The 56,845-nt window shown below is 67.2% G+C and carries 57 protein-coding genes (2 of these 57 running past the window's edge); 34 read left to right on the top strand and 23 right to left on the bottom strand.

Going from position 1 to position 56,845, the window contains the following annotated elements; genetic code table 11:
- The 3 genes in view from WKF39_RS05285 to purH are tightly spaced (each overlapping or abutting the next) and all read left to right on the top strand, a layout consistent with a single transcriptional unit that may run on beyond the window.
- Window positions 1–157, top strand: partial view of a DUF6350 family protein gene (locus WKF39_RS05285; RefSeq protein WP_340386187.1) — the end only. It extends 1,058 nt beyond the left edge of the window; only the last 157 of its 1,215 coding nucleotides appear in the window; its start codon lies off the left edge, out of view; it ends in the stop codon at window positions 155–157.
- The gene (gene purN / locus WKF39_RS05280; protein WP_340386186.1) at window positions 60–701 is read left to right on the top strand and encodes a phosphoribosylglycinamide formyltransferase; all 642 of its coding nucleotides are present in this window, start codon (window positions 60–62) and stop codon (window positions 699–701) included. Before WKF39_RS05285 ends, purN begins: the two co-directional genes overlap by 98 nt.
- Window positions 691–2,259: a bifunctional phosphoribosylaminoimidazolecarboxamide formyltransferase/IMP cyclohydrolase gene (gene purH, locus WKF39_RS05275; protein WP_340386185.1), complete on the top strand. Its 1,569-nt coding sequence runs from the start codon at window positions 691–693 to the stop codon at window positions 2,257–2,259. The genes purN and purH overlap by 11 nt, the downstream gene beginning before the upstream one ends.
- 28 nt (window positions 2,260–2,287) lie before the next feature.
- Here purH and WKF39_RS05270 read toward each other — a convergent pair whose 3' ends face one another.
- From WKF39_RS05270 to WKF39_RS05260, 3 genes are all read right to left on the bottom strand, one after another.
- Complete coding sequence (locus WKF39_RS05270; protein WP_340386263.1) at window positions 2,288–2,716, bottom strand: DUF6328 family protein; 429 nt, start codon at window positions 2,714–2,716, stop codon at window positions 2,288–2,290.
- A gap of 110 nt (window positions 2,717–2,826) precedes the next feature.
- Entirely contained in the window at window positions 2,827–3,366 is a 540-nt protein-coding gene (locus WKF39_RS05265) for a YbaK/EbsC family protein (protein ID WP_340386184.1), read from the bottom strand.
- Complete coding sequence (locus WKF39_RS05260; RefSeq protein WP_340386183.1) at window positions 3,363–4,010, bottom strand: TetR family transcriptional regulator; 648 nt, start codon at window positions 4,008–4,010, stop codon at window positions 3,363–3,365. Before WKF39_RS05260 ends, WKF39_RS05265 begins: the two co-directional genes overlap by 4 nt.
- 84 nt (window positions 4,011–4,094) lie before the next feature.
- Between WKF39_RS05260 and WKF39_RS05255 the strand changes: the two genes are divergently transcribed.
- From WKF39_RS05255 to WKF39_RS05245, 3 genes are read left to right on the top strand one after another with little or no spacing between them, the layout of a single operon-like run.
- Entirely contained in the window at window positions 4,095–5,936 is a 1,842-nt protein-coding gene (locus WKF39_RS05255) for a CocE/NonD family hydrolase (protein WP_340386182.1), read from the top strand.
- Window positions 5,937–5,960: 24 nt separating this feature from the next.
- Window positions 5,961–6,812, top strand: coding sequence for a bifunctional methylenetetrahydrofolate dehydrogenase/methenyltetrahydrofolate cyclohydrolase (locus WKF39_RS05250; protein ID WP_340386181.1), 852 nt, complete (start codon window positions 5,961–5,963; stop codon window positions 6,810–6,812).
- Window positions 6,809–7,084, top strand: coding sequence for a DUF3017 domain-containing protein (locus WKF39_RS05245; protein WP_340386180.1), 276 nt, complete (start codon window positions 6,809–6,811; stop codon window positions 7,082–7,084). Before WKF39_RS05250 ends, WKF39_RS05245 begins: the two co-directional genes overlap by 4 nt.
- Window positions 7,085–7,175: 91 nt before the next feature.
- Here WKF39_RS05245 and WKF39_RS05240 read toward each other — a convergent pair whose 3' ends face one another.
- The 4 genes from WKF39_RS05240 to aqpZ all read right to left on the bottom strand — a co-directional run bounded on the left by WKF39_RS05240 (window position 7,176) and on the right by aqpZ (window position 11,111).
- On the bottom strand, window positions 7,176–8,165 hold the full coding sequence (locus WKF39_RS05240; protein WP_340386179.1) for a malate dehydrogenase: 990 nt from the start codon (window positions 8,163–8,165) through the stop codon (window positions 7,176–7,178).
- Between the two features lie 108 nt (window positions 8,166–8,273).
- A complete protein-coding gene (locus tag WKF39_RS05235; RefSeq protein WP_340386178.1) occupies window positions 8,274–9,872 on the bottom strand; it encodes a catalase in 1,599 nt (532 codons plus the stop codon).
- A 29-nt stretch (window positions 9,873–9,901) separates the two neighbouring features.
- Window positions 9,902–10,345, bottom strand: a complete 444-nt coding sequence (locus tag WKF39_RS05230) for a Fur family transcriptional regulator (RefSeq protein ID WP_340386177.1) — start codon at window positions 10,343–10,345, stop codon at window positions 9,902–9,904.
- A gap of 58 nt (window positions 10,346–10,403) precedes the next feature.
- Entirely contained in the window at window positions 10,404–11,111 is a 708-nt protein-coding gene (aqpZ, locus tag WKF39_RS05225) for an aquaporin Z (protein ID WP_340386176.1), read from the bottom strand.
- 149 nt (window positions 11,112–11,260) lie between these two features.
- On the opposite strand from aqpZ, the gene WKF39_RS05220 reads away from it, so the two are divergent.
- Window positions 11,261–13,486 carry an NADP-dependent isocitrate dehydrogenase gene (locus WKF39_RS05220; protein ID WP_340386175.1) on the top strand — a complete coding sequence of 742 codons (2,226 nt, stop codon included), beginning with the start codon at window positions 11,261–11,263 and terminating at the stop codon, window positions 13,484–13,486.
- A gap of 12 nt (window positions 13,487–13,498) precedes the next feature.
- Here WKF39_RS05220 and WKF39_RS05215 read toward each other — a convergent pair whose 3' ends face one another.
- Both WKF39_RS05215 and WKF39_RS05210 read right to left on the bottom strand, forming a co-directional pair.
- Complete coding sequence (locus WKF39_RS05215) at window positions 13,499–14,674, bottom strand: winged helix DNA-binding domain-containing protein (protein WP_340386174.1); 1,176 nt, start codon at window positions 14,672–14,674, stop codon at window positions 13,499–13,501.
- Window positions 14,652–15,614, bottom strand: a complete 963-nt coding sequence (locus WKF39_RS05210; RefSeq protein ID WP_340386173.1) for a LysR family transcriptional regulator — start codon at window positions 15,612–15,614, stop codon at window positions 14,652–14,654. The genes WKF39_RS05215 and WKF39_RS05210 overlap by 23 nt, the downstream gene beginning before the upstream one ends.
- Window positions 15,615–15,747: 133 nt before the next feature.
- Between WKF39_RS05210 and WKF39_RS05205 the strand changes: the two genes are divergently transcribed.
- From WKF39_RS05205 to WKF39_RS05195, 3 genes are all read left to right on the top strand, one after another.
- Window positions 15,748–17,115, top strand: coding sequence for an MFS transporter (locus tag WKF39_RS05205; RefSeq protein WP_340386172.1), 1,368 nt, complete (start codon window positions 15,748–15,750; stop codon window positions 17,113–17,115).
- Window positions 17,112–17,858: a 3-hydroxybutyrate dehydrogenase gene (locus tag WKF39_RS05200; protein WP_340386171.1), complete on the top strand. Its 747-nt coding sequence runs from the start codon at window positions 17,112–17,114 to the stop codon at window positions 17,856–17,858. Before WKF39_RS05205 ends, WKF39_RS05200 begins: the two co-directional genes overlap by 4 nt.
- A 67-nt stretch (window positions 17,859–17,925) precedes the next feature.
- Window positions 17,926–19,125: an MFS transporter gene (locus WKF39_RS05195; protein WP_340386170.1), complete on the top strand. Its 1,200-nt coding sequence runs from the start codon at window positions 17,926–17,928 to the stop codon at window positions 19,123–19,125.
- Here WKF39_RS05195 and WKF39_RS05190 read toward each other — a convergent pair.
- From WKF39_RS05190 to WKF39_RS05175, 4 genes are all read right to left on the bottom strand, one after another.
- Window positions 19,115–20,083 carry a sulfate ABC transporter ATP-binding protein gene (locus WKF39_RS05190; RefSeq protein WP_340386169.1) on the bottom strand — a complete coding sequence of 323 codons (969 nt, stop codon included), beginning with the start codon at window positions 20,081–20,083 and terminating at the stop codon, window positions 19,115–19,117. The genes WKF39_RS05195 and WKF39_RS05190 overlap by 11 nt on opposite strands.
- Window positions 20,073–20,891, bottom strand: coding sequence for a sulfate ABC transporter permease subunit (locus WKF39_RS05185; protein WP_340386168.1), 819 nt, complete (start codon window positions 20,889–20,891; stop codon window positions 20,073–20,075). The genes WKF39_RS05190 and WKF39_RS05185 overlap by 11 nt, the downstream gene beginning before the upstream one ends.
- A 94-nt stretch (window positions 20,892–20,985) precedes the next feature.
- Window positions 20,986–21,831 (bottom strand): sulfate ABC transporter permease subunit CysT, encoded by an 846-nt coding sequence (gene cysT / locus WKF39_RS05180; protein ID WP_340386167.1) that lies wholly within the window; start codon window positions 21,829–21,831, stop codon window positions 20,986–20,988.
- Window positions 21,828–22,859: a sulfate ABC transporter substrate-binding protein gene (locus WKF39_RS05175; protein ID WP_340386166.1), complete on the bottom strand. Its 1,032-nt coding sequence runs from the start codon at window positions 22,857–22,859 to the stop codon at window positions 21,828–21,830. Before WKF39_RS05175 ends, cysT begins: the two co-directional genes overlap by 4 nt.
- A gap of 292 nt (window positions 22,860–23,151) precedes the next feature.
- Here WKF39_RS05175 and WKF39_RS05170 point away from each other — a divergent pair, with 292 nt between their 5' ends.
- Complete coding sequence (locus WKF39_RS05170) at window positions 23,152–24,444, top strand: DUF222 domain-containing protein (RefSeq protein WP_340386165.1); 1,293 nt, start codon at window positions 23,152–23,154, stop codon at window positions 24,442–24,444.
- 23 nt (window positions 24,445–24,467) lie between these two features.
- On the opposite strand, the gene purU is transcribed toward WKF39_RS05170, so the two are convergent.
- From purU to WKF39_RS05155, 3 genes are read right to left on the bottom strand one after another with little or no spacing between them, the layout of a single operon-like run.
- The gene (gene purU / locus WKF39_RS05165; protein ID WP_340386164.1) at window positions 24,468–25,313 is read right to left on the bottom strand and encodes a formyltetrahydrofolate deformylase; all 846 of its coding nucleotides are present in this window, start codon (window positions 25,311–25,313) and stop codon (window positions 24,468–24,470) included.
- A 9-nt stretch (window positions 25,314–25,322) separates the two neighbouring features.
- A complete protein-coding gene (locus WKF39_RS05160; protein WP_340386163.1) occupies window positions 25,323–26,846 on the bottom strand; it encodes a DHA2 family efflux MFS transporter permease subunit in 1,524 nt (507 codons plus the stop codon).
- 43 nt (window positions 26,847–26,889) lie between these two features.
- Complete coding sequence (locus tag WKF39_RS05155) at window positions 26,890–27,375, bottom strand: GNAT family protein (protein WP_340386162.1); 486 nt, start codon at window positions 27,373–27,375, stop codon at window positions 26,890–26,892.
- Window positions 27,376–27,508: 133 nt separating this feature from the next.
- Here WKF39_RS05155 and WKF39_RS05150 point away from each other — a divergent pair, with 133 nt between their 5' ends.
- On the top strand, window positions 27,509–27,733 hold the full coding sequence (locus tag WKF39_RS05150; protein WP_340386161.1) for a hypothetical protein: 225 nt from the start codon (window positions 27,509–27,511) through the stop codon (window positions 27,731–27,733).
- A gap of 290 nt (window positions 27,734–28,023) precedes the next feature.
- Here the strand turns inward: WKF39_RS05150 and WKF39_RS05145 are convergent, their stop codons facing one another.
- The 4 genes from WKF39_RS05145 to galK all read right to left on the bottom strand — a co-directional run bounded on the left by WKF39_RS05145 (window position 28,024) and on the right by galK (window position 31,085).
- The gene (locus tag WKF39_RS05145; RefSeq protein ID WP_340386160.1) at window positions 28,024–28,872 is read right to left on the bottom strand and encodes a prephenate dehydratase; all 849 of its coding nucleotides are present in this window, start codon (window positions 28,870–28,872) and stop codon (window positions 28,024–28,026) included.
- Between the two features lie 65 nt (window positions 28,873–28,937).
- Window positions 28,938–29,411: a cupin domain-containing protein gene (locus tag WKF39_RS05140; RefSeq protein ID WP_340386159.1), complete on the bottom strand. Its 474-nt coding sequence runs from the start codon at window positions 29,409–29,411 to the stop codon at window positions 28,938–28,940.
- A gap of 37 nt (window positions 29,412–29,448) precedes the next feature.
- Window positions 29,449–29,922 carry an Rrf2 family transcriptional regulator gene (locus WKF39_RS05135; protein WP_340386158.1) on the bottom strand — a complete coding sequence of 158 codons (474 nt, stop codon included), beginning with the start codon at window positions 29,920–29,922 and terminating at the stop codon, window positions 29,449–29,451.
- 65 nt (window positions 29,923–29,987) lie between these two features.
- Window positions 29,988–31,085, bottom strand: coding sequence for a galactokinase (galK, locus tag WKF39_RS05130; protein ID WP_340386157.1), 1,098 nt, complete (start codon window positions 31,083–31,085; stop codon window positions 29,988–29,990).
- A 55-nt stretch (window positions 31,086–31,140) separates the two neighbouring features.
- Here galK and trpS point away from each other — a divergent pair, with 55 nt between their 5' ends.
- Both trpS and WKF39_RS05120 read left to right on the top strand, forming a co-directional pair.
- Window positions 31,141–32,169 (top strand): tryptophan--tRNA ligase, encoded by a 1,029-nt coding sequence (gene trpS / locus WKF39_RS05125; protein ID WP_340386156.1) that lies wholly within the window; start codon window positions 31,141–31,143, stop codon window positions 32,167–32,169.
- Between the two features lie 5 nt (window positions 32,170–32,174).
- A complete protein-coding gene (locus WKF39_RS05120; protein ID WP_340386155.1) occupies window positions 32,175–32,693 on the top strand; it encodes a 2'-5' RNA ligase family protein in 519 nt (172 codons plus the stop codon).
- Between the two features lie 9 nt (window positions 32,694–32,702).
- Here the strand turns inward: WKF39_RS05120 and WKF39_RS05115 are convergent, their stop codons facing one another.
- Window positions 32,703–33,608 carry a LysR substrate-binding domain-containing protein gene (locus WKF39_RS05115; protein ID WP_340386154.1) on the bottom strand — a complete coding sequence of 302 codons (906 nt, stop codon included), beginning with the start codon at window positions 33,606–33,608 and terminating at the stop codon, window positions 32,703–32,705.
- Window positions 33,609–33,689: 81 nt separating this feature from the next.
- On the opposite strand from WKF39_RS05115, the gene WKF39_RS05110 reads away from it, so the two are divergent.
- The 20 genes from WKF39_RS05110 to WKF39_RS05015 all read left to right on the top strand — a co-directional run bounded on the left by WKF39_RS05110 (window position 33,690) and on the right by WKF39_RS05015 (window position 55,091).
- A complete protein-coding gene (locus WKF39_RS05110; RefSeq protein WP_340386153.1) occupies window positions 33,690–34,493 on the top strand; it encodes a hypothetical protein in 804 nt (267 codons plus the stop codon).
- Window positions 34,494–34,510: 17 nt separating this feature from the next.
- The gene (locus WKF39_RS05105; protein WP_340386152.1) at window positions 34,511–36,403 is read left to right on the top strand and encodes a fumarate reductase/succinate dehydrogenase flavoprotein subunit; all 1,893 of its coding nucleotides are present in this window, start codon (window positions 34,511–34,513) and stop codon (window positions 36,401–36,403) included.
- Entirely contained in the window at window positions 36,404–37,165 is a 762-nt protein-coding gene (locus WKF39_RS05100) for a succinate dehydrogenase/fumarate reductase iron-sulfur subunit (protein ID WP_340386151.1), read from the top strand.
- 102 nt (window positions 37,166–37,267) lie between these two features.
- Entirely contained in the window at window positions 37,268–37,993 is a 726-nt protein-coding gene (locus WKF39_RS05095; RefSeq protein WP_340386150.1) for a succinate dehydrogenase cytochrome b subunit, read from the top strand.
- On the top strand, window positions 37,990–39,936 hold the full coding sequence (locus tag WKF39_RS05090; protein ID WP_340386149.1) for a fumarate reductase/succinate dehydrogenase flavoprotein subunit: 1,947 nt from the start codon (window positions 37,990–37,992) through the stop codon (window positions 39,934–39,936). The genes WKF39_RS05095 and WKF39_RS05090 overlap by 4 nt, the downstream gene beginning before the upstream one ends.
- Window positions 39,933–40,679: a succinate dehydrogenase/fumarate reductase iron-sulfur subunit gene (locus WKF39_RS05085; RefSeq protein ID WP_340386148.1), complete on the top strand. Its 747-nt coding sequence runs from the start codon at window positions 39,933–39,935 to the stop codon at window positions 40,677–40,679. The genes WKF39_RS05090 and WKF39_RS05085 overlap by 4 nt, the downstream gene beginning before the upstream one ends.
- 132 nt (window positions 40,680–40,811) lie before the next feature.
- On the top strand, window positions 40,812–41,222 hold the full coding sequence (locus WKF39_RS05080) for a MarR family transcriptional regulator (protein ID WP_340386147.1): 411 nt from the start codon (window positions 40,812–40,814) through the stop codon (window positions 41,220–41,222).
- On the top strand, window positions 41,219–42,520 hold the full coding sequence (locus tag WKF39_RS05075) for an MFS transporter (RefSeq protein ID WP_340386146.1): 1,302 nt from the start codon (window positions 41,219–41,221) through the stop codon (window positions 42,518–42,520). The genes WKF39_RS05080 and WKF39_RS05075 overlap by 4 nt, the downstream gene beginning before the upstream one ends.
- A complete protein-coding gene (locus tag WKF39_RS05070; protein ID WP_340386145.1) occupies window positions 42,477–42,914 on the top strand; it encodes an SRPBCC family protein in 438 nt (145 codons plus the stop codon). The genes WKF39_RS05075 and WKF39_RS05070 overlap by 44 nt, the downstream gene beginning before the upstream one ends.
- 47 nt (window positions 42,915–42,961) lie before the next feature.
- Entirely contained in the window at window positions 42,962–44,128 is a 1,167-nt protein-coding gene (locus WKF39_RS05065; protein WP_340386144.1) for an amidohydrolase, read from the top strand.
- A 147-nt stretch (window positions 44,129–44,275) separates the two neighbouring features.
- A complete protein-coding gene (locus WKF39_RS05060) occupies window positions 44,276–45,349 on the top strand; it encodes a BMP family ABC transporter substrate-binding protein (RefSeq protein ID WP_340386143.1) in 1,074 nt (357 codons plus the stop codon).
- 118 nt (window positions 45,350–45,467) lie between these two features.
- The gene (locus WKF39_RS05055; protein ID WP_340386142.1) at window positions 45,468–46,979 is read left to right on the top strand and encodes an ABC transporter ATP-binding protein; all 1,512 of its coding nucleotides are present in this window, start codon (window positions 45,468–45,470) and stop codon (window positions 46,977–46,979) included.
- Window positions 46,976–48,067, top strand: coding sequence for an ABC transporter permease (locus tag WKF39_RS05050; protein WP_340386141.1), 1,092 nt, complete (start codon window positions 46,976–46,978; stop codon window positions 48,065–48,067). The genes WKF39_RS05055 and WKF39_RS05050 overlap by 4 nt, the downstream gene beginning before the upstream one ends.
- On the top strand, window positions 48,064–49,311 hold the full coding sequence (locus tag WKF39_RS05045; RefSeq protein ID WP_340386140.1) for an ABC transporter permease: 1,248 nt from the start codon (window positions 48,064–48,066) through the stop codon (window positions 49,309–49,311). The genes WKF39_RS05050 and WKF39_RS05045 overlap by 4 nt, the downstream gene beginning before the upstream one ends.
- Entirely contained in the window at window positions 49,311–49,769 is a 459-nt protein-coding gene (locus tag WKF39_RS05040; protein WP_340386139.1) for a cytidine deaminase, read from the top strand. The genes WKF39_RS05045 and WKF39_RS05040 overlap by 1 nt, the downstream gene beginning before the upstream one ends.
- On the top strand, window positions 49,766–51,004 hold the full coding sequence (locus tag WKF39_RS05035; RefSeq protein ID WP_340386138.1) for a cytochrome P450: 1,239 nt from the start codon (window positions 49,766–49,768) through the stop codon (window positions 51,002–51,004). The genes WKF39_RS05040 and WKF39_RS05035 overlap by 4 nt, the downstream gene beginning before the upstream one ends.
- Before the next feature lie 14 nt (window positions 51,005–51,018).
- The gene (locus tag WKF39_RS05030; protein ID WP_340386137.1) at window positions 51,019–52,302 is read left to right on the top strand and encodes a thymidine phosphorylase; all 1,284 of its coding nucleotides are present in this window, start codon (window positions 51,019–51,021) and stop codon (window positions 52,300–52,302) included.
- Between the two features lie 9 nt (window positions 52,303–52,311).
- Window positions 52,312–52,767 (top strand): MaoC family dehydratase, encoded by a 456-nt coding sequence (locus WKF39_RS05025; protein ID WP_340386136.1) that lies wholly within the window; start codon window positions 52,312–52,314, stop codon window positions 52,765–52,767.
- A 4-nt stretch (window positions 52,768–52,771) separates the two neighbouring features.
- Window positions 52,772–53,863, top strand: coding sequence for an adenosine deaminase (locus WKF39_RS05020; protein WP_340386135.1), 1,092 nt, complete (start codon window positions 52,772–52,774; stop codon window positions 53,861–53,863).
- Window positions 53,864–53,867: 4 nt separating this feature from the next.
- Window positions 53,868–55,091 carry an acetyl-CoA acetyltransferase gene (locus tag WKF39_RS05015; protein WP_340386134.1) on the top strand — a complete coding sequence of 408 codons (1,224 nt, stop codon included), beginning with the start codon at window positions 53,868–53,870 and terminating at the stop codon, window positions 55,089–55,091.
- 3 nt (window positions 55,092–55,094) lie between these two features.
- Here the strand turns inward: WKF39_RS05015 and WKF39_RS05010 are convergent, their stop codons facing one another.
- On the bottom strand, window positions 55,095–56,150 hold the full coding sequence (locus WKF39_RS05010) for a 2-oxoacid:ferredoxin oxidoreductase subunit beta (RefSeq protein WP_340386133.1): 1,056 nt from the start codon (window positions 56,148–56,150) through the stop codon (window positions 55,095–55,097).
- On the bottom strand, window positions 56,147–56,845 hold the 3' end of the coding sequence (locus WKF39_RS05005; RefSeq protein ID WP_340386132.1) for a 2-oxoacid:acceptor oxidoreductase subunit alpha. The gene runs 1,188 nt beyond the window's last position; only the last 699 of its 1,887 coding nucleotides appear in the window; its start codon lies off the right edge, out of view; the stop codon is at window positions 56,147–56,149. Before WKF39_RS05005 ends, WKF39_RS05010 begins: the two co-directional genes overlap by 4 nt.

Genomic DNA, 56,845 nt, shown 5'->3' with positions numbered 1-56,845 from the left:
GCCCGTCATGGCGGTGGGCGGCGCGCTGGGCGCTGCCCTCGCCCACTATCGTGGAGACCGTGCCTCCCAGTCCCCGGACACCAGCTCGACTGGTCGTCCTCGTCTCTGGAAGCGGCACCAATCTCCAGGCGCTGATCGACGCGTCGACGAGTCCTGACTACGGCGCAGAGGTCGTCGCGGTCGGAGCCGACCGCGACGGGACCGGGGGTGTCGCCCGGGCGGAGCGTCACGGCATACCGACATTCGTGCTTCCGGTCCCGGACTTCGCGGATCGCGCCAGCTGGGACGCCGCCCTGGCCGAGGCCGTCGCGGCGTACGACCCCGACATCGTCGTGCTGGCCGGCTTCATGAAGCTCACCGGTCCGGCGTTCCTGGCCCGGTTCGGTGGGCGCACCCTCAACACCCATCCGGCGCTGTCGCCGGCGTTCCCGGGCATGCACGGCCCGCGGGATGCGCTGGCCTATGGCGTCAAGGTCACCGGCGCAACGCTGTTCGTCGTCGACGAGGGTGTCGACACCGGCCCGATCGTCGCCCAGGTCGCCGTCCCGGTGCTCGATGGCGACGATGAGGCCGCCCTGCACGAACGCATCAAGAGCAGTGAGCGGGCCATGCTGGTCGACTGGGTCGGCACCCTTGCGCGCGAAGACTTCCACCTCGATGACCGGGCCGTTCGGCTCGGAGGAGAATCACATGACCACTAGCCACGCCCCTTCCGTCCGCCCCCTCGGTCGCGTCCTCATCTCGGTCTATGACAAGACCGGTCTCGAGCAGCTGGCTCGCGACCTGCATGCCGCCGGCATCTCGATCGTGTCGACCGGCTCGACGGCCAGGACGATCGAGTCCGCAGGCGTGCCGGTCACCCCGGTCGAGGAGCTCACGGGGTTCCCTGAGTGTCTCGACGGGCGGGTCAAGACGCTGCACCCCCGCGTCCACGCGGGCATCCTGGCCGACCTGCGCCTCGACGACCATGTGGCGCAGCTCGCCGACCTGGAGATCGAGCCGTTCGACCTCGTGATCGTCAACCTCTACCCCTTCAGTGAGACAGTCGGGTCCGGCGCAACTCCCGATGAGTGCGTCGAGCAGATCGACATCGGGGGTCCCTCGATGGTCCGTGCTGCGGCCAAGAACCATCCGAGCGTCGCGGTCGTCGTCAGCCCCTCGTCGTACGACGACGTGCGGGCCGCGATCGCTGCAGGCGGCTTCACCCTCGATCAGCGCAAGCGCCTTGCAGCACAGGCGTTCGCGCACACGGCGGCATACGATGTCGCGGTCGCCTCGTGGTTCGCCAGCGTGCACGCGCCGGCCGAGGACGGCTGGCCGGAGTTCACCGGCGCGACGTGGGACAAGTCGGCGGTGCTGCGCTATGGCGAGAACCCGCATCAGCCGGCCGCGCTCTATCACAACGGGCGCGGTGGCCTCGCCGCCGCGGAGCAGCTGCACGGCAAGGAGATGTCCTACAACAACTACGTCGACACCGATGCGGCCCGCCGCGCGGCATACGACTTCGAGCTCCCGGCCGTCGCGATCATCAAGCACGCCAACCCGTGCGGCATCGCGGTCGGTGACGACGTGGCCCAGGCGCACGCCAGGGCCCACGCGTGCGACCCGGTCTCGGCCTTTGGTGGGGTCATCGCGACCAACCGCCCTGTCTCGGTGGCGATGGCCGAGCAGGTGGCTGAGGTCTTCACCGAGGTCATCGTCGCGCCCGACTACGAGGCAGGTGCCGTGGAGGTGTTGCAGGGCAAGAAGAACATCCGCATCCTCCGCGTGTCCGCCGACGAGCACCGCGAACCGGTCGAGTTCCGCGGCGTGAGTGGCGGCGTCCTCGTGCAGCGCGTTGACCGCGTCGATGCTGACGGCGACGATCCGTCGTCCTGGACGCTGATCGCGGGGGAGCCGGTCGACGACCGTTCGTTTGCCGACCTCGCATTCGCGTGGACAGCCGTGCGGGCGGTCAAGTCCAACGCGATCCTGCTCGCCAAGGACGGCGCGTCCGTCGGTGTCGGGATGGGCCAGGTCAACCGGGTCGACTCGTGCAAGCTCGCTGTCGAGCGGGCCGGCGTGGAGCGGGCAGCCGGATCGGTCGCGGCATCTGATGCGTTCTTCCCCTTCCCCGACGGCCCGGAGATCCTCTTCGCCGCAGGGGTGCGCGCGATCGTCCAGCCTGGTGGCTCGATCCGTGACGATGCGGTCATCGAGGCTGCTCAGGCAGCCGGCGTCGCGATGTATGCCACCGGAACCCGGCACTTCTTCCACTGAGCTGGTCGAGCAGCAGGGCCAACTGAGATCATGGTGACTTCGCCCTGCGTTCGCGAGCCGGGAGCAGCACCCACACCACCAGCAAGGACGCTGTGATCGCGGCGGCGACCGCCGCAGCAATCCACCATGGACCGATGAAGTCGAGGATCAACCACACGACCCCGACGATCGCCACGGTCTGAGCCCCGATTCCCCATTGAGCCAACCGATCAGCTGATTCGACCAGCCAAGGCCGCTCACCCTGATGGAAGAGCGCTCGGTGGAGGACCACGGGGGTCATCAGCAGAAGTGTTGCGATGACTGCCATGCACAGAACAGCCGCGTATACGGTTTGCCTCGACGACTCCAGCTCGCTGAATCGTGGGGTGAACGGGATGGTGAGCAGGAAGCCGGTCAGGATCTGCACGCCGGTTTGCGCGATGCGCAACTCTTGCAGGAGCTCCTGCCAGTTTGCGATCCAGACGTTCTTCGGTCGGGTTGTCGGGCGGCGGGTCGGCGACGGGATCCTTCGGGCCGGTGGTCATTGCCTTCTCCTGTCGTCGCACAGCGTGTCCTTGTTCGCAGACGTCAGCGCAGGCCCAAGCCTGCGAGCACCTGGGCGCCGGGCAGGTCGGCCAGCAGTGCTCCTGGGAGGGCGAGCTTCGAGCGGCGCAGGCCACTCCCGAGCAGGACCCACGGCTGCTCGGTGACGGCCTGATCGATCAGGATCGGCCAACCTTCAGGGACGCCGACCGGTGTGATGCCGCCGTACTCCATGCCGGTCTCCGCGACGGCCCAGTCCTGCGGCGCGAACGAGCACTTGCGGGTGTCGATCGTGCGTCGGACGAGTCCGTTGACGTCGGCGCGTGTGCTGGCAAGCACGACACATGCCGCAGGCCGCAGCTCGCCGCCGCGCTTGCCGAGCACGATGACGCAGTTGGCTGACGCCTCCGGGTCGAGGCCGAAGCGATCGGTGAGGGCTGCCGTGTCGGCGAGGTCGGGATCGATCGCCACGGCGTGCGCCTGGGCACTGAGGTCGGTGATCGCGGCGATCATGGCTGCCACCGGCGGCGCAAGCAGGTCGTCGCGGGCCGGCTCGAGGTCGAGCGTGCCGAGTCGGACGGTCACTTCGCCTTCTCGCTGAGCTTCGCGAGCGTACGGTCGACGCCGTCAGCGCCGAGCGCATGGGCGGCGACGAGATTTCGGATTGCCGCGGTGAGCAGGCGCGCCTCTTCGTGCTCGGTGTGGAGTCCGGACTGGCGCCGCACCGCCGTGCCGGCGATCAGGGTGACGATGGACGCGGCGAGCATGTCGGCGTCGTGGACCCCGACGCGGTTGAGCATCCTGAGAGTCAGGCCCTCAAAGGCGCGGATGGCATGGGCGGCGGCATGGCGGAGCTCCGGCGCTCGGGCCGCGGCGAGGAAGATGGCCAGCTCGAGCGCAGCGACCTCCGGGCCACGAGCGGAGAAGATGTGCGAGATGAACTGGGAGGCGTCGTCGAGGCTCACCTCGATGTCGAGATCGACCGCGGAGAGGGCCTCGAGGTCACGGGTCCACTGGTCGATGTGCGAGCCGAGGGCTTCGCGGATGAGCTCGTCGATCGACTCGAAGTAGTAGGTCGTCGTGGCCGAGGGGAGACCGGCACGAGCAGCGACGGCGCGGTGCGTGATGGCACGGGACCCACCTTCGGCGAACAGCTCGATCGCCGCGGCCAGCAGCTCGTCGCGCCGAAGCCGGCTGCGTTCCTGCGACAGCGATGCACGCGTGACCATTGACGCATCACCTCAGTTTCTGTACGTTCGTACGAATTCGGCCCCTGTGCACCCGGATCTTGTCGGAGGCAGTCTATGCGTCGCATGACCTCACTCGTTGTTGCTGTCGTCCTTGGGGCGAGCATTCTGCTCGTCCCCTCTGCGGCGAGCGCCGCGGAGTGGTCGCCCGGTGAAGAGAAGTACGACATCACCGTCACGACCGACATCCCGGTCACGATGCCCGACGGACGGGTGCTGCGCGCCGCGATCCACGCGCCAGCGATCAAGGGGACCAAGACCCCGGCACCCGGGGATTTCCCGGTGATCCTGATCCAGACGCCTTACAGCAAGACCGTCGGCAATGTCGGCGTCGGCGCGGTCCCTCCCTACCTCGTGAAACGGGGATACATCGGAGCCATCGTCGACGTGGCGGGCACGGGCGGTTCAGAGGGGCAGTCGCAGCTGTTCGGCAAGCAGGAGGGCAAGGACGGCGCCGAGCTGGTCCGCTGGGCGGCCGATCTCCCTGGCAGCAACGGGAGGGTCGGGCTCTTGGGCGGCTCCTATCTCGGGATCGACCAGCTGTTCACGGCCGCCGAGGTCGGCAAGGACTCCCCACTCAAGGCGATCTTCCCGATCGTCTCGTCGTCCGACCCCTATCGAGACCTGTTCAGCGTCGGCGGCATCGTCAACGTGATCTCCCCGGCGGGCCTGCTGGCGGCCTACTTCGGCCTGCGCACCCTCACGCCCCTGGCCGATCGCGGTCCGACCGATCCGGTCGACGCGCTCCGGCTGATGCTGGAGCACGGACTCGCCGGCATCCCGTTCGAGCTGCAGACCGGCCTGGACGTCCTGCTGCAGGGTGACCGCGTGTACGACAGCGCGTACTGGCAGGAGCGGGCGCCCCAGCGCGTCCTCGACAAGATCGTTGCGAACGATGTGCCGGCCTATCTCGTCGGAGAGCAGTACGACGTGTTCCAGCGGGGCGAGCCGCTCCTGTACAGCGGGTTGCAGAACGCCTCGGTCGGACGTTCGGTGTGGCAGCCGATGGAGAAGACCCAGAAGGCCGACCCACGCTGGCAGCTCAAGACCGGACCCTACGACCACAGCTCGGCGGGCGAGGGCCTCGACAAGATCCAGCTCCAGTGGTTCGACCAGTGGCTCAAGGGTCGCGACACCGGCATCCTCGACACCACGAGACCGTTCCACGTCGAGGAGACCGGCGGGCGGAAGTATGACCTTGCCGCCTACCCCTCCGAGCACTCCACCCCGGAGCGGTGGTTCTTCCAGCCCGGGCAGAAGCTCTCGCCGGCCACGCCTACCGCGAGGACCGGGTCGTCGACGGCAGTGTGGAAGGGATTCTCCCTCTCGTGCGCCCGCTCGCTCGGTCAGTGGTCCGCAGGCATCCTGTCGCCGGCCTACGAGGCGTGCAGCAAGGTCCCGGCCTTCTCCGTGCCCCAGCCGGGCGACGTCGCATACGACTCCGGCACCCTCCCGCAGGACCTTCGTCTGGCCGGTCCTGTCGGACTGACCCTCAACGCGACCTCGACGTCGTCGGAGACGATGTTCGCGGTGACCCTCCAGGATGTCGCACCTGACGGCAAGATCAGCGACCTGACCGCTGGTGGTCTCCTGGGCTCGGCGCGCGCGATCGACCCGGACAAGAGCTGGCCCGACGGCCACGGCGGTTATCAGTTGCCGTATCACCCGCAGACCAGGGTGACGGCGGAGAAAGTGCGGCCCGGCAAGGTCACGCAGTTCGACGTCGAGATCAGGCCGGCATTCAGCACGATTCCGAAGGGTCACTCCCTCCGGGTGCTGATCGGCAGCGGCGACACGCTCCACCTGCTGCCACCGCCGACCAAGCTCCTCGACCTCCTGCTGGGTGTCTATCGGATCCAGCACAACTCGACGACGCCGTCATGGATCACGTTGCCCGTCGCCGACTGACGACGGCGTGAAACACTCGTCCGTGTGACAGCGCAGATACTCGACGGCAAGGCGGTTGCATCCGCGATCAAGGACGAGCTCCGCGTACGCGTGGCCGCCCTCCGGGACAAGGGCGTCGTGCCCGGTCTCGGCACGATCCTGGTCGGCAGTGACCCTGGCAGCCAGTGGTATGTCGCGGGCAAGCACCGCGACTGTGCCCAGGTCGGCATCGAGTCCTTGCGCATCGACCTGCCGGAGACCGCAACCCAGGGCGAGGTCGAGGCGGCGGTCGACGAGCTCAATGCCGATCCGACCTGCACGGGCTACATCGTCCAGCTGCCCTTGCCTCAAGGCCTCGACGAGAACGCCGTCATCGGTCGCATCGACCCCGCCAAGGACGCCGACGGGCTGCACCCGACAAACCTCGGCTGGCTCGTGCTCGGCAAAGCGGCACCGTTGCCCTGCACGCCCCGCGGCATCATCGAGCTGTTGCGCCGTCACGATGTGCCGATCGCAGGTCGAAATGTCGTGGTGGTCGGCCGCGGCATCACGGTGGGCCGGCCGATGGGGCTGCTGCTGACCCGGCGCAGCGAGAATGCCACCGTGACGCTCTGCCACACCGGCACCCGTGATCTGGGTGCGGAGGTGCGTCGTGCCGACATCGTCATCGCCGCTGCCGGCGTCCCGGGGATCATCTCAGCAGACATGGTCAAGCCCGGCGCAGCCCTGCTCGACGTCGGCGTGAGCCGCGATGACAACGGGATCGTCGGAGACGTGGACCCTGCGGCCCACGAGGTCGCCGGCTGGATCTCACCCAACCCCGGAGGCGTCGGGCCGATGACCCGCGCGATGCTGCTCGCCAATGTTGTCGAGACGGCTGAGCGGCTCTCGTCGTGATCGGTCCCCGCAGTCGCGGATCGCAGCTCTATCTGCTGCACCTGCTTGCCGTGCTCGTCGGCCTGGTGCTCGTCGTGGTCGGGCCGTGGCGCGCGGGGATCATCGTGATCGGCGCAGCTTTCGTCGTCGGGGCGTTCGCCCGGTTCGTCATGCCGGTCGACCACACCGGGATGCTGCGCGTACGAGGCAAGGCCTTCGACGTGTTCTGGATGACGACGCTCGGCATCTCATTGGTCGTGCTTGCTGCGGTCGTGCCCGGCCAGCCGACCTGATCGAGCCCCCAAGATTTGGCGGCTACCCAACCGAAAAGGCCAAAGATTTGGCCGATTTCGGTGTGAAATCGGCCAAATCTTGGGGGTTGGGTCAGATCAGGCCGAGCTCCTTGACCGCGTCGCGCTCCTCGGTCAGCTCGGCGGCGGTCGCGTCCATCTTGCCGCGGGAGAAGTCGTCGATCTCGAGGCCCTGGACGATCTCCCAGTCACCATTGCTGGTCGTGACGGGGAACGAGTAGATCAGGCCTTCGGGCACACCGTATGAGCCGTCGGACACGACCGCCATCGAGGCCCAGTCACCCTCGGGCGATCCGTGCAGCCAGTCTCGAGCGGCATCGATCGTCGCGGAGGCAGCGGAGGCGGCCGATGAAGATCCGCGTGCCTCGATGATCGCAGCGCCGCGCTTGGCGACGGTCGGGATGAAGTCGTTCTCGATCCAGGCCTGGTCGTTGACGGTCTCAGCCGCGTTCTTGCCGGCGATCTCGGCGTGGAAGATGTCGGGATACTGCGTGGCCGAGTGGTTGCCCCAGATCGTCATCTTCTTGATGTCGGTGACAGAAGCGCCGGTCTTGGCCGCGAGCTGCGAGATGGCCCGGTTGTGGTCGAGCCGGGTCAGCGCACTGAAGCGATCCTGAGGGATGTCGGGGGCGTTGGTCATCGCGATCAGCGCGTTGGTGTTGGCCGGGTTGCCGGTCACACCGATGCGTACGTCGTCGGCGGCGACGGCGTTGAGGGCCTTGCCCTGGGCCGTGAAGATCGCGCCGTTGGCCTCGAGCAGGTCTCCGCGCTCCATGCCGGGCCCACGCGGGCGAGCGCCCACGAGCAGCGCAAGGTTGACGCCGTCGAAGATCGTCTCGGCGTCATCACCGATCTCGACACCCGCGAGGGTCGGGAAAGCGCAGTCGTCGAGCTCCATGACGACACCCTCGAGAGACTTGAGCGCGGGCGTGATCTCCAGCAGCTGCAGCTGGATCGGGGTGTCGGGGCCGAGCAGCGATCCGCTGGCCAGGCGGAAAAGCAGGCTGTAGCCGATCTGGCCGGCGGCGCCGGTGACGGCGACCTTGACGGGGGTTGTGCTCACGGCGGGGCTCCTTGGAGGTGCGGAAAATCGGGGGATACCTTCCGAAACTAGCGCAGCCGCCCGCGGGATTCTTCCCGGGGGCGGCTGCGTGTGACCGGTATGGCGAGGTCAGCTGCCTGCGTGGGTGTTTGACTCGACGAGCGGGTCCGAGGCGTTGGCCTTGGCGTCGTCATCCTCGCTGCCGGGGTTGTCCTCGCCGATGCCGGCGCGGGTCAGCTCCTCGATGCGCTTGCCGGTGTCGGCGTCGACGTTCTTCCAGTAGTCGAACGCGCGCTCCAGGACGTCGCCCTCGACGCCTCCGAGCAGGTGCCCGGCCACGGTCTGCACGAATTCCTCGCGTTGCGCGTCGTCCCAGACCTCGCGCACCAGGGTTCCGGCCTGCGAGAAGTCATCGTCATCGGCACGCAGCGTGTAGGCCTGACGGACCATGTCGCCGTCGGTCTCCCAGCCGTCGTGCACCTCGCCGGTCAGGTCGGCATAGCCGCGACCGAACGAGTTGGGGGCGTATTTCGGCAGATCCCCCTGGTGCTCGTATGCCATGGGGCCGTCGAACGCATAGGTGTTCTGACCCTCGTTGCGGGGACGGTTGACCGGCAGCTGGAGGTAGTTGGGCCCGATGCGGTAGCGCTGCGTGTCGGCATAGGCGAACGTGCGCCCGAGCAGCATCTTGTCCGGCGAGAATCCGATGCCGGGGACGATCGTCGACGGCGCGAACGCGGCCTGCTCGATCTCGGCGAAGAAGTTGTCGGGATTCCTGTCGAGCGTGAGCGTGCCGATCTTGACCAGGGGATAGTCCTCGTGCGGCCAGATCTTGGTCAGGTCGAACGGGTTGATCCGGTAGGTCTTGGCGTCCTCGTAGGGCATGAGCTGCACCGATGCGGTCCAGGTCGGGAACTCGCCCCGGTCGATCGCCTCACGCAGGTCGCGGCGGTGGAAGTCAGCGTCCTCGCCGGCGATCTTGTTGGCCTGGTCGCCGGTGAGTCCCTCGACGCCCTGATCGCTGTGGAAGTGGTACTTGACCCAGTGCTTGTCACCGGCCTCGTTGTACCAGAGGTAGGTGTGCGAGCCGTAGCCGTTCATGTGGCGCCACGTCTTGGGGATGCCACGGTCACCCATGAGGTAGGTGACCTGGTGTGCCGACTCGGGGTTGAGACTCCAGAAGTCCCACTGCATGTTGTTGTCGCGGAGGCCGGAGCCGCCACGACGCTTCTGCGAGCGGATGAAGTGCGGGAACTTCATGGTGTCGCGGACGAAGAACACCGGGGTGTTGTTGCCGACCAGGTCGTAGTTGCCCTCGGAGGTGTAGAACTTGATCGAGAAGCCGCGCGGGTCGCGCCAGGTGTCGGGGCTGCCCTGCTCGCCGGCGACGGTCGAGAAGCGCAGCAGCAGATCGGTCTCGGTGCCGGGCTGGAACAGCGCAGCCTTGGTGTATGCGCTGACGTCCTCGGTGGTGGTGAACGTGCCGAAGGCGCCCGAGCCCTTGGCGTGCACATTGCGCTCCGGGACGCGCTCACGGTTGAAGTGCGCCATCTGCTCGATGAAGTGCACATCGTGCAGCAGGATCGGGCCGTCTGCACCGACCGTCAGCGAGTTGCGGTCCGAGACTGCGGGCGAGCCGGTGATCGTCGTCGATCCCTGCTGGGCCTCCGGGGTCGGGGCGTTGGCAATGGACGTGCCGTCCGTCGGCTGGGGAACTGTCGTGGACATGTTCGTTCTCCTTAGGTGGGTGTGCGGTTTCAGCGGCCGGGTTGACAGTCGGGGCACAGGCCCCAAAAGGTCACTTCGGCCTGGTCGATGGCAAATCCGTGGGACTGCGAGGGAGTGAGGCACGGGGCCTCGCCGGTCGCGCAGTCGACGTCGCGCACGGCGCGGCACGACGTGCAGATCAGGTGGTGGTGGTTGTCGCCGATGCGCCGCTCGTAGAGCGCCGACGAACCAGCCGGCTCGATGCGGCGCAGCAGGCCGACATCCGTCAGGGCGCCGAGCACTCCGTATACGGCCTGGACCGACGTGCCGGGCAGGCTCAGGCGTACGGCCTGGAAGACCGTGTCGGCGTCGCTGTGCGGCTGACGCGTCAGGGTCGTGAGGACCGCGAGCCGCGGGCTGGTGACCCTGAGCCCCGCGAGCTGGAGCTCGGCTCGCAGCTCGGCCGGTTCGGCGCTGAGCTGGGTGGCGGGCATGGTCTCGACACTACGCGTTCTCTTGAACTAGTCAAGAAAGGCGACCCTCATCGATGTGTCAGTCAGCGTCCTCGCCGACGATCAGGACGTGTGTCACGCCGGCGATGGCGGCACCGATGACGGGGGCGAGGATGAAGACCCACACCTGCTGCAGGGCGTCCCCGCCGGCGAACCAGGCGACACCGAGCGAACGCGCCGGGTTGACCGAGGTCCCGTCGACCGGGATCGAGATCAAGTGGATCAGGGTCAGCGCGAGGCCGATCGCGAGGCCGGAGAACCCCACAGCTGCACGTCTGGCGGTGGCGCCGAAAATGACGTAGAGGAAGAACGCCGTCAGCACGATCTCGGTGATGATCACGGCGAGCAGGCTGTATCCATTGGGCGACCGGTCGCCATAGCCGTTGGTGCCGAATCCGCTGGCGGAGGCATCGAATCCGTCGGCACCCGATGCGATGGCATAGAGGACGGCTCCGGCGACGGTGGCCCCGACGAGCTGCGCGACGAAGTAGCCGGGCGCGTCTTTCCAGGCGAAGCGCTTGGCCGTCGCCAGGCCGACCGTGACCGCGGGGTTGAAGTGGCCGCCGGAGACATGACCGAATGCGTAGGCGCCGGTGAGGACCGTCAGACCGAACGCCAGCGAGATGCCGAGCGTGCCGACTCCGCCGCTGCCGCCGGCGAGCACCGCGGTGCCGACTCCACCGAGAACCAGCCAGAACGTGCCGAGCGCCTCGGCGCCGAGCCTGTGGGACGTCGTGGGTGTCGCCATGATGAGCCTTCCTGAGTTCCGGGGTGACCTGGTCCACAATTTAGGGGCTGAGCGGACGGCACTGGGGGAGGCTGGGGCTGGCCGTGTCGGTGAGATATCTTGATGTCAAACCAATTGTCAGGCACCCACACGTAGGAGTCGCCGCACTCATGGCCAAGATCATCTATACCCTCACCGACGAAGCGCCGTTGCTGGCCACCTATTCCTTCCTCCCCGTCATCGAGGCGTATGCCTCGACGGCCGGCGTCGAGGTCGAGACGCGGGACATCTCGCTGGCCGGACGGATCATCGCCCTGTTCGGCGACCGGCTGACCCCCGAGCAGCAGATCGACGATGCGCTGGCAGAGCTGGGCGCCCTGGCCAAGACCGCCGACGCCAACATCATCAAGCTGCCCAACATCAGCGCCTCGATCCCGCAGCTCAAGGCCGCGATCGCCGAGCTTCAGACCCAGGGCTATGCCCTCCCGGACTATCCCGACAACCCGTCGAGCGACGAGGACAAGGACGTTCGCGCCCGCTACGACAAGGTCAAGGGCAGTGCGGTCAACCCCGTGCTGCGCGAGGGAAACTCCGATCGCCGCGCGCCTGCCTCGGTCAAGAACTTCGTCAAGGCCCACCCGCACTCGATGGGCGAGTGGAGCAGCGACTCCAAGACCAATGTCGCCACGATGGAAGCAGATGACTTCCGGGACGGTGAGAAGTCTGTCGTCATCGAGTCCGATGACCAGATCACGATCCAGCTGGTCGGCGAGGACGGTACGACGACGGTCCTCAAGGAGGCGTTCCCGGTGCTCGCCGGCGAAGTCATCGACGGCACCGTCATGCGTGCGGCCGCACTCGATGAGTTCCTCGCCGCGCAGGTGGCCCGGGCCAAGTCCGAGGGCGTGTTGTTCTCCGTGCACCTCAAGGCCACGATGATGAAGGTCTCGGACCCGATCATCTTCGGTCACGTCGTCAAGGCGTTCCTCCCGGCGGTCTTCGAGCAGTATGGCGACGATCTCGCGGCCGCCGGACTCAGCCCGACCAACGGGCTCGGCTCGATCCTGGCCGGGCTCGACAAGCTGCCCGAGGGTGCTGAGATCAAGGCCGCGATCGAGCAGGGCATCGCCGACGGCCCGGCCCTGGCAATGGTCGACTCCGACAAGGGCATCACGAACCTGCACGTGCCGAGCGACGTCATCGTCGACGCCTCGATGCCGGCCATGATCCGCACGTCCGGCCACATGTGGGGCCCCGACGGTGACGAGGCCGACACGCTGGCGGTGATCCCCGACAGCTCGTACGCCGGGATCTACCAGGTCGTGATCGACGACTGCTGTGCCAACGGTGCCTTCGATCCCGCCACGATGGGCTCGGTGCCCAACGTCGGACTCATGGCCCAGGCCGCGGAGGAGTACGGCAGCCACGACAAGACCTTCGAGATGACCTCTGCCGGCACCGTGCAGATCGTCGACTCCGCCGGTGAGGTGCTGATCGAGCACGCCGTGGAGACCGGGGACATCTGGCGCGCTTGTCAGACCAAGGACGTCCCGATCCGGGACTGGGTCAAGCTTGCCGTGACCCGAGCCCGCGCGTCGGACACGCCGGCGGTCTTCTGGCTCGACCCGACACGTGCCCACGACACCAACTTGATCGCCAAGGTTGAGGCCTATCTGCCCGAGCACGACACCGACGGCTTGCAGATCGAGATCATGTCGCCCACCGAGGCCACGGCGTTCTCGATCGAGCGCATCCGGCGTGGCGAGGACACGATCTCGGTCACCGGCAACGTGTTGCGCGACTACAACACTGATCTCTTCCCGATCCTCGAGCTCGGCACGAGCGCCAAGATGCTCTCGATCGTCCCGCTGATCAATGGCGGCGGCTTGTTCGAGACCGGTGCGGGCGGGTCAGCCCCCAAGCACGTCCAGCAGCTCGTCAAGGAAAATCACCTGCGCTGGGACAGCCTCGGTGAGTTCCTCGCGCTGGCGTCGAGCTTCGAGCACATGGCCGTGACGACGGACAACGCCCGCGCGCAGATCCTGGGCGACACGCTCGACCGCGCCACCGGCACGTTCCTGGCCGAGAACAAGTCGCCCAGCCGCAAGGCCGGCGAGATCGACAATCGTGGCAGTCACTTCTATCTCGCTCTCTACTGGGCGCAGGAGCTCGCGAAGCAGACGGAGGACGCCGATCTGGCCGCCGCCTTCGCGGAGGTCGCCGAGGAGCTTGCGTCGAACGAGCAGAAGATCAACGAGGAGCTGCTCGCCGTCCAGGGATCACCGGCCGACATCGGCGGCTACTTTCGGCCCGACGAAGAGCTCGTCAATGCCGTCATGCGCCCGTCCGGAACGTTCACCGGAGTGCTGTCGGCGCTCTCCGCGCGCCTGGTCTGAGCTGCGGCGCGGTCAGCTGCGGAGCGACTTCTCGACGTCGGTCCAGCCCCGCGCCCGCGGCTTGAGCCGGACGTCCCCCAGCGTCGAGGTGAGGTCGGCGGCGCGCTGGTCGAGGCGGTTCGCCGCCTCGGCGCCGGTGTCCTGCAGCAGGCGGACCACGACCTCCCCGTCATCGCGCTGCGCCCAGCCGCCCACGATCTGACCATCGACCCAGGCCGTTGGCCCGGCGTTGCCGTTGATGTCGAACAGGCGCTCGCGGTGCGGCCCCAGCACGAAGTCCCGGTGCTTCCACCCCATGGCCGAGGGGTCGAGCGCCGGCAGGAGGGCCACCCACGGCTCAGGCGGATCGACCGGATCGACGTCGTCGGTCAGGAGCAGTCCAGGCTGTCCGGCGATCTCGACGTCCTCGACGCCAACGCCCTGGACCGCCGCGCGGGTGCGGGTCTTGGTCCAGCCGGTCCACCACTGCAGGTCGTCCAGCGTCGCGGGACCGTAAGCCCGCAGCCAACGCTCGGCGATCTCGGCGATGGCGGCGTCGAGATCGGGCATGCGGCCGATCTCGCACCACGAAACCGTCGACGCCCAACGGAACTGTGTCGACGTCCATCCGCCGCGGGGCCGCGTTCGTACGACGTGGCCCTCGGCCGAGAGCAAGGTCATGAGCCGGCTTGCGACGGTCGGAGTCGCGGTGTAGGCGCCGCTGCCCGTCTGCAACCGGGTGGCAAGGAGCGGATCAGCCTGTGCGAGCTCGGCGCTCGTGGTCTCACCCGCCACCTCGATCGCCTCCTTGGCGATGCGCTCGGCTCGCGCGAGCCACTTCTCGACGTCGTCTGCGACACCGGCCTCGGTCAGCATCTTGAGCAGGAGCTTGCGTTGCTGCCGGGCGACGGTGTCCGAGGCGCCGACCAGGCAGTGCGCAGCGAGGTCGAGCGGCACCGCGAAGACCGTGCGCCGCATCGACAGCACCCGGACCAGGCTGCGCTCGTCGTAGAGGGCTCGCTCGACATCGGCCGGTGTGGTGCCGGAGGTGCGGGCGAGTGCCGACAGGACCGTGGAGGCCGGATCTGTGCCGTGCAGGGCCACGACGGCTCGGGCGGCCTCGGTCACAGAGCTCGCGAGATGCGAGTCAGCGAGAGCATGCCGGCGACCCAGGCGGGCCCGGCGCTCAGCCTCGGTGATCGATCGCACGAGGACCAGTCTGCCGGTCGGCACCGTCAGAATCGGTGTGACCGAGCAGCTCGCCCCGCATCGACTGCACGGTTCGTTGCAGCTCGGTCGCCACGACGGCGACCGCGGGTCGCCGCGAGGCCTCCGGCCGGGTGACGAGCCAGTATTCCAGCGGGATCTCGATCTGTTCGGGCAGGAGTCGTATGAGATCTCGGTGGCGGTCGGCCATGAAGCTTGGCAGCAACCCCAGCCCGGCTCCGGCGCGGGTGGCCTCGACGTGGACGAACACGTTGGTCGAGGTGACGGCCTCGCGCATCGTCGGTACGAGGGTGCGGGCGATGTCCAGGTCGTCGACGTGCAGCATCGAGTCGATGAAGTAGACGAGCCCGTGACCCGTGACATCCTGCACCGACGAGGGCGCCTCGTGGGTCGCGAGATAGTCGGCAGATCCGTAGAGGCCCAGGACGTACGCTCCGAGGCAACCGGCCTCTGCCCGGTGCACCTGCGGCTTGCCGACGACGACCTCGATGTCGAGACCGGAGCGCTGCTGCATGGCCCGCCGAGTGGTCGCGACGATCTCGACGGTCAGGCCCGGGTGGCGCTGCCGGAGCCGTGCCGCGGCCGGGGCGGCGATGTAAGCGCTGAACCCATCGGTCGCAGAGAGCCGGACGACGTCGTCCAGGACGTGACTCGTGCCCGGCTCCGCCGTCAGCTCGCGGATGACGGCGTCGAGCTGCTCGGCAGCGCGCAGGGCCTCGTGGCCGAGCGGGGTGAGCTCCCAGCCGCCGGCCGCACGCGCGAGGACCCGGCCGCCGAGACTGCTCTCCAGCGCGCTGATGCGCCGCGAGACCGTCGTGTGGTTGAGTCCCAGAGCCTCGGCGGCCGTGGTGAAACGGCCACTTCTGCCCACCTCCAAGAGCACCAGGAGGTCATCGGCACTGGGCCGACCGGAGCGGGTCATACTGCATCTTTGCAGATGGGTGATGCGGTATTGGGCATTGCATGTGCATCGCCGCGCATTGATACTCGGAGGATCCGAACTGGGTGTGTGCTGGATCACAGAGCATCGCCCCATCTCACATGAGGGAGCACCCATGACGCCAGATTCCCAGGCAGCCCACACCGAGGCTGACGAGCCGAGCGGACTGAAGCGCATCGTGGCCGCCTCGATGGCTGGCGCCGTCGTCGAGTGGTACGAGTTCTTCCTCTACGGCACCGCAGCGGCACTCGTCTTCAGCAAGGTCTTCTTCCCAGCGGGTGGCAACCAGCTCGATGCGATCCTGGCGGCCTTCATCACGTACGCCGTCGGGTTCGCCGCGCGACCCATCGGCGGGATAGTCTTCGGCCACTTCGGTGACCGCTACGGGCGCAAGAAGCTGCTGCAGACGAGCCTGCTGATCATCGGCGTCGCGACCTTCGGCATGGGCTGCATCCCGACCTTCGACAGCATCGGTTATGCCGCGCCGGTCATCTTGGTGGTGCTTCGCTTCCTCCAGGGCTTCGCGATCGGCGGCGAGTGGGGTGGGGCGGCTCTCCTCGTGGCCGAGCACAGTCCTGACGACAAGCGGGGCTTCTGGGCGAGCTGGCCCCAGGCCGGCGTCCCGCTGGGCAACATGCTCGCGACGCTGGTCCTGCTGGCGCTGACGTCGACCCTGTCCGAGGAGGCATTCCTCAGCTGGGGGTGGCGCGTCGCGTTCTGGCTGTCGGCGGTCGTCGTGCTCGTCGGTTACTACATCCGCACCACGGTCACCGAGGCCCCGATCTTTCTCGAGACGCAAAAGGAGGTCGAGGCGAGCCAGGCCGTGGCCTATGGCGCGTTCGAGGTCGTCCGACGCTATCCCCGCGGCGTGCTCACCGCGATGGGCCTGCGGTTCGCCGAGAACGTCATGTACTACCTCGTCGTGACGTTCTCCATCGTCTATCTCTCGGTCGTGGTGGAGACCAACACGACCACGATCCTGAGACTCATGCTGTTCGCCCATCTCGTGCACTTCGCGGCGATTCCCTTGGTCGGCCGTCTGTCCGACACCGTCGGGCGGCGTCCGGTCTATGCGATCGGCGTGCTGCTGGCCGGCACCTGGGGCTTCTTCGCCTTCCCGATGATGGACACGGGCGACAACGTCACGATCCTCTTCGCGATCACCGCTGGTCTGCTCATCCACTCCTTCATGTATGCCGGACAGCCGGCGATCATGGCGGAGATGTTCCCCACCCGCATGCGCTACTCGGGTGTCTCACTGGGCTACCAGGTGACGTCGATCGTGGCGGGCTCGTTGGCGCCCATCATCGCTACCAAGCTCCTCAAGGAGTACGACTCGTCGGTGCCGGTCGCGTTCTACCTGCTCGGCTCGGCGGTCATCACGATGATCGCGGTGATCGCGCTGCGGGAGACCAAGGGCACGTCGTTGCACGACGTCGATCGTGCCGATGCGGACGCGTTCATCGCCAAGGTGCGTGCGTGAGCGGACTCGTCGGGCGGACCGCCCTCGTCACAGGTGGTGCCGGCGGGATCGGCGCGGCGGTCTCCCGAGAGCTCGCGACGCGGGGCGCGAGAGTCATCGTGGCCGACGTCGACGAAGTCGGTGCCAAGGAGCTGGCCGGTGAGATCGGGGGCGAGGCCTGGTCGGTCGACCTGACCGACACCGAGGCGCTGACGGGCCTCACCCTCGAGGTCGACATCCTGGTCAACAACGCCGGTCTGCAGCATGTCGCTGCGATCGAGGCCTTCGATCCGGCGATGTTCCACCGCATCCTGATGTTGATGGTCGAGGCGCCGTTCCTGCTCGTCCGGGCGGCCCTGCCGCACATGTACGCAGCAGGGTGGGGCCGCATCATCAACGTCTCCTCGGTGCACGGCGTCCGCGCGTCGCCGCACAAGGCGGCCTATGTCGCCTCGAAGCATGCGCTCGAAGGGCTGTCCAAGGTCATGGCGCTCGAGGGCGCTGAGCATGGCGTCACGAGCAACTGCGTCAACCCGGGCTATGTCCGCACGCCGCTGGTCGACGCCCAGATCGAGGCGCAGGCCCGGGAGACGCAGGTCGCGGAGGTCGATGTCGTCGAGGACGTGCTCCTGGCGGGCACCGCGATCAAGCGATTGGTCGAGCCGGCCGAGGTTGCGTCGTTGGTTGCCTACCTCGCCTCGGACGACGCGGCCATGATGACCGGTTCATCATCGATGATCGACGGCGGATGGAGCGCCAGCTAGCGCCGTGTGACCGAAGGCGCACGGCGGCCGGGGAATGTCGGCCCGGCAGAACGGCTTGAATGATCAGGTGACCACCCTCGAATCCCCGCGCGCCGCGAGCACCAAGCACCTGACGCTGGCTCTGCTCGCCCTGGCCCTCGGTGGGTTCGCAATCGGGACCACCGAGTTCATGACGATGGGGCTGCTCGAGGAGATAGCCGAGGGGATCGACCGCTCCAACGCGACGACCGGCCACATCATCACGGCGTATGCCTTCGGCGTCGTCGTGGGCGCACCGGTCATCGTGGCGCTCGGCGCCCGCCTGCCCAAGAAGGGTCTTGCGATCGGCCTGATCCTCGCGCTCGGCCTCGGCAACGCGATCACCGCGGTCGCGGACGGCTACCTCCCGGTCATGCTCGCGCGCTTCGTCGCGGGTCTGCCGCACGGTGCCTACTTCGGCGTCGCATCACTGCTGGCGGCCTCGCTCGTACGGCCGGAGTTCCGCGGTCGGGCGGTCAGCTCGGTCATGCTCGGCCTGTCCGTCGCCACGGTCGCCGGGGTTCCGGCCAGCACGATCCTGGGTCAGACCCTCGGCTGGCGCAGCGCCTATTGGGCCGTGCTCGTGATCGCGATCGCAGCGGCGCTCATGATCTTCGCCTTCGTGCCGCACTCACCGGCAAACACCGAAGCCTCCCTGCGCGGTGAGCTCTCCGCTCTCAAGCGACCGCAGGTGCTCTATGCAGTGGCGGCCGGCATGGTCGGCTTCGGCGGCCTCTTCGCGATGTACAGCTACATCGCGCCGATCGTGACCAAGGTCGCCGACATGTCCAGCTCCTGGATCTCGGTGTTCCTGCTCGCCTTCGGGCTCGGGTCGGTGCTCGGCTCCTGGGCTGCGGGGGTCCTCGCGGACTGGAATGTCGAGCGATCGATCCTGGGTGGCTTCGTGGCCACGATTGCGGTGCTTGTCGCGTTCTTCTTCGCCGCGCCGCACGTCGTGCCCGCGCTCGCGCTGGTGTTCGCGATCGGAGCCCTCGGGTCGGTCGTCGCGATCAACCTGCAGATCCGCCTGATGCACGCCGCCGGCGACGCCCAGATGCTCGGCGCTGCGCTCAACCACTCGGCGCTCAACATCGCCAACGGCCTGGGAGCGTGGCTCGGCTCGGTCGTCATCGCTTCAGGTCATGGCTATCGCGCGTCGAGCCTGGTCGGCGCCGCACTGGCCACGGCCGGCGTCGCGATCTTCGCGGCCGGGCTCCTGGCCGGGCGGCGTACGTCCGTCAGCGACTGAGCTCTTCGACTCCCGCCCGGGGGCGGAGCCACACGAGATCGCCCTCGTGCAGCTGAAGGGCCACCGCCTCGGAGCGGGTGACCACGACCTGGATCGGGTCGGGGTGCAGGACATCGTCCGGCGTGACCTCGAGCCGGATCTCGAAACCGACCCGGGTCCACCTCGTGATGCGGCCACGAGCGGTCGCGGCGTGCTCATAGCGCGTGATGTCGATGTCGTGCGGACGAATCAGGTGGTCCCCGAGCCTGGTGACGGGACCGAGGAATGACAGCACGAAGTCGCTGGCCGGCCGGTCATACAAGTCATCGGGTGACCCGATCTGCTCGATCCGACCGTCGTTGATCACGACCAGGCTGTCGGAGACCTCGAGTGCCTCCTCCTGGTCGTGCGTCACGAAGACCGTCGTCACGTGCACCTCGTCGTGGAGGCGGCGCAGCCAGTTACGCAGCTCCTTGCGGACCTTGGCGTCCAGCGCACCGAACGGCTCGTCGAGCAGCAGGACGCTCGGCTCGATCGCCAGGGCACGGGCCAGTGCCATGCGTTGACGCTGTCCGCCCGAGAGCTGCGCAGGAAGTCGGTGCGAGAACTGCTCGAGGTGGACGAGCCTCAGCAGCTCGTCGACCCGCCTCTTGACCTCGTCCTTGGGCTTCTTGCGGATCTCGAGGCCGAAGGCGACATTCTTGGCGACCGTCATGTGCTTGAACGCGGCATAGTGCTGGAACACGAAGCCGACGTTGCGCTTCTGTGCCGGCACATTGGTCGTGTCGTTGCCCTCGATCTCGATCGTTCCGCTGTCAGAGGTCTCGAGCCCGGCGATGATGCGCAGCAACGTCGACTTGCCGCCACCGCTCGGCCCCAGAAGGGCGGTCAGCTGACCGCTGGGGATGCTGAGGTTGATGTCCTCGAGCGCGACGAAGTCGCCGAAGTTCTTGTTGATCCCGCGGATCTCAATCCCCATCGGTGTCGTCCTTGGGTCGAAGGAAGGTCACCACGACGAGCGCCGCGACCGCGATCAGTGCGAGCAGGAACGACGTGGCATACGCCGACCCCTGCTCGAAGTCCTGGTACTTCTGCTCCACGACGAGGGTCGCGGTCTGGGTCTGCAGGGCTACGTTGCCCGACACGATCTTGACGGCCCCGAACTCACCGAGCGCGCGCGCGAGGCTCAGCACGACGCCGTATATCAGAGCCCACTTGATCGAGGGGAGCGTGATGCGCCGGAACGTCTGTGCGGGTCCGGCGCCAAGGCTACGGGCCGCCTGCTCCTGCTCGGTCCCGATCTCCTGCAGCACCGGGACGATCTCGCGGATCACCAGCGGGAGGCTGACGAATGCGGTCGCCATGATGATGCCGGGAGTCGCGAAAGCGACCTGGAGCCCGGCGGACTCCAGCGCCGGTCCGAAGGTGCCGTTGGTCCCGCCGTATGCGAGCAGCAGCGCGAGCCCGACGACGACGGGTGAGACCGACAGCGGCAGGTCGATCAGGGCCGAGAGGACGCCGCGGCCCGGGAAGTCATAGCGGACGAGCAGCAGCGAGATCCCAACGCCGAAGATCGTGTTGATCGCGACGGCCCAGAGGGCCACGATCACGGTCAGCTGGAGGGCGCCGGTGACCACAGGGTCGGACAACGCGGTCTGGAGGTTGCCCAGGCCGCCGTCGAAGGTCTTCTGCACCACGAGGGAGACGGGCCAGATGATCAGGAGGAACAGGTAGGTGATGACGAGGAGCCGTCGAAAGTACGTCCCAGCACCTCGAGAGGGACGCACCCCACCCTCGCCCGGCCCCCGCCTCAAGCCCTTGCCGAGCCTCTTTGTGGGCTCGGGTGACAACTTGAGGTTAACGGTGTCCTTCGTCGGTGAATCATCCACGCCTGGCCACCCACTTCGAGAGCACCTGCAGCAAGACGATGGCGGCGAGGGCGACGAGCAGCAGGATCGTTGCGACCGACGCTGCGGCCGCCTCGTTGCCGTTCTCGATGTAGGTCAGGATGCGCACAGACGCGACCTCGGTCTTGAGCGGAAGGTTGCCTGACAGCAGGACCAGGGAGCCGTACTCGCTGATGCCGCGGGCGAACGACAGCGCCGCGCCGGCCGTGATGGCAGGGGCGAGGCTCGGCAGGATGATCCGGCGAACCGTCGTGAACCGGCTGGCGCCGAGTGAGCGTGCTGCCTCTTCGACGTCCTTGTCGAGCTCCATCAGGACCGGTTGAACCGTACGCACGACGAACGGGAGCGTCACGAACAGCAGCGCGAGGAAGACCGACCGCTCGGTGTTGGCGACATTGACCCCCAGAGGGCTGTCGGGGCCGTAGAGGCTCAGCAGGACGAGACCCGCGACGATGGTCGGCAGCGCGAACGGGATGTCGATCACGACCTCCAGCAGGCGCTTGCCCGGGAAGTCGTCTCGAACCAGGACCCACGCGATGAGGGTCCCCATCACGACGTTGATCGCGGTGACGATCAGTGCCTGGGTGACGGTCAGGCGCAGGGCTGCGGCGGTCTGCGGGTTGGTGAGGGTCTGGCGGAACGTCTCCCATCCGCCATCGATCGACTGGATCACGACGAGCGACAACGGGATCAGGACGAGCAGGCTGAACCACGTCAGGGCGATGCCGAGCCCGAGGCCCGACGATCTGGTCAGAGAGGTCGCCGAACGGGGGCGGCGCTTGCGCGCAGCCCCCGTCGGCGAGTTCAGATCAAGCGTCACGACTTGCCGGACTCCGCGATGATCTTGGTGATGATGCCGTTGTTCTCGTCGAAGAACTTCGTGTTGGCCGCTTCCCAGCCACCGAAGTCGCCGTCGATCGTGAACAGCTTGCCGGGCTCCGGAAACGGGTCGGCCGGGTCGTTGGCGCCCTTGATCTCTCCGACCTCGACACCTTCGACCGATTCGAGCGGTCGGAAGCCCTTGGAGGCGTAGACCTCCTGGCCCTCCTTGGTCAGGACGAAGTCCAGGAAGGCCTTCGCCTTGGGGCTGGCCTTGGTCGTGACTGCTGCCGGGTTCTCGATCTTCAGCGTGTCGTCGGGGACGATGTAGTCGATCTCCTCACCGCTCTGACGGGCAAGGATCGCCTCGTTCTCATACGAGATGAGCACATCGCCGGTGCCGCCCTGGAACGCCGTGGTCGCGTCGCGTCCGCTGCCCGGCAACGCCTTGACGTTGGCAAAGACCTGGGTGAGGAATGCCTGGGCGTCATCATCGCTGCCGCCTCCGGCGATGACGTGCTGCCAGGCGGCGAGGATGTTCCAGCGCGCCGAGCCCGATGAGCCCGGGTTGGGCGTCACGACACCGACGCCGGGCTTGGCGAGATCGTCCCAACCCTGGATGTTCTTGGGGTTGCCCTTGCGCACGACCAGGACGACGACCGAGTCGGTCACGATGCCCTTGTTGTCGCCGGCGTTCCAGTCCTTCGACACCAGGCCCGCGTCCACCAGGCGGGTGACGTCGGGGGCCAGCGAGAAGTGGACGTAGTCGGCCTTGAGCCCGCCCTCGACCGCACGGCTCTGGTCGCCGGATGCGCCGTAGGACTCCCTCCATGTCGTGCCCTTGCCGGCGTCGGTCTGGGCGTATGCGGCCTGGGCGGCGTTGTTGCCGGCCTTGGGGACGGCGAAACCCACGAGCGAGAGCTGGTCGTCAGGATCTCCGCTCGCGCCCCCGCCGCAGGCGGTCAGCAGGACGGCGCTCGTGGCGAGCGCGACGGCCGTGGCCACGCGGTTTCGGGTGAAGATGTTCATGTTCCTACCTCAGGTCCAGGGCACGCCATCATGCATGCTCCGGGCTCCAAACTAGGAGGGATTTCGGACCTGATTCGCAGATCTCAGGATATGAGATCTTGCGCCGCATGTTGAGATTCTGTGGATTGGAGCTGGCGGGGAGCGATCTCTATCTCGCGGACCCCACGGGGTGTCTGAGCCCTCGCGTAGCCTAGGAGTGGGCGCCTACGGCTTGTGGAAACAACTGCCATTGCACGAAGAATCGTCGCTCAATCGCTTGCCACGGGAGCCATTGACTGGTTGAATAGAACGTATGTTCGAGTCGTCATTGATCGCAGTGGTGCAGGCGATGGATGCGTTGCGGCTCGACGCGTATGAGGCGATGGGCTCAGCTGAGCAGATCGCTGCGTGCGAAACGCTGGCCCGGTTGGAAGCGCGGATCAAGGCTCACCAGCTGGCCGCGGCAGGAGCGGCGGATCGGTCGAAGGCCGCAGCTACGGTCGGTGCGACATCGACCGGTGCGATGCTGGCCAACTCCTTCGGTGGTGATGTCGGTGCGGCGGCCCGGCTGCTCAAGCAGGCCAAACGGCTTGAGGCGGTCTCGGCGACTCAGGAGGCTTTGGCCCGCGGTGAGGTGTCCCTGGGTCAGGCCGAGCTGATCGCCGACAAGATCAAGAACCTGCCGGGCGACCCGACCCCGGCCCAACGTGAGGGTTGCGAGGCACGATTGCTCGACGACGCCACCACGATGTCACTCAAGGGCCTGTCCCGAAGAGCCGACAGAATTTCGGAGACGTTCGCGCCCGAAGACGTTGATGCCCACGAGAACGAGATCCTCCTCAGCCGTGAGCAGCAGGCCATCAAGGACTCCTACTTCTGGATGGCCGACCGCCGCAACGGCACCTACAAGGGTGAGTTCGTGATCCCCGAAGCCCAGGGCGAGATGCTCAAGAACTGCCTCGAGGCCCTCAACGCCCCTCAGGTGAAGAAGGCCGAGGATGACCCGGCGCTGGCGGTGCTGGATGAGCGGCCCACCTATGGCCAGCAGATGGCAGTGGCTTTCATGACCCTGATCGAGCACATACCGGGCGACCGACTCCCCGATGTCGCTGGTGTCGGAGTGACGGTGACCGTCAACATCGACCTGTTGAGCCTGATCGACGGCATCAAGGCAGGGACCCTGTCCACCGGGTGCCGCATCTCCGCGACGGAGGCCCGGCGCATGGCGTGCGAGCAGGGCCTGCTGCCGATGGTGTTCAACGGCAAGCCGCTTCCACTGGACTGCGGACGCGAGAAGCGGCTGTTCACCCGCGCCCAACGCAGGGCTGTCGAACGACGCGACCGGGGCTGCACCTTCCCCGGCTGCGACCGACCACCCTCGTGGTGCGTCGGGCACCACGCTCGCACCCGCTGGGCCGAAGGTGGGCCCACCAACCTCGAAGACATCGTCCTGATCTGTCCCCACCACCACCGGGTCGTCCACGCCCAGGACTGGGAGATCTGGTTCGCCGAAGACGGCCTACCCGAATACATCCCACCCACCACGATCGACCGCGCCCGAAAGCCCATCCGCAACACCCGCTTCCGCACCGACACCGCCGCCTGAACCCACACGGCAGAAGTCTGCCCTCAGGCAAACACCACGGTCCGCGGTCCGTTCATCAGGACCCGCGACTCGGCGTGCAGCCGGACGGCGCGCGACAGGGTCTGGGACTCGACATCGCGACCCACCCGGGCCAGGTCGGCGGCCGTCATGCGGTGATCGACCCGCAACACGCCCTGATCGATGATCGGACCCTCGTCGAGGGCGCCCGTGACGTAATGGGCGGTGGCGCCGATGAGCTTGACCCCGCGATCGTGGGCCTGTTGATAGGGCCGGGCGCCCTTGAAGCTCGGCAAGAAGCTGTGGTGGATGTTGATCGCCCGGCCCTGGAGCGCCCGGCAGGTCTCGTCGGACAGGATCTGCATGTAGCGGGCCAGCACCACGAGGTCGACCTCGAGCTCGTCGACCAGGGCGAGCAGCCGGGCCTCGGCCTCGGGCTTGTCGACCACCGGCACGTGGTGGAACGGCACGTCGTATGCCGTGGCGAGCCGCTCGAGCTCCCGGTGGTTGGACACGATTGCCGGGATCTGGATGTTGAGGGCGCCGGTGCTCTGCCGATAGAGCAGGTCGTTGAGGCAGTGGCCTTCCCTGGACACCATGACGAGCGTCCGCAAAGGCGTCTCGGCGACGACCAGCCGGTATGCCATGCGGTGCTGCTCGGCGAGCCCCGCGAACTGACGACTCAGCTCGCCCGCAGATCGCCCGTCGGGGATCGTGAAGTGCACACGGAGGAAGAACTCGTCGTCGCTGGTGTCAGAGAACTGTTGGCTGTCGAGGATGTTGCCGCCAGCCTCGGCGATCCAGCGGGTCACGGCATAGACGAGTCCCGGCCGGTCAGGACACGACAGGGTCAGGATGTTGGTCGACGGCACCTGCCCAGCCTACGGAAGGCTTGACTCCGGGATGGGAGCCGCCGCAGCGGTGCGCCCGTGCCCAGCGTGGGACGGCTTGGCGAGGAACAGCACCAGGACGAAGCCGATCACGAAGGCGAAGACCGGGAGCAGCAGCGCCTGCGACATCGCATCGGAGAACGGGCCCTGGACGACCTCAGGCATCGACGCACCCGAGGACTCGCCCGCCCCCGATGACCCGCCGAGACCATTGGACCTGAGCCGCGACTCGATGAGAGCCGCAATTGCCGCGCTGCCCAGCACCGCGCCGATCTGACGTGTCGTGTTGTAGACGCCGGCGCCGGACCCGGCGGCGGTGATTGGCAGGTTGCGGGTCGCGGTCGCGCCGAGCGGCGCCCACAAGCACGCGTTGGAGACGCCGAAGAGCGCCATCGGCAGAGTCAGCTGCCACACCGGGGTGTCCGGTGTGATGAGCCGCGACAGCCAGAACATCGCGATCGCCGCGGTGCTGAAGCCGACCAGGGTGATGTTGCGGGGGTGGACCCGATCGACGAGCTTGCCGACGAACGGCGACAGGATCATCAGGACGATAGCCATGGGTGCCATCAGCAGCGCGGACTCGGTGGGGCTCCACCCGCGGACGCCCTGTGCGTAGAAGAAGAACGGCAGTGACATCGCCGTGATGGCCAGGGACACCATCGCGATGCCGCCGTTGCCGATCGAGAAGTTGCGATCGCGGAACAGGCCGAGCGGCACGAGCGGCTCGGTCCTGATGCGGCCCTGCCACCAGATGAACGCCGCGAAGACCAGGACGCCGGCGCCGATCAGCAGCGGGACGCTGAGGATGCCGGAGATCTGGCCCCACTCATACTTCTCACCCTCCTGGATGCCGAACACGACCAGGAACACTCCGACGCCGCTCAGCGCGACACCGATCCAGTCGAAGCTGTGGCTGTGGGTCGGCAGCGTGGGCACCAGCCGCCAGGCCAGGACGAAGCCGATGACACCGATCGGGATGTTGACGAAGAAGATCCACTCCCAGCCGAGGCTGTCGACGAGCACTCCGCCGAGGATCGGTCCGACGAGGGTCGCGACCCCTGCGGTCGCACCCCACAGCGCCATGGCGCTGCCACGGTTGGCCGGTGCGAATGTGCGGGTGATGACCGCCATGGTCTGCGGCGTCATCAGCGAGGCGCCGACGCCCTGCACGACCCGCGCGACGATCAGCATCTCGATGCTGCCGGTGAGCCCGCACCAGAGTGAGGCGAGGGTGAAGATCGCCAGACCGACCAGATAGGTGTTCTTGGGTCCGAAGCGGTCGCCGAGTCGGCCGGTCACCAGGAGCGGCACGGCATAGGCCAGCAGATAGGCGCTCGTCACCCAGATGACGTTGTTGTAGTCGGTGTCGAGCTCTCGCTGGATCACCGGCGTCGCGACCGACACGATCGTGTTGTCGACCAGGATCATGAAGAATCCGATGACCATCGCCCACAGCGCGGGCCAGGGCTTGTAGTCCTCAGTCAGGCCGGACGTCGAGGCCGAAGTGGTTGCCATGACCCCATTCTGGACCCCGGCGCCGACAGAACGTCCGCTGGTCCTAGTCGCGGACGGGACGCAGGAGCTCGTAGCCGAGCAGGTCGTCGAACGACCCGTCGCCCAGGCGTTCGGCGGCGCGCTGCGTGCCGTAGTGGGAGTAACCAGCGGCGCGGGCGATCGCGTTGCTGGCCGGATTGTCGGCCGCGGCATAGAGCACGACCCTGCGGCGATCCAATCCGTCGGGGTCGAGCGCGTGCCGGACGATCATCTGCGTCGCCTCGGTCATGATTCCGCGTCCGCGTGCGGCCGGATGCATCCAGTAACCGATCTCGCCGGAGGTCGGATTGATTCCGAGCATGTCCATGACCGCGATGTTGCCGAGCAGCTCGTCGGTATGTCGGTCGGCGATGGCCCATGTCGCCTTGGCACCGATCGCCGCCTGCCAGATGCAGTCGGCGACATAGCTGCGAGCGATCGCGGGCGGTGTAGGGATGGGGGAGCCCGGACAGGAAGTGCCGGGAAACCGGGTCGCTGCAGGCCTCGACAAGGCGGGGTATGTCAGCCTCGGCGAAGGGACGCAGGCAGAGACGCTCCGACTGGAGCACCGTGGACTCGGCCCACGGGATGCGGGGCACCGGGCTGTCGCCGAACCGGATCGACCCGGTCCAGGCGTCCAGGACATGTCCGCGCTCGTGCAGGATCCCCGGGATGAGGCCGTGCAGGGCGAAACCGGTCTGATGGGCGACCCGGAGCGAGGCCTCGTTGCCGACATGGCTGCGCCAGTGGACGATCTCGACGCCGCCCTCGCTGAGTGCCCAGTCGACCGCGAGACGTACGGCCCGCGCCATCAGCCCACGACCACGGGCCCACGGGTGCAGCGCGAAGCCGATGTCGGCGATCGGTGAGCTGCGCACATCGATGTTGCCGGCGAACCGGGCGGTGCCGTCGTCGTCGACCGCCTCGATGGCCCAGCCGCGATGGGTGCCGTCGTCCCAACCCCGCGGGAGGATCGTGAACGCGAACTGCTCGCTCATGTTGCGGTGGTGCGGTGTCGGTATCGCGGTCCACCGGATCATCTCCGGGTCGACGGCCATCTCGAACAACGCGTCGACATCTCCCGGCACGTGCGCGCGGAGCGTGACGACGCCGTCGCTGAGCACCGGGACGTTGAGCGGCCACTTCATCGCGGGGTGCGTCATGGAGCGAGCGAGCGGAGCGGGTCGGCCGGGTACACCCCGAGAATCTTGACCTCGGTCGTGAAGAACGCGAGCTCCTCGAGGGCCCTCGCCAGGGGGATGTCGTCGGGATGCCCGTCGACCTCGGCGAGGAACTGGGTCGCGGTGAACCACCCGTCGACCATGTAGCTCTCGAGCTTGGTCATGTTGACGCCGTTGGTCGCGAAGCCGCCGAGCGCCTTGTAGAGCGCAGCCGGGAGGTTGCGGACGTTGAAGATGAAGCTCGTGACGGTCGGGCCGTTGCCGGCCGGCGCCCGGACGGGCTCGCGGGACAACACGACGAAGCGGGTCGTGTTGTGGTCCTCGTCCTCGATGTCTTCGGCCAGGATGTCGAGGCCATAGATCTCCGCAGCGAGCGGCGGGGAGATCGCGGCCTGGCTGGGGTCGCCGGCGTCGGCGACCTCTCGTGCGGCACCGGCGGTGTCACCGGAGATCATGGGGGTGAGCCCGTGTCGCTTGATGATCTTGCGGCACTGGCCAAGGGCGTGCACGTGGCTGTGCACGGTCCTGATCGTCTCGAGGCTCGATCCGGGCACGCCGAGCAGGCTGAACTGGATCCGCAAGAAGTGCTCGGCGATGATGTGCAGCCCCGACGTGGGCAGAAAATGATGGATGTCGGCCACGCGTCCGGCGATCGAGTTGTCGATCGGGATCATCGCGAGCTCGGCGTCACCATTGGCGACGATCGCAAAGACCTCCTCGAACGAGGCGCAGGGCAACGTCTCCCAGTCGGGGTAGTGCTCCTTGGCGACGATGTGGGAGTTCGCGCCGGGCTCACCTTGGTAGGCGATCCGGGATGGCTTGGTCACGGACCTAGGTTCTCACGCTCGTGCCCGCGATCGCTGGCGCGTGGCAACCCGTCGTCCCTTGACCTTTACCGGTCTGCCCAGGTGTCGCTCACTGCGTAGTGATTGTCGAACTCAACGGAGCACGCGGCGAGATCGCTGGCATCCGCCTCGCCGGTGTGTACACGCCCGAGCAGGCGGTAGTAGTCGAACCGGCGCATGCCTGGCGTGAAGGTGACCAGGACATCGGCCTCCTTGCCCGCAGGCGGAGCAAACGCGTGAGTCACGCCGGGTGGGACCAGCAGGAAATCACCCTTGGCGAGGTCGATCACGGTGTCGTCGACGAGGACCTGGAGCTCGCCGTCCAGCACGAAGAAGCTCTCGGCGGCGCGGCTGTGGGAGTGTGGCGGCGCACCGGGTGAGCCGACGGCGAGTGTGGCCCGATTGATCGTCACCGCGCCCCCGGTCTCGGGAGCATCAGCCAGCAGGGTGATCAAGCTGGTCGGCCCGTCGACGACGGATTCGGCCTGGTCAGCGCGGACGAGTACTGGTGAGGCGTTCATGCTGTTCTCCTGTGATTGAGGCTAGCCGGCATTGGAGCTAGCCGGCATTGAGGAAGTGGTTCAGGGTCGCGTCGCGGGTGTGGGGGTACGCCTTCTCGACGTCGGTCCTGATGTCCGCGATGGTTTGCTGCGCCAAGCTCGAGCGCCATGCCAGGTCGGCCTTGCGCATCGCACCGGAGAGGACGCACGTGTGGCGGTAGTCGACCTCGTCGGAGCCGCCCGGACCGTGTCGCAGGACCTGGTCGCAACGGAAGATGTCCTCCCGACCCTCGATGGCCACGACGATGTCGAGCAAGGTGATGTCGTCGATGGTCCTGGCGAGACGAAACCCGCCCCGAGGTCCCGAGGTCGATGAGAGGATGCCGGCCCGGGTCAATGCCTGGAGCTGCTTGTTCATGTACGCGGTCGGCAGCTGGTAGAACGCAGCCAGCTTCCGGGCGGTAACGGCCTCATCGCCGACCCAGGACAGGTTGAGGCAGCTGTGCAGTGCCCACTCGACGCCCTCGCTCATCTTCATATTGTGGACACTATATGTCCAGGATATGTCCTGGCAAGCCATCGAGACCTGCGGAGGTGTCAGTCCACCACGTGGGCGCCGTCAGCAGCACGTACGACGAAGGTCTCCGGCTCGCGCCACTGGTGGGCGGCATAGCGAGCCTCGACCCGCTCGCGCACGCGGGCGACCTGGTCGACCGGGACCAGCGCGATGGCGCTGCCGCCGAACCCACCACCGGTCATGCGGGCGCCGAGTGCGCCGGCCTCGAGCGCCGCCTCGACCGCGACATCGAGCTCGGGACAGCTGACTTGGAAGTCGTCGCGCAGGGACGCGTGCGATGCGGTGAGGATCGTCCCGAGCTGGGTCCAGGCGCGCCGGTTCATGGCGTTGACGGCGCCGCGCACCCGTGCAGTCTCGGTGAGGACGTGCCGGGTCCGGGCCTTCAGCGTCTCGTCGGTCAGGCGGACCGTGGCGTCGAGGGTGGCTTGGGCGAGCCACTCGAGTCCGAGCTCGGCAGCGGCCTGCTCGCACTCGTCGCGGCGCGCCGCATATTCGCCGTCGGCCAGCGAGTGGTGCGCCCGGGTGTTGATGACCAGCAGGGTCAGCCCGTCCACGGACCACGTCACCGGTACGCCCTGGGTCGTCGGCGGCGATGCCGCGGTGTCCAGCAGGACGGCGTGGTCGGCCTCGCCGCACAGCACCGCGAGCTGGTCCATGATGCCGACCGGGGCGCCGGCGAAGTCATTCTCGGATCGCTGGGCGAGCTGGGCCAGGTCGGTGAGCCCCAGGCCGAAGCCATGCAGATCGTTGAGTGCTGCGGCGATCCCGCAGGTCAGCGCCGCGGACGAGGAGAGTCCCGCACCTGAGGGCAGCCGTGACTCCACGACCAGGTCGGCACCGCCGAACCGGTGGCCGGCCTCCATCAGGCTCCACACGATCCCGGCCGCATACACGGCCCACCCGCCGAGGTCGCCGGGCTGGACGGTCGTGGCGAACGAGACCTTCGCCGAGTCAGGCAGGTCCGACCACAGGTTGACGACACCGTCCTCACGAGCCCTCACCTTGATCGTCAGGGAGCGGTCGATTGCGATCGGCAGCACCGGCCCGCCGTTGTAGTCCAGGTGCTCACCGATCAGATTGACCCGTCCGGGCACGTCCCACCGGCGTATGTCGTCCACGGTCCGACCCTATCGACGTGGCCTTGCGAATGACGATCGGTCGTCGGCTGGCACAATGCCGTCCATGCCTGCTGACCACCGACCTCGAGTGCTGTCAGGAGCCCAACCGACAGCCGACTCCTACCACCTCGGCAACTACTTCGGTGCATTCAAGCAATGGGTCGCGCTCCAGGACGACTTCGAGGCGTTCTACTTCATCCCGGACCTGCACGCGATCACGGTCGACTATGACCCGGGGCTCCTGCGTGAACGCACCTACATCGCGGCCGCGCAGCTCCTCGCGGCCGGTGTCGACCCCGAGCGCAGCGCGTTGTTCGCCCAGAGCCACGTGCCGGAGCACGCCCAGCTGGCCTGGGTCCTCAGCGGCATCACGGGCTTCGGCGAGGCCGGCCGCATGACCCAGTTCAAGGACAAGTCCGCCAAGGGTGGCTCGGACTCGGCGAGCGTCGGACTGTTCACCTATCCGATCCTGATGGCCGCCGACATCTTGATCTACCAGGCCGACCGGGTCCCCGTCGGCGAGGACCAGCGGCAGCACGTCGAGCTGACCCGCAACCTCGCCCAGCGGTTCAACCACCGCTTCGGCGAGACCTTCACGGTGCCCGAGGCGCACATCGTCAAGGCGACCGCCAAGATATATGACCTGCAGGATCCGACCTCCAAGATGAGCGGGTCGGCGGCGTCGCACGCCGGCGTGGTCGACCTGACGGACACGCGCAAGCAGGCCGCCAAGAAGATCCGGTCGGCGATGACCGACTCCGGCAGCGAGGTGCATTTCGACGTCGTCGACAAGCCTGGCATCTCCAACCTCCTGTCGATCTACTCCGCGTTGACCGACCGGCCGATCGCCGAGATCGAAAAGGAGTTCGCGGGCCAGCAGTACGGCCATTTCAAGGTCGCCCTGGGTGACCTGGTCGCCGATTTCGTGGGAGCGTTCGGTGACCGGACCCGTGAGCTGCTCGACGATCGGGCCGAGCTCGATCGCGTCCTGGCCCGCGGCGCCGACAAGGCAAGAGAGGTGGCGAGCGTGACGCTCGACCTCGTCTATGACCGCTCCGGTTTCGTACGGCCCGCGGCGCGATGAGCGGCATGACCCCGCTGACGATCGGCATCGCGATCCCGGTGCCTGAGCCCTACGGTTCGCAGCTGCGCGAGATGCGTGCGGGTTTCGGTGATCCGATGGCCGAGACCGTGCCGAGTCACGTCACGTTGATACCGCCAGTTGAGTATGCGACCGGGGATCTCGACGCGGTCTGCGTGGCGCTGGAGCGCGCAGCCGCCAAGCTGCCGCCGTTTCCGATGCGGTTGCGCGGGACCGGAACGTTCCGCCCGGTGTCTCCGGTCGTGTTCATCGCCGTGAGCCAGGGCATCTCCTACACCGAGATGCTGGCCCAGTGCGTCCGACGGGCGCTGGGCGCCTCCGAGCCGGAGTTCCCGTTCCACCCGCACGTCACGATCGCGCACAATCTCGACGACGCGAGCCTCGATCAGGCATACGAAGAGCTCAGCTCGTTCGAGTGCCAGTTCGCGGTCAACGAGTTCGCGCTCTATCACCACCTCGATGGTGCGGGCTGGGTGCCGCAGCGGAGCTTTCCCCTCGGTCGGTAGGCCCTGGTCTCAGACGATCCCGAGATCGTCCGACACCATCGTGGTGAGGTGCTTCAACAGCTCGGTCTTGAACGCGCGGGCAGCCAGGGGGAGTGCCTCGGTGCTGCGATGGGCCAGGGCGATGGTCCGCTCCAGGGGCGGGTCGACGAGCTGCGTCGCCCGCAGCTGGGGTCGGGTCGACAGCACCATGCTCGGCACCACGGCGTGGCCGAGCCCGGCCTGCACGAATCGCAGGACGGCACTCATCTCGCCTCCTTCGACCGCGAGCCGCGGTTCGAATCCTGCGTCGGCACAGGCGCGAAGGGTGACTTCACGCAGGTCATAACCCTCACGGAACATCACGAGGGGCAGCTCGCGCAGCTCTCGGATCCCCATGCGGGATGGCATGTCCGAGTCGGCGGGGCTGGCCAGGACCAGACGCTCACGCAGGATCGGGGTGGTCTCGAGATCGGGGTCGGCGTTGTGCAGGGGCACGATGAGCAGGGCGACATCGAGTCGGCCGTCGGCCAGCTCCCGGGTCAACACGCGTGAACCGGCTTCCTGCACCTCCAGCTCGATCTCGGGATATGCGGCGTGGAACTCGGTCAGCGCCTCGGGGAGCAGTCCTTCGCACAGAGAGGGCGTCGCTCCCATCCGGACCCGTCCGCGACGCAGGTTGGCGACCTCGTGGACCGTGCGCTCCGCGCTCTCGGTGTCGATGAGGATGCGCTGGGCGTGCGGTAGGAGGGCCTCGCCGGCACTGGTGAGCTCGATCGCCCCGCGGTTGCGTACGAACAGGGGCGTGCCGAGCGAGTTCTCCAGCACCCGGATCTGCTTGGACAGGCTCGGTTGGGAGACCCCGGTCAGCTCGGCTGCCCGGGTGAAGTGGCGGGTGCGGGCGACGGCCACGAAGTAGGCGAGCTGCTGGATCTGCACGAGCGTCACGATAGTTGATGGCTATGAAAGGCGACCTCACTATGACTTGGCGGATAGGAGGTGTCGCCCTAGTGTGTGACGGTGGCCACACTCCGAACCACCAACGGCGCCGGTCGCGCCGCGATTGCCGCCCGAACGCTCCGCACGGATCGCTGGTGGATCCCGCCGCTGGCGACCGCCGTGGGTCTGCTCGCCTGGATTGCCTACGCGACCGTCCGTGTCTTCATGCAGAAGGACTACTTCGTCGGTGACTATCACTACCTGACACCGTTCTACTCTCCGTGCATCTCCAACGGGTGCGTGCCCGAGGCAGCCCACTTCGGCACCTTCCTGCCAGATGTCTGGTTCTTGCCGTACGCCGCCCTGACGCTGCCATTCCTGCTGCTGTTCCGCTTCACGTGTTACTACTACCGCAAGGCCTACTACCGGGCATTCTGGTTCTCGCCCCCCGCCTGCGCCGTGGCCGAGCCACACTCCACCTACAGCGGTGAGACCCGGTTCCCGCTGATCGGCCAGAACCTCCACCGCTACTTCTTCTACGCCGCGGTGCTGATATCGCTGATCAACACGTACGACGCGGTGGTCGCGTTCGAGACCGGCACCGGAGAGTTCGGCCTCGGCCTCGGCAACCTGGTGCTGCTGGCCAACGTCATCGCCCTGTGGGCCTACACGGCGTCGTGCCACTCGTGCCGCAGCATCATCGGCGGCCGTCTCAACAACTTCTCCGAGCACCCGGTGCGCTACAAGCTCTGGGGCTGGGTCAGCCGGCTCAACGGCTCGCACATGCAGCTCGCCTGGCTGACGCTCGGCACCCTGGCGCTGACCGACTTCTACATCATGGCCGTCTCAGCCGGTTGGTTCTCCGACCCGCGCTTCATCAACTGACGAGGAAAAGTGACTGAATGACGCAGATCGAGCGACTGTCCTATGACGTCATCGTCATCGGCGCGGGCGGTGCCGGCCTGAGGGCCGCGATCGAGGCGCGCGAGCAGGGCATGAAGACCGCGATCATCAGCAAGTCCTTGTTCGGCAAGGCCCACACCGTGATGGCTGAGGGTGGCTGTGCGGCGTCGATGGGCAATGTCAACGACAAGGACAACTGGATGGTCCACTTCGGCGACACGATGCGAGGTGGCAAGTTCCTCAACAACTGGCGCATGGCCGAGCTCCACGCCAAGGAGGCGCCGGACCGGGTGTGGGAGCTGGAGAGCTACGGCGCCCTGTTCGACCGCACGCCCGACGGCAAGATCAGTCAGCGCAACTTCGGCGGGCACACCTACCCGCGGCTCGCCCACGTCGGCGACCGCACGGGACTCGAGCTGATCCGCACGCTCCAGCAGAAGATCGTGTCGCTGCAGCAGGAGGACCACGACAGCACAGGTGACTATGAGGCCAACCTCAAGGTCTTCGCCGAGTGCACCGTGACGGATCTGACCAAGGACGGCGACCGGATCTCCGGCGCCCTGGCCTACTGGCGCGAGTCGGGCCGGCACATCGTGTTCGAGGCGCCGGCGATCATCCTGGCGACCGGCGGCATCGGCAAGTCCTACAAGGTCACCAGCAACTCGTGGGAGTACACCGGCGACGGGCACGCTCTCGCACTGCGGGCCGGTGCCGCACTGATCAACATGGAGTTCCTGCAGTTCCACCCGACCGGCATGGTCTGGCCGCCCTCGGTCAAGGGGATCCTCGTCACCGAGTCCGTACGCGGTGATGGTGGGGTGCTGACCAACTCCGAGGGCAAGCGCTTCATGTTCGACTACATCCCGGACGTCTTCAAGTCTCAGTACGCGACGACCGAGGAGGAGGGCGACCGTTGGTACACCGATGCGGACAACAACCGGCGTCCGCCCGAGCTGCTGCCCCGCGACGAGGTCGCCCGGGCGATCAACTCCGAGGTCAAGGCCGGCCGGGGGAGTCCGCACGGTGGCGTCTACCTCGATGTCTCGAGCCGGCTCAAGGCCGAGGTCATCATCAAGAAGCTCCCGTCGATGCACCACCAGTTCAAGGAGCTCGCAGACGTCGACATCACGAAGGAGCCGATGGAGGTCGGTCCGACGTGTCACTACGTCATGGGCGGCGTCGAGGTTGAGCCGGACACCGGCGCGGCCTCGGTGCCGGGCCTCTTCGCGGCCGGCGAGTGCTCGGGCGGCATGCACGGGTCCAACCGCCTCGGTGGCAACTCCTTGTCGGACCTCCTGGTGTTCGGACGCCGGGCGGGGTCCGGCGCCGCGGCATACCTCGAATCCCTCGGTGCCGACCGACCGAAGATCAGTGAAGAGGACGTGCAGGTGGCCGCCCGCAGATCGGTCGCGGCCTTCGGTGACGGCGGCGAGGAGGGTGCGGAGAACCCCTACACGCTGCATCAGGAGCTCCAGCAGACCATGAACGATCTCGTCGGGATCATCCGCAAGGACGATGAGATCCGGCAGGCACTCGACAAGCTCGAGGGGCTGAAGGCCCGGGGCGAGCAGGTCATCGTCGAGGGGCACCGTCAGTTCAACCCCGGCTGGCACCTCGCGCTCGACCTGCGCAACATGCTGCTGGTCAGCGAGTGCGTCGCCAAGGCAGCGATCCTGCGCACCGAGAGCCGTGGCGGACACACCCGCGATGACCATCCGAAGATGGACGCCGACTGGCGGCACATCCTCCTGGTCTGCACGCTCGCTGACGACGGCACGATCGATGTCCGCCGCCAGGAGCAGATCCCGGTGCGCGACGACCTGTTCGACCTGTTCGAGAGCGATGAGCTGGGCAAGTACTTCACCACCGAAGAGCTTTCCGGAAGGATCTAGATGGGCAACCAGGAGCACTTCCGCGTATGGCGGGGAGACGACGAGAGCGGTGACTTCGTCGACTACGACGTCGAGGTCAACGAGGGTGAGGTCGTGCTCGACATCATCCACCGCATCCAGGCGACGCAGGCGCCGGATCTCGCAGTCCGCTGGAACTGCAAGGCCGGCAAGTGTGGCTCGTGCAGCGCCGAGATCAACGGGAGGCCGCGCCTGCTGTGCATGACCCGGATGTCGACGCTGCCACCGGGCGAGCCGATCGTCGTGACCCCCATGCGTGCGTTCCCGGTCATCCGCGACCTCGTCACCGATGTGTCGTTCAACTACGACAAGGCCCGCGAGGTGCGGGCGTTCGTCCCGCCCAAGGGGCTCGAGCCCGGGGACTACCGCATGCAGCAGGTCGACGTCGAGCGCTCCCAGGAGTTCCGCAAGTGCATCGAGTGCTTCCTGTGCCAGGACACGTGCCACGTGCTCCGCGACCACGAGGAGAACAAGCCGGCGTTTGCCGGGCCACGGTTCCTGATGCGCGTGGCCGAGCTCGACATGCACCCGCTCGACGCCGCTGCCGAGGAGGGTCGCAACCGCAAGGAGGCCGCGCAGGACGAGCACGGGCTGGGCTACTGCAACATCACCAAGTGCTGCACAGACGTCTGCCCCGAGCACATCAAGATCACCGACAACGCGCTGATCCCGCTCAAGGAGCGCGTCGTGGACCTCAAGTTCGACCCGATGATCCGCCGGCGCAAGCGGACGGGCAAGGGCTGACCGTCTGGGCATCGCGGATACGGTTGCCATAGCCGGTGGCTATGAACTGTTACCTCACAATGCCTTTGCGGAAGAGGCCGGTCACACCTAGGCTGGCCAGTTGTGGCGACTACCCAAGTGAGCAAGCGTCCGTCGGCCCGTAGGTCGACCGTCGCCTGGAAATATGCGATGGCGGTGTCGGGGCTGGTCATGCTCGGCTACCTGCTGGTCCACATGTACGGCAACCTGAAGTTCTTCCAGGGTCGAGAGACATTCGACTCCTACCTGCACGACACCTTGCCGCACATGTTCTACCCCTACCTCCCCGAGGGCGGGATGCTCTGGATCATCCGGGTGCTGCTGCTCGCGGCGGTCGTGGTGCATGCCTACGCGGCCGTGACGCTGTGGCGTCGCAACCGGGCCGCGGCCGGCTATGTCGGCGGCACGCGCTACCACTCCAAGCACAACCGGACCGGGATCCAGCGCAGCTACGCATCGTTCACGATGCGTTGGGGAGGCGTGGTCCTGCTGCTGTTCATCATCGGCCACGTCGCGCAGATGATGCCCAACTGGCTGTCCCCGGGCGGTGCGTCCGACAGCAAGTACGAGCGCACGGTCAACGGTTTCGAGATCTGGTGGGTCGTCCTGCTCTACACGATCGGCCTGCTCGCGGTCGGCTTCCACCTGTGGCACGGCTTCTGGAGCGCGCTCACGACACTGGGCCAGAACTACAGCCCGACTCGGCGCGACTCGACCTGGACGCGGATCGCCATCGGCATCTCGGTGCTCCTGACCGCCGGCTTCCTGTCCGTCCCGTTCGCCATCTTCTTCTTCGGAGCCGGATCATGACCTCCAATGTTTCTGAGCAGTTCCACGCCACCGGCGCAGACATCCATGACACCAGGGCACCGTCCGGCCCGATCGAGCGGCGCTGGGACGATCACAAGTTCAACACCTTGCTGGTCAACCCGGCCAACCGTCGCAAGCTCAGCGTCATCGTGGTCGGCACGGGCCTCGCCGGCGCATCGGCGGCGGCGACCCTGGGCGAGGCGGGCTACAAGGTCAAGAGCTTCTGCTACCAGGACAGCCCGCGTCGCGCGCACTCGATCGCCGCGCAGGGCGGCATCAACGCCGCCAAGAACTACCGCAACGACGGTGACAGCATCTATCGGCTGTTCTACGACACGGTCAAGGGCGGCGACTTCCGTGCCCGCGAGTCCAATGTCTATCGCCTCGCACAGGTGTCGGTGAACATCATCGACCAGTGCGTCGCGCAGGGTGTCCCGTTCGCCCGTGAGTACGGCGGACTGCTCGACAACCGCTCGTTCGGCGGCGTTCAGGTCTCGCGTACGTTCTACGCCCGCGGCCAGACCGGCCAGCAGCTGCTGATCGGGGCCTATCAGGCGCTCGAGCGGCAGATCGCGGCCGGGACGGTCGAGATGAACACGCGGCACGAGATGCTCGAGCTGATCATGGTCGACGACAAGGCCCGCGGCGTCATCGTGCGGGACATGGTGAGCGGCGAGATCCAGACGCATACTGCCGACGCGGTCGTGCTCGCGACCGGTGGCTACGGCAACGTCTTCTTCCTGTCGACCAATGCGATGGGTTGCAACGTCACGGCCACGTGGCGCGCGCACCGCAAGGGCGCCTATTTCGCCAATCCCTGCTACACCCAGATCCACCCGACCTGCATCCCGGTCAGCGGCGACTATCAGTCCAAGCTGACGCTGATGTCGGAGTCGTTGCGCAATGACGGCCGCATCTGGGTGCCCAAGGTCGGCGGCGACGACCGGCTGCCAAGTGACATCCCCGAGGACGAGCGCGACTACTACCTCGAGCGCATCTATCCCGCGTTCGGCAACCTCGTGCCCCGTGACATCGCCTCGCGCGCCGCGAAGTATCAGTGCGACGACGGCCGGGGTGTTGGTCCCGGTGGCCTGGGCGTCTATCTCGACTTCGCCGACGCGATCTCGCGACTCGGCCGCGCGGAGGTCGAGGCCAAGTACGGCAACCTGTTCGACATGTATGCGCAGATCACCGGTGAGAACCCCTATGAGCAGCCGATGCGCATCTATCCGGCGGTGCACTACACGATGGGCGGACTCTGGGTCGACTACGACCTGCAGAGCAACCTCACGGGTCTGTTCGTCGCCGGTGAGGCCAACTTCTCCGAGCACGGCGCCAACCGCCTCGGCGCCTCGGCGCTGATGCAGGGTCTGGCCGACGGCTACTTCGTGCTGCCCTACACGCTGGCCAACTACCTGGCCGACGGGCCCTACGAGAAGGTCGACGACGACCACCCCGAGGTCGTTGCAGCGAGGCAGGCCGTCGAGGACCGGATCGCGAAGTTCCTGGCGATCAACGGCAACCGCACGGTCGACTCGTTCCACAAGGAGCTGGGCCAGATCATGTGGGACTACTGCGGCATGGAGCGCACCGAGGAGGGACTGACCAAGGCCATCGGCCTGATCCGTGACCTCAAGGACGAGTTCTGGTCCAACGTCAAGGTCGCCGGCGTCAACGAGGAGCTCAACCAGACCCTCGAGCGGGCCGGCCGGGTCGCCGACTTCTTCGAGCTCGGCGAGCTCATGTGCATCGATGCCCTCAACCGGCGGGAGTCCTGCGGCGGGCACTTCCGGGCCGAGAGCCAGACCGAGGACGGCGAGGCGCTGCGCAACGACGACGACTTCGCCTATGTCTCGGCGTGGGAGTTCGGCGACGAGCCGACGCTGCACAAGGAACCGTTGGATTACGAGTACGTCGAGATGAAGTCCAGGAGCTACAAGTGAACATCACCGTCCGGGTCTGGCGACAGAAGAACGCCGACGACAAAGGCAAGATGGTCACGTATGGCCTGGAGGACGTCAGCGAGCACATGTCGTTCCTCGAGATGCTCGACGTCCTCAACGAGCAGCTGACGCTGTCCGACGACGACCCGATCGCCTTCGACCACGACTGCCGCGAGGGCATCTGCGGAGCCTGCGGTGTGGTCATCAACGGCATTGCACACGGCCCCGAGGTCACCACGACGTGCCAGCTGCACATGCGCAGCTTCGAGGACGGCGCCGTGATCGACATCGAGCCGTGGCGCGCCGGGGCCTTCCCCGTCGTCAAGGACCTCGTGGTCGACCGATCGGCCTTCGACCGGGTCATCCAGGCCGGCGGCTACATCAGCGCGCCGACCGGCTCGGCGCCCGACGCGCACGCCGTCCCGGTGCCCAAGGATGATGCCGATCACGCGTTCGACGCGGCGACCTGCATCGGCTGCGGCGCCTGCGTCGCGGCGTGCCCCAACGGATCGGCGATGCTGTTCACCGCCGCCAAGATCACGCACCTCGGGTTGCTGCCGCAGGGTCAGCCCGAGCGCGAGTCGCGCGTCATCGGCATGATCGAGCAGCATGACCACGAGGGGTTCGGCGGTTGCACCAACATCGGCGAGTGCACCTCGGCCTGCCCCAAGGGCATACCGCTCGACACGATCAGTCAGCTCAACCGCGATCTGCTCGGAGCCCTTGCCCACGGCAAGTCCTGACCCTCTAGGGTCTCAACCCCCAAGATTCGAAGCCTTATGGCCGCTTCTGCGCACCCGAAGTGACCATAAGGCTTCAAATCTGGGGGCGGGGCCGAACTTTAGTTAGCATAGGTAATGAGGTATGCTAACGATATGCCCACGGACTCGCACCAGCTTGCTCGCTCGGTGGCGCGCCTCAACCGCCGCCTCCGCCAGGAGCGCCTGACCGACCTGACGCCGACCCAGCTCTCGGTGCTGGGCGCGATCCTCAAGCTCGGCCCATCGACGCCCGGCGCGATCGCCGCCCACGAACGTGTCCGGCCACCGTCCATCACCCGCACCCTGACCTGCCTGGTCGACGATGGGCTCGTGACACGCGCACCCCATCCCGATGACGGACGCCAGGTCCTCATCTCGATCTCCGACAACGGCGATGCCGTGCTCGCCGAGGAGCGTGATCGCCGGGACGAGTGGCTCGCGCACCGCCTTGCCGAGCTCACGACGGCCGAGCGAAAGATCCTGAGGGAGGCGACCGCACTGCTGGAACGGTTGGCCGCGAGTTGAGCCCCACGTTCCGGGCGTTGTCGATCCGCAACTACCGCATCTATGCGATGGGCGCCCTCGTCTCCAACATCGGCACCTGGATGCAGCGCGTCGCACAGGACTGGCTGATCCTGCAGCTGACCCACAGCGGCACGGCCCTCGGCATCACGACCGGGCTCCAGCTCCTGCCGGCCCTGTTGTTCTCCCCGATAGCCGGAGTGGTCGCCGACCGGGTCCCCAAGCGCACGGTGCTTCGCTGCACCCAGGCCGCGATGGCCATCCCTGCCGCGATCCTGGGCGCTCTTGCGGTCACGGGTGTCGTCCAGGCCTGGCATGTCTATGTCCTGGCTTTCGTGTTCGGCATCGGCACGGCATTCGATGCTCCGGCGCGACAGTCCTTCGTCGTCGAGATGGTGGGCAAGGACGATCTCCCGAATGCGGTCGGTCTCAACTCCGCGTCATTCAACTCCGCACGGATGATCGGTCCCGCGCTCGCCGGCGTCCTGATCGCTGCCCTCGGCTCAGGCGTCCGCGCGACCGGCTGGGTCATCCTCGTCAATGCGATCAGCTATGCCGCGGTGTTCATCTCGTTGCACCTGCTGGACGGCAGCCGGCTTCGACCCTCACCGGTGACCGGCACCCGCAAGCGAGCCGTCCGCGACGGCGTCACCTACGTACGATCCCGCCCCGACCTGATCCTGATCCTGATCTGCGTGTTCTTCGTCGGCACCTTCGGCATGAACTTCCAGATGACCAGCGCGCTGATGACCACCGAGGTGTTCCACAAGGGCGCCGGGGCATACGGCCTGCTCGCCTCGATCATGGCTGTCGGTTCACTGGCCGGCGCCCTGCTCGCCGCCCGGCGGACCCGCCCAAGGCTGGCGTTCGTCGTCCTGGCCGGCGCCTCGTTCAGCGTGGTCGAGATAGTTGCCGGCCTGATGCCCGGCTACGTGCTGTTCGCCGCGGTCCTGCCCCTGCTCGGACTCTGCGCCCTGACCATGATCACCTCGGCCAACGCCATGATCCAGATGACGTCGAGTCCCATGATGCGGGGCCGGGTCGCGGCGCTCTACCTGATGATCTTCATGGGTGGCACGCCTCTGGGTGCACCGTTGATCGGCTGGGTCGGTGATTCCTACGGGGCGAGGTGGATGCTGATCGGTGGCGGCGTCGTGTCCCTCATCGGGATCACGACAGCGACGCTGTGGTACGTCCGTCGCCAGGGCATGAATCGTGGGGAGTTGCGGACCGCCGCACGGGACATACGGTGGGGGAATGCACGTAGAGAGAACCTTCACGGTGTCCAGGTCGATCGATGACGTCTTCGACTACCTCAGCGACTTCGAGAACACCAACGAGTGGGACCCCGGGACGCTCGAGACCAAGCGCACCTCCGGTGACGGCGGACTCGCCACGACGTATGCCAACCGGTCGGAGTTCATGGGTCGTGAGACCGAGCTGGCGTACGAGACGATCGGCTTCGACCGGCCGACCTTCTTCTCCGCGCGCGGCAAGAACAAGACAGCCACGGCGACAGACACCATGAGATTCACCCGAGACGGTGATCGGACCCAGATCCATTACCGCGCGGACTTCAAGTTCCACGGGATCATCAAGTACGTCGCCCCGATCATGGTCAAGGGCAAGCTCGACTCGTTGGCCGACGAGACCGTCGAGCAGATCCGCACGACGCTGGAGTCCGCCCGGCCCTGAGGCGCCGCCTGCGACTGAACGCGGCGAAACAGCGATATCCTGAGCAGATGTCCTGGTCCCAAGCGATCGCACGATCCGTCGATGTCGTGACTCCCGACCTCATCGAGGTGCGCCGTGAGCTGCACGCCTTTCCCGAGCTGTCCTGGCACGAAGAGCGCACGACCGACCTCGTCGCAACCTGGATGGACAAGGCCGGGATCTCCTACGAACGCTTCGAGGGCACGGGCCTGATGGCCGAGATCGGCCCCGACGGCGGGCCGATCGTGGCCCTGCGGGCAGATCTGGACGGGCTGCCGGTCCTCGACACGTCACAGGATCCGTGGAAGTCGAGCATCCCGGGTGTGTCGCACTCGTGCGGCCATGACGTCCACATCGCGGCCCTGCTGGGTGCCTCGGTCGCGCTCGCCGAGGCCCATGCCGAGAAGCCATTGCCGGTGCGCGTACGCCTGATCTTCCAGCCCGCCGAGGAAGTCATGCCCGGTGGGGCCCTCAAGGTGCTGGCTGCCGGTGCGCTGCGCGGGGTGTCCCGCATCTTTGCCCTGCACTGCGACCCGTCGCTCGACGTCGGCCACGTCGGACTACGTGAGGGCCCGATCACGGGCGCGTCCGATCACATCCACGTGCAGCTCGTCGGGCGGGGCGGCCACACCTCCCGCCCCCACCTGACCGAGGACCTCACCTACGCGCTCGGCAGCCTGCTGACCCAGCTGCCGGCCGTGCTGTCGCGCCGTTTTGACCCGCGCGCCGGTGCGAGCATGGTGTGGGGCCAGATCCACTCCGGCAACGCGGCCAACGTCATCCCGTCCACAGGGGAGCTGAGCGGCACCCTGCGGATGCTCGATGCCGCCGCCTGGCACCAGGCCGAGCACCTGGTTCGCGGTCTGATCAGCGACATCATCGAGCCCTTCGGGGTCAGCGCCGACGTGACCTACACCCGCGGAGTGCCGCCGGTGGTCAACGACTTCAACGCGACCGAGATCATGCGCCGTGCCGTGACCCAGGCGGTCGGGCCCGGTGGCGTCGCCTCCACCGCCCAGAGCCTCGGCGGCGAGGACTTCGCCTGGTACGTCGAGGCCGTGCCCGGTGCGATGGGCCGGCTCGGGATCCGCACTCCCGACGGTCCGACATACGACCTGCACCAGGGCAACTTGCGGGTCGACGAGCGGGCCATCGCGATCGGCGCCAAGGTGCTGGCCACGGCCGCCGTGAGCTGAGCAGGGCCGGCTCCACGCGCGCAAGTGACAAATGGGTTACGACTCCGCTGAATGTCTTCCAGACCCTCCCGCACGACCCACCCGACAACTAGGGTCTGAACACGTGCCGGGCTCCCGGCTCCGTACCGAGGAGGAATTTTGCGTCGATTGACCAAGCTTTCCGCCGTCGCTTGTGTCGCCGCCCTCACCCTCGCGGGTTGCGGCAGCAGCGAAGGTGACGGCAACAAGAGCGGTGACAAGCCCGCAGCCGGCAAGGACGTCTGCAAGAGCGCCGACGGCGACGGACCGAAGATCGGTCTGGCCTATGACGTGGGTGGCCGCGGCGACCAGTCGTTCAACGACTCGGCCTACGCCGGTCTGGAGAAGGCCGTCGAAGAGTTCGACGCGACGTGTGTCGAGGGCGAGGCCACCGATGGTGAGGCCGAGTCCGCTCGCGAGGACCGCCTGCGCAACTTCGCCGAGAACGGCGCGACGGCCGTCATCGGTGTCGGCTTCGCCTACAGCGAGTCGGTCAACAAGGTCGCTCCTGACTTCCCGGAGGTCAACTTCGGCGTGATCGACGGCTTCGATCCTGACAAGGAGGCCAACGACAACGTTGCCTACCTCGGTTTCGCCGAGGAGCAGGGCTCCTTCCTGGTCGGCGTCGCCGCCGCAGAGAAGAGCAAGTCCGGCACGATCGGCTTCGTCGGTGGCGTCAACAACGACCTCATCAAGAAGTTCGAGGCCGGGTATGTTGCGGGCGCCAAGGCTGCCAAGCCCGACATCAAGGTCGAGGTCGCCTACATCCAGGAGTCCGATCTCAAGGGCTTCGGCGATCCGGCCGGAGGCAAGGCTGCCGCGACGGGCGAGTTCGACAAGGGCGCCGACGTGGTCTACCACGCTGCCGGCGGTTCGGGCTCCGGTGTCTTCGACGCCGCGGTGGACGCAGGTGAGGGCAAGTTCGCGATCGGTGTGGACTCCGACCAGTACCTCACTGCGACCGACGCGCAGAAGCCACGCATCCTGACGTCGATGCTCAAGCGCGTCGACACCGCGACCTACGACTTCGTGAAGTCGGTCGACGGCGGCAAGGCCCTGACGAGCTACCAGGTCTATGACCTCAAGGCAGATGGCGTCGGCTATTCGACGTCCGGTGGCTTCGTGGATGACATCGCAAGTGACATCGACGACTACAAGGCCCAGATCATCAGCGGTGAGGTCAAGGTGCCGACCACTCCGTAAGGGAATGGGCAACAAACAGGTGCCAACGGACCTGGGCTGGGCGCGGTAGCGTTCAGCCCAGGTCCGCACCTTTGGGTCGCAAGCCAGTGCTGTCGAGCGTGTTGCGGGAGGAGTGTCCATGTCGTCTGTTGTGGATGCGGTGAAGCTGCGGGGGATCGGCAAGCGCTTCCCCGGCGTGATCGCCAATCATGATGTCGATGTGACGATCCGCTCGGGCACGGTGCATGCCCTGATCGGCGAGAACGGTGCCGGCAAGTCGACGCTCATGAAGATCCTCTACGGGGTCCAGAGGCCTGACGACGGCACGATCGAGATCGACGGCGAGGTCGTGTCCCTCAAGTCGCCGACCGACGCCATCGAGCACGGTGTCGGCATGGTCTTCCAGCACTTCATGCTGGCCGACAACCTGACGGTGCTGGAGAACATGGTGCTCGGGGCCGAGAAGCTGCACGGCATCGGTGACAACGCGCGAGCCGAGATCCACCGCATCTCCGAACGGTTCGGCTTCGGCCTCGAGCCCGACATGCTGGTCGAGAAGCTCGGTGTCGCCGCCCGCCAGCGGCTCGAGATCGCCAAGGTGCTCTATCGCGGGGCCAAGATCATCATCCTCGACGAGCCGACAGCGGTGCTCGTGCCGCAGGAGGTCGAGGCGTTGTTCGACAACCTCCGCGAGCTGCGCGGTGCCGGCAAGTCGGTGCTGTTCATCTCCCACAAGCTCGACGAGATCCTCGCCATTGCCGACGACATCACCGTCATGCGGCGCGGCACGACTGTCGGAACCGCCGACCCGCAGACCGCGACCAAGCGAGAGCTCGCCGAGCTGATGGTCGGCTCGGAGCTGCCCTCGCCGGAGACCGGGGAGTCGACAGTCACCGACACCACCGTGCTCGAGCTCCACGACGTCACCCTCGCCGATGAGTTCGGCCGCAACCTGTTGACCGACATCTCGCTGGCGATCCATCGCGGCGAGGTGCTCGGGATCGCCGGCGTCGAGGGCAACGGTCAGTCCGAGCTCGTCGCTGCCATCATGGGCATGCACATCCCGACCAGCGGCCGCATCACGCTGGAGACGCAGGACGTCACGCACTGGCACACCCGCAAGCTGCGCGAGGCCGGCATCGGCTACATCCCCGAGGACCGGCAGCGCCACGGTCTGCTGCTGGACTCCCCGCTGTGGGAGAACCGCATGCTTGGCCACCAGACCGAGGCGCCCAACGCCAGGGGCCCCTGGATCAACCGGTCCGGTGCACGCAAGGACACGTCACGGATCATGCAGGACTACGACGTCCGTGCCCCCGGCATCGACACCCCGGCCCGGGCGTTGTCCGGCGGCAATCAGCAAAAGCTCATCGTCGGACGCGAGATGAGCGGTGACCCGGTCCTGCTGATCGCGTCCCACCCGACCCGCGGCGTCGACGTGGGAGCCCAGGCCGCGATCTGGGACCACATCAAGCAGGCCCGTCGCGCTGGTCTTGCGGTGCTGCTCATCTCTGCGGACCTCGATGAGCTGATCGGCCTGTCCGACACGATCCAGGTGATCCTGAGAGGCCGGTTCGTCGGCACCTTCGAGCCCGCCAAGGTGACACCGCAAGATCTCGGCGCCGCCATGACCGGAGGGGAGGCGGCGTGAACGCCGTACGTCTTCGTACGATCGGCATGGCGCTGCTCGCCCCGGCCATCGCGGTCGTGGTCTCCGTCCTGGTCACGACGAGCGTCATCGCCGCGGTGGGCAGCTCGCCGGGTGAGTTCTGGTCAGCGATGTTCAGTGACCCGTTGCCCCGGCTACGGGTCAACATCGTCAACCAGACCGCGATGATCTACATCTCCGCCGTCGCTGCCGCGATCGGCTTTCGGATGGGCCTGTTCAACATCGGCCTCGAGGGCCAATACCTCATGGCGTCCTTCGCCGCCGCGTCGTTCGCCGGCGCGGCCTACGTCGGGGGATTCCTCAACGTCGCGGTTTCCTTGGTCATCGCGGTCGTCGTCGGCGCGGCGTGGGCCGGCATCGCGGGCATCCTCAGGACCGCGCGGGGGGTCAGCGAGGTCATCTCGACGATCATGCTCAACGCGATCGCCCTGACCCTGGTGGGCTATCTCGTCAACCGCTACGGCGTGCGCGAGGGCAACACCGTGCGCACCGAGAAGCTCTCCGAGAGCAGCATGATCGAGGGTTTCACTCCGTATGAGCCGCGGGACGGGCAGATCTGGACCTTGGCGATCTTCGCAGTGCTCGTCGGCGCCGGCTTCTGGGTCCTGCTCAACAAGACCCGATTCGGCTTCGACCTGCGTGCCAGCGGACAGTCCGAGACCGCCGCACTGGCATCGGGCGTCAATCCCAAGCGGATGATCCTGATCTCGATGCTGCTGTCCGGCGGTGTGGCGGGCCTGGTGTGGATGCCGGCGCTGTTCGGCAGCGCGGGATCCTATGGCACGTCGTTCCAGTTCGGCCTCGGCTTCCTCGGGATCGCGGTGGCCCTGCTGGGTCGCAACAGCCCGATCGGCATGCTGTTCGGTGCCCTGCTGTTCGCGTTCTTGTCCGCGCAGTCCAACACGCTGACCTTCGGCACCGACATCTCACCGAGCATCGTGCAGATCACCCAGGGCGTCGCGGTCCTCGCGGTGGTCGTGAGCTATGAGGTCGTCCGCCGCTGGCGTGCGCGACTCGAGCAACGGGTCGTCAGCCAGAAGCTCGCCACGGCGAAGGGGGCATCCGCATGACCACTACGCAGGCGCCGCAGGCGTCTCCCGGCCTGCTCGCCCGACTCACGAAGGGCTGGTTCTATCTCTCGCTGGTCGGCATCGCCGTGGTCTCACTCGTCCGCATCGTCACCGACACCAACGACCTCGACTCCGCCGGCACGATCAGGGCCGCGATCATCGCGACCTGCCCGATCCTCCTGGCCGCGCTGGGCGGCCTCTGGGCCGAACGTGCCGGTGTCGTCAACATCGGCCTCGAGGGCCAGATGATCCTCGGCACGTGGGGCGCGGCATTCTTCACCTACCACTCCGAGAGTGCATGGGTGGGAGTCCTGGGAGCAGCACTGCTCGGCCTGGTCGGCGGCCTGCTGCATGCCGTGGCAACCGTGACGTTCGGCGTCGACCACATCGTGTCGGGTGTCGCGATCAACCTGATCGGCGCCGGTGTCGCGACCTATCTGGCCGAGGCGGTCTTCTCCGACTACGAGGGTGGTGGCCCCCGCCAGCTCGTGGGTCTGGATCGGCCCACCGAGATCACGATCCCGGGCATCTCCGACGCGGCACTCAACCTGGCGGACCGGCACTGGTTCTTCGTCTCCGACGTGGCGTCGGTGGTAGCCGCGCTGACCACCAGGATCTCCTCGCTGAGCCTGTTCGCGTTCGCGCTCGTCGTGTTCTCGGCGTGGATCCTGTGGCGAACGCCCTTCGGACTGCGCCTGCGTTCGTGCGGTGAGAACCCGCAGGCCGCCGAGACGCTGGGTGTCAACGTCTACTTCCACAAGTACGTCGCGGTCCTGGTCTCCGGCGCCTTGGCGGGTATCGGCGGCGGATTCCTCGCACTGGTCGCCTCGAGCGGCTACAGCGCCAACCAGACCGGCGGCCGGGGCTACATCGGCCTGGCTGCGATGATCTTCGGCAACTGGCGCCCCGGCGGCCTGCTGGCCGGCGCCCTGACATTCGGCTACACCGACTCGCTGCGCCTGCGCGACACCTCTGCGGTCCACGCCCTGCTGCTGCTCGTCGGACTGGGGCTGCTGCTGCTCGCTGTCCTCCGCGTGGTCCGCAAGCAGATTCCGGGCGCGATCGTGATGGGCGTCGCCGGTGTCGCGATCTTGACCTGGTTCCTGTCGACGGACTCCGTGCCGCGCGAGTTCACGGTCATGACGCCCTACGTCACAACCCTGTTCGTGCTGGCCCTGGGCGCCCAGAGGCTACGTATGCCCGCCGCCGACGGCAAGCCCTATCGAAAAGGCAGTGCAGGTTGATGACTGGTCCAGATGAGGAGTCCAACACCTCCTCGAAGCGTCTGCCGAGCATCCACACCAGTGTCGACGCTCCGGTCGACTGGAGTGCGCTCACCTCATACGCCACCGAGGTGATGGGTCGGGCCTATGCGCCCTACTCCAACTACAAGGTCGGCGTCGCGGGTCTCGTCGACGACGGCCGGGTCGTGCTGGGTTGCAACGTCGAGAACGCCGCCTACGGAGTGGCGCTGTGCGCCGAGTGCGGCATGGTCTCTGCGCTGCACGCGACCGGTGGCGGACGGCTGATCGCGGTGGTCTGCGTCGACGCGCAGGGCGCGCCCCTGATGCCGTGCGGCCGGTGTCGACAGCTCCTGTGGGAGAACGGCGGACCGGACATGCAGCTCATGACGCCGAGCGGTGTCAAGACCATGACCGAGGTGCTTCCGGACGCCTTTGGTGCCGAGGATCTCGAGCGTTGACTCGTTACGCGGTCCAGCTCGACGTCGGTAGCCCGGAGTTCCTGCGGGATCCCTATCCCGTGCTCGCCGCCCTGCGCGCCAGCGGGCCCGTCCTCTGGCACGAACCCATGGGTGTGTGGCTGGCCACGACCCACGAGTCGGTCGGCCTGGTGCTGCGCGACCGCACCTTCGGGCGGCTCTGGACCGACCGGGAGCCGGCGTCGCAGATGGAGCCGTTCAACGCGCTGCACCGCAACCAGATGATGGAGAACGAGCCACCCGCCCACACCCGCCTTCGCAAGCTGGTGTCCTCCGCATTCTCGCGGGGGCACGTGGAGCGGATGCGTTCGCGGATCCAAGATCTGGCGACGGAGATGGTGGAAGGGTTGTTCGAGCCCGGCGAGGACGGGCAATCACCCCAGGCGGTGGACATCCTCAGTCGCTACGCCGAGCCGATGCCGGTCTACGTCATCGCCGACCTCCTGGGCGTCCCCCGCGAGGATCACGAGCGGCTGCGTGACTGGTCGCAGGCCATCGTCTCCATGTATGAGCCCCACGTGACGGCCACGACCAAGTCCGCCGCGATCGAGGCAAGCACGGCATTCTCGGCCTATGTCCGTGAGGTCGTCGACCGGCGACGGATCGCTGTCTCATCGGGTGCGGGCGGCGACGACCTGATCAGCGACCTGATCCGGGTCCGCGCCGAAGGATCCGCGCTCACCGACGACGAGCTCGTCGCGTCGGTCGTGCTGTTGCTCAACGCCGGCCACGAGGCATCGGTCAACGTCTTCGGCAACGGCATGCACGCGCTGCTGAGCCATCCGGACCAGCTGACCCGCGTCACCTCGGGCGAGGTCTCGATCGACACTGCGCTCGAGGAGCTCATCCGGTTCGATGCCCCACTACAGCTGTTCGAACGCACCGCGACAGCCGATGTCGAGGTGTGCGGTCAGGTGATCCACGCAGGACAGAAGGTGGCCTGCCTGATGGGCTCGGCCAACCGTGACCCGGCTGCATTCGCCGATGCTGACACCTTCGACGTGGGCCGCGACCCCAACCCCCACGTCGGGTTCGGCATGGGCCTGCACTTCTGCCTCGGCGCTCCGCTCGCCCGGCTCGAGCTCCAGATCAGCCTGCAGACACTGCTCGACCGGTTCCCCCACCTCACCTTGGTGGGTGAGGCGCCGCGCCGCCCGACCTGGGTCCTGCGTGGATTCGAACGGATCGATGTCGCGCACGCACCAGGGGCCAACTGACGAGGAGGACTGCCATGACTGAACCATTCGATGCGGTCGAGGTGATCGCGGCCAAGCGTGACAAGCACGAGCTCGACGATGCACAGATCGACTGGGTCGTCGATGCCTACACGCGTGGCGTCGTCGCGGACGAGCAGATGTCGGCCCTGGCCATGGCGATCCTCCTCAACGGCATGGATCGTCGCGAGATCAGCCGGTGGACTGGCGCGATGATCGCCAGTGGCGAGCGCATGGACTTCTCGTCGCTGTCGTGGAAAACCGCTGACAAGCACTCCACGGGTGGTGTGGGCGACAAGATCACGCTGCCGTTGGCGCCACTCGTTGCCGCGTGTGGCGTCGCGGTGCCCCAGCTGTCGGGCCGTGGCCTCGGCCATACCGGTGGCACCCTGGACAAGCTCGAGTCGATCCCGGGCTGGCGTGCCGCCCTGACCACCGAGGAGATGATGGCTCAGCTCGAGGACGTCGGTGCAGTGATCTGCGCCGCCGGCCCCGGGCTCGCCCCGGCGGACAAGAAGCTCTACGCGCTTCGGGACGTGACCGGCACGGTCGAGGCGATCCCGTTGATCGCGAGCTCGATCATGAGCAAGAAGATCGCTGAAGGCACAGGCGCGCTGGTGCTCGATGTCAAGGTTGGCTCAGGGGCCTTCATGAAGAGCCAGGATCAGGCGCGGGAGCTGGCGCAGATCATGGTGGCTCTTGGCAATGACGCTGGCGTCAGGACCGTCGCGCTGCTGACCGACATGTCGACCCCCCTCGGGCTGACGGCCGGCAACGCGTGCGAGGTCGCGGAGTCGCTCGAGGTGCTCGCCGGGGGAGGGCCGGCAGATGTCGTCGAGCTGACCGTCGAGCTGGCCCGTGAGATGCTCGCCGCCGCCGGGAAGGATGACATCGACCCGGCCGACGTCCTGGCATCCGGCGGAGCCATGGACGTGTGGAGGCGGATGATCGCGGCCCAGGGTGGAGATCCGGCGGCTGAGCTGCCGAAGTCGAAGGAGTTGCACGTCGTCAAGGCGCCCTCGTCCGGCACGCTGACGCGACTCGACGCCTTGAGCGTCGGGGTGGCGGCCTGGCGACTCGGGGCGGGTCGATCACGTCCGGGCGAACAGGTCCAGGCCGGTGCCGGGGTCGTGATGCACGCCAAGCCCGGGGACGAGGTCACCGCAGGTCAGCCGCTGTTGACACTGCACACCGACACACCTGAGCGGTTCGAGCGCGCGAGTGGCGCGCTCGAGGGTGCTTACGACATCGGCGCCGGCAGCGTGGACGTGTCGTCGGTGGTCATCGACCGCATTCGTTAGGTTGGACAGATGCGCATCTTGAACAATCGCTCGGAAATCGCGGCGGCGGCCGGAGAAGAGCTCGGAGTCAGCGAGTGGGTCGCCATCACGCAGGAGCGGATCGACCTGTTCGCCGACGCGACGGGCGATCGGCAATGGATCCACGTCGATCCCGAGCGAGCCGCGGGAGGACCGTTCGGTGCGACCGTGGCGCACGGCTATCTCACCTTGTCGATGCTCCCGTTCCTCGGTGCGCAGGTCTACGCCTTCGCCGGCGACGTCGCGCGGGTCAACTACGGGCTCAACAAGGTGCGGTTCGTGTCGCCGGTGATCGTCGGTTCCAAGGTCCGCAACCGGGTCGATCTCCTGGAGGTCGAGGAGATCGAGAAGGGCCAGCGCGCCACGCTGCAGCACACCGTCGAGATCAAGGGACAGGACAAGCCGGCGTGCGTCGCGGAGACTGTCGTCCGGCTGATGGGGCCATGACACGATGAAACCCGTGAGCGCCACTTCCGAACAGATCGCCAAGGCCCCCAAGGTCGCCCTCCACGAACACCTCGACGGAGGTGTGCGGCCGGCCACGATCGTCGAGATCGCGGCTGAGATCGGCCACGACCTTCCCGCCGATGGCGCCGAGTCGCTGGGCGCGTGGTTCGAGGAGTCGTCGAGCTCGGGCTCGCTCGAGCGCTATCTCGAGACCTTCGTCCACACCGTGGCGGTCATGCAGCGACCTGAGGACCTCGCACGGGTCGCCCGCGAGTCGGTTGTAGACCTGGCCACGGATGGCTGCGTCTATGCCGAGCTGCGGTGGGCACCGGAGCAGCACCTGTCAGCGGGTCTGTCCCTGACCGAGACCGTCGACGCGGTGCAGACCGGCATCGTCGAGGGATGCGAGGAGGCGGCCGGCCTGGGTCACCCGATCGTCGTGGGCCAGCTGCTCACCGCGATGCGGCACGCCAAACGGGGCATGGAGATCGCCGAGATCGCCGTCGACCACCGCGATCGCGGCGTCGCGGGCTTCGACATCGCCGGCGCCGAGGACGGATTCCCGCCGATCCTCCACCTGGAGGCATTTGAGTATCTCCGCCGGGAGAATGCGCACTTCACGATCCACGCCGGTGAGGCATTTGGGCTGCCCTCGATCTGGCAGGCCATCCAGCGGTGCGGTGCCGAGCGGCTCGGCCACGGCGTACGCATCGTGGACGACATCGATTTCGACGCTGCTGGTGGACCGCGCCTGGGTCGCCTCGCGGCCTACATCCGGGATCGTCGCATCCCACTGGAGATGTGCCCGTCATCCAACCTGCAGACCAACGCGGTCCCCGGCATGCGGTCGATCGCCGATCACCCGATCGGCAGGCTCAAGGATCTCGGCTTCCGGGTCACGGTCAACTGCGACAATCGACTCATGAGCGGCACGTCGATGTCACGGGAGTTCTCGTTGCTCGTCGACGCGTTCGACTACGGCATCGACGACCTGCGGTGGTTCACCGTCAACGCCATGAAGAGTGCGTTCCTGCCGTTCGACGAGCGGCTAGCGATCATCAACGACGTCATCAAGCCGGCCTACGCCGCGCTCTGAGCCGATGACCACTACCAACATCTGGGTGCTGGGTGGTCATCAAACCGACTTCGCGCGCAATTTGACCCGTGAGGGCAAGGACTTCTCCGACCTGTTCGGCGAGGTCGTGGACCACACGCTCGAGGCCGCCGGCGTCGGTGGCGTCGACATCGGCGTGATCCACGTGGGCAATGCCTTCGGCCAGCTCTTCACGGGTCAGGGCCACCTCGGTGCGATGCCCGCGACGGTCCGACCGGACCTGTGGGGCACGCCGTCGTCACGACACGAGGCGGCCTGCGCGTCGGGCAGCATCGCGGTGCTTGCGGCGATGTCGGACCTGCAGGCGGGCCACTACGAGAGCTCCCTCGTGATCGGCGCCGAGCTGGAACGAACGGTGCCCGGCGACGCCGCGGCAGCGCACCTCGGTGCTGCCGCGTGGGTCGGCCACGAGGGCCACGACGCCCGCTTCGTGTGGCCCCACATGTTCAGCGAGATCGCTGCGGAGTACGACCGCCGCTACGGACTCGACGAGGTCCACCTGCGCGGCATCGCGAACCTCAACTTCGCCAATGCCCGGCGCAACCCTCTCGCGCAGACCCGGGGGTGGGACGTGGGTGATCTCGTCGGCCAGATCGGTGCGGACGACGCCACCAACCCCGTGGTCGACGGAACGTTGCGTCGCTATGACTGCAGCCAGGTGACCGACGGCGCTGCCGGCGTTGTGCTCGTGACCGATGCCTACCTCCGCCGGCACCCGGGCGCCCGGGCCATCGCGCTACTGCAGGGTTGGGGGCACCGGACGGTCGGGCTGGGACTCGATCAGAAGCTCCAGCGCGACGCCGACAACCCCTACGTGCTCCCGCACGTCCGCGATGCCGTCCACGACGCATTCGGCCGCGCGGGGGTCACCCTCGACGATCTCGACGGCCTCGAGACCCACGACTGCTTCACGCCGAGTGAATACCTGGCGATCGATCACATCGGGCTGACTGGGCCGGGGGAGTCGTGGAAGGCGATCGAGGACGGATCGATCGCTGCCGGTGGCCGGCTGCCGATCAATCCAAGTGGCGGGCTGATCGGCGGTGGGCACCCGGTGGGCGCCACCGGCGTACGCATGCTGCTGGACGCTTCCAAGCAGGTCAGCGGGACGGCCGGGGACTGTCAGGTCGAGGGCGCGCGCACCTTCGGCACGCTCAACATCGGCGGCAGCACAACCACGACAGTCAGCTTCGTCGTCGCGGCACTGTGAGCCTCAGACGGTCCACGCATCGGGGCCGTCGAGCAGGTCTTGCAGCGACGGTGTGTCGCCGGCGAGCGTGGCCTGCTCGCGGCTCAGGTCGTCGTATGTCGGTCGGTCGACCTGGCGGAAGATGCCGATCGGTGCACGCCTGAGAATGCCGCTGTCGGTGATGCGCGACAGCGCGAACGCCATGGTCGCGTCGGGGGCGTAGGCGTCGTGGACCAGCACGTCACCCACGTTGGAGTCGTCGACCTCGACGACCTCGACTCCGCCACCGGACGAACGGACGACGCCGAGGTGGCCCTCGAGGCCGAAGCGGATCGGCTCGCCGTGCTCCAGCGGGATGATGGCCTCGTCGCGGGTGCTTGCGTCCTTGACCGCGCCGAAGGCCCCGTCGTTGAAGATCGGGCAGTTCTGATAGATCTCGACCAGCGACGTCCCGCGGTGTCGCGCCGCGGCCGACAGCACAGCTGTCAGGTGCTTGCGGTCCGAGTCGATCGTGCGGGCCACAAAGGTCGCCTCGGCGCCGAGCGCCAACGACAACGGGTTGAGCGGGGCGTCGATCGAGCCCTGGGGGGTCGACTTGGTCACCTTGCCGGGCTCGGAGGTGGGAGAGTACTGGCCCTTGGTGAGGCCGTAGATGCGATTGTTGAACAGCAGGATCGTCATGTTGACGTTGCGCCTCAGCGCGTGGATCAAGTGGTTGCCGCCGATCGACAGTGCGTCACCGTCGCCGGTCACAACCCAGACGCTCAGGTCGGCGCGCGATGTCGCGAGCCCGGTCGCGATGGCCGGGGCGCGGCCGTGGATCGAGTGCAGGCCGTAGGTGTCGAGGTAGTAGGGGAAGCGTGCGGCGCAACCGATGCCGGAGATGAACACGATGTTCTCCCGGCGCAGGCCGAGCTCGGGCATGAAGCCCTGCACCGCGGCGAGGACCGCATAGTCCCCGCAGCCGGGACACCACCGCACCTCCTGGTCGGAGGAGAACTCCTTGCGCGTCTGGAGCTCGTCGGCTGTCGGTATGCCGTCGAGGCCGTTGCCGAGCGGCATGCCGAGATCGATGGTCATGAGGTCTCCCAGTCCGGATCGGTCTTGATGCACAGCTCGATGAAGTGGGCGCCGAGCTCGGCCGCGCCGAACGGCATACCTCGAACGGCGTTGTAGCCCTCGGCGTCGACGAGATACTTCGCGCGCAACAGGCCGCGGAGCTGACCGAGGTTCATCTCAGGGACGATGACCCGGTCGTACGACCTGAGTACTTGTCCCAGATTGCTGGGGAACGGGTTGAGGTGCCGCAGGTGGGCCTGGGCGATGCGATGGCCCGCCACCCGGGCTCGGCGACAGCCGGCGCCGATCGGCCCGTATGTCGACCCCCAGCCGATCACCAGGATCTTGGCCCGACCGTCCGGGTCGTCGACGACGAGGTCGGGGATCGAGTCCGCGACGGCGTCGACCTTGGCCTGACGCGTCCGCACCATCAGGTCGTGATTGGCCGGGTCGTAGGAGATGTCGCCGGTCCCGTCCGCCTTCTCCAGACCCCCGATGCGGTGCTCGAGCCCCGCGACGCCCGGCGGCGCCCACGGACGGGCCAGGGTATGTGGGTCTCGCGAATAGGGGAGGAACACCGAATCAGGATCATGAGACGCAAAGGCCGGCTCGATGCGCGGGAGGGCGGACACGTCGGGCAGCTTCCACGGCTCGGACCCGTTGGCGAGATAGCCGTCGGAGAGCAGGATCACCGGGGTCCGGTAGGTCACTGCGAT

Source organism: Aeromicrobium sp. (assembly GCF_037719875.1).
Classification (GTDB): domain Bacteria; phylum Actinomycetota; class Actinomycetes; order Propionibacteriales; family Nocardioidaceae; genus Aeromicrobium.
Note: the sequence above shows the minus strand (reverse complement) of the source record. Positions and strands in the feature narration are given on the sequence as shown.

What these genes read in the sequence shown, in the direction of transcription:
- purH (WP_340386185.1), top strand. Translation starts at nt 691, where the DNA reads ATGACCACTAGCCACGCCCCTTCCGTCCGCCCCCTCGGTCGCGTCCTC.
- WKF39_RS05260 (WP_340386183.1), bottom strand. Translation starts at nt 4,010, where the DNA reads ATGGTCACGCGTGCATCGCTGTCGCAGGAACGCAGCCGGCTTCGGCGC.
- WKF39_RS05255 (WP_340386182.1), top strand. Translation starts at nt 4,095, where the DNA reads ATGACCTCACTCGTTGTTGCTGTCGTCCTTGGGGCGAGCATTCTGCTC.
- WKF39_RS05235 (WP_340386178.1), bottom strand. Translation starts at nt 9,872, where the DNA reads ATGTCCACGACAGTTCCCCAGCCGACGGACGGCACGTCCATTGCCAAC.
- WKF39_RS05230 (WP_340386177.1), bottom strand. Translation starts at nt 10,345, where the DNA reads ATGCCCGCCACCCAGCTCAGCGCCGAACCGGCCGAGCTGCGAGCCGAG.
- aqpZ (WP_340386176.1), bottom strand. Translation starts at nt 11,111, where the DNA reads ATGGCGACACCCACGACGTCCCACAGGCTCGGCGCCGAGGCGCTCGGC.
- WKF39_RS05220 (WP_340386175.1), top strand. Translation starts at nt 11,261, where the DNA reads ATGGCCAAGATCATCTATACCCTCACCGACGAAGCGCCGTTGCTGGCC.
- WKF39_RS05210 (WP_340386173.1), bottom strand. Translation starts at nt 15,614, where the DNA reads ATGACCCGCTCCGGTCGGCCCAGTGCCGATGACCTCCTGGTGCTCTTG.
- WKF39_RS05205 (WP_340386172.1), top strand. Translation starts at nt 15,748, where the DNA reads ATGACGCCAGATTCCCAGGCAGCCCACACCGAGGCTGACGAGCCGAGC.
- WKF39_RS05190 (WP_340386169.1), bottom strand. Translation starts at nt 20,083, where the DNA reads ATGGGGATTGAGATCCGCGGGATCAACAAGAACTTCGGCGACTTCGTC.
- WKF39_RS05175 (WP_340386166.1), bottom strand. Translation starts at nt 22,859, where the DNA reads ATGAACATCTTCACCCGAAACCGCGTGGCCACGGCCGTCGCGCTCGCC.
- WKF39_RS05170 (WP_340386165.1), top strand. Translation starts at nt 23,152, where the DNA reads ATGTTCGAGTCGTCATTGATCGCAGTGGTGCAGGCGATGGATGCGTTG.
- WKF39_RS05160 (WP_340386163.1), bottom strand. Translation starts at nt 26,846, where the DNA reads ATGGCAACCACTTCGGCCTCGACGTCCGGCCTGACTGAGGACTACAAG.
- WKF39_RS05150 (WP_340386161.1), top strand. Translation starts at nt 27,509, where the DNA reads ATGTCCGCGCTCGTGCAGGATCCCCGGGATGAGGCCGTGCAGGGCGAA.
- WKF39_RS05140 (WP_340386159.1), bottom strand. Translation starts at nt 29,411, where the DNA reads ATGAACGCCTCACCAGTACTCGTCCGCGCTGACCAGGCCGAATCCGTC.
- WKF39_RS05135 (WP_340386158.1), bottom strand. Translation starts at nt 29,922, where the DNA reads ATGAGCGAGGGCGTCGAGTGGGCACTGCACAGCTGCCTCAACCTGTCC.
- trpS (WP_340386156.1), top strand. Translation starts at nt 31,141, where the DNA reads ATGCCGTCCATGCCTGCTGACCACCGACCTCGAGTGCTGTCAGGAGCC.
- WKF39_RS05120 (WP_340386155.1), top strand. Translation starts at nt 32,175, where the DNA reads ATGACCCCGCTGACGATCGGCATCGCGATCCCGGTGCCTGAGCCCTAC.
- WKF39_RS05105 (WP_340386152.1), top strand. Translation starts at nt 34,511, where the DNA reads ATGACGCAGATCGAGCGACTGTCCTATGACGTCATCGTCATCGGCGCG.
- WKF39_RS05100 (WP_340386151.1), top strand. Translation starts at nt 36,404, where the DNA reads ATGGGCAACCAGGAGCACTTCCGCGTATGGCGGGGAGACGACGAGAGC.
- WKF39_RS05090 (WP_340386149.1), top strand. Translation starts at nt 37,990, where the DNA reads ATGACCTCCAATGTTTCTGAGCAGTTCCACGCCACCGGCGCAGACATC.
- WKF39_RS05080 (WP_340386147.1), top strand. Translation starts at nt 40,812, where the DNA reads ATGCCCACGGACTCGCACCAGCTTGCTCGCTCGGTGGCGCGCCTCAAC.
- WKF39_RS05070 (WP_340386145.1), top strand. Translation starts at nt 42,477, where the DNA reads ATGCACGTAGAGAGAACCTTCACGGTGTCCAGGTCGATCGATGACGTC.
- WKF39_RS05065 (WP_340386144.1), top strand. Translation starts at nt 42,962, where the DNA reads ATGTCCTGGTCCCAAGCGATCGCACGATCCGTCGATGTCGTGACTCCC.
- WKF39_RS05055 (WP_340386142.1), top strand. Translation starts at nt 45,468, where the DNA reads ATGTCGTCTGTTGTGGATGCGGTGAAGCTGCGGGGGATCGGCAAGCGC.
- WKF39_RS05045 (WP_340386140.1), top strand. Translation starts at nt 48,064, where the DNA reads ATGACCACTACGCAGGCGCCGCAGGCGTCTCCCGGCCTGCTCGCCCGA.
- WKF39_RS05040 (WP_340386139.1), top strand. Translation starts at nt 49,311, where the DNA reads ATGACTGGTCCAGATGAGGAGTCCAACACCTCCTCGAAGCGTCTGCCG.
- WKF39_RS05030 (WP_340386137.1), top strand. Translation starts at nt 51,019, where the DNA reads ATGACTGAACCATTCGATGCGGTCGAGGTGATCGCGGCCAAGCGTGAC.
- WKF39_RS05025 (WP_340386136.1), top strand. Translation starts at nt 52,312, where the DNA reads ATGCGCATCTTGAACAATCGCTCGGAAATCGCGGCGGCGGCCGGAGAA.
- WKF39_RS05020 (WP_340386135.1), top strand. Translation starts at nt 52,772, where the DNA reads ATGAAACCCGTGAGCGCCACTTCCGAACAGATCGCCAAGGCCCCCAAG.
- WKF39_RS05015 (WP_340386134.1), top strand. Translation starts at nt 53,868, where the DNA reads ATGACCACTACCAACATCTGGGTGCTGGGTGGTCATCAAACCGACTTC.
- WKF39_RS05010 (WP_340386133.1), bottom strand. Translation starts at nt 56,150, where the DNA reads ATGACCATCGATCTCGGCATGCCGCTCGGCAACGGCCTCGACGGCATA.